Annotated in this window: 57 protein-coding genes and 1 pseudogene (1 of these 58 only partly in view); 32 read left to right on the top strand and 26 right to left on the bottom strand. The window is 55.3% G+C overall.

Annotated features, from left to right (window positions below; translation table 11 throughout):
* The 5 genes from IEY52_RS19670 to IEY52_RS19650 form a co-directional block, all read left to right on the top strand.
* On the top strand, positions 1-532 hold the 3' portion of the coding sequence (locus IEY52_RS19670) for an SMP-30/gluconolactonase/LRE family protein (protein ID WP_189005697.1). It extends 320 nt beyond the left edge of the window; 532 of the gene's 852 nt are visible here — the last part of the coding sequence; its start codon lies off the left edge, out of view; the stop codon is at positions 530-532.
* Positions 533-826: 294 nt separating this feature from the next.
* Positions 827-1,792, top strand: a complete 966-nt coding sequence (locus IEY52_RS19665) for an SLAC1 anion channel family protein (protein ID WP_189005695.1) — start codon at positions 827-829, stop codon at positions 1,790-1,792.
* Positions 1,793-2,183: 391 nt separating this feature from the next.
* Positions 2,184-2,936: a cupin domain-containing protein gene (locus tag IEY52_RS19660; RefSeq protein ID WP_189005693.1), complete on the top strand. Its 753-nt coding sequence runs from the start codon at positions 2,184-2,186 to the stop codon at positions 2,934-2,936.
* A 91-nt stretch (positions 2,937-3,027) separates the two neighbouring features.
* The gene (locus tag IEY52_RS19655) at positions 3,028-3,606 is read left to right on the top strand and encodes a DJ-1/PfpI family protein (protein ID WP_189005691.1); all 579 of its coding nucleotides are present in this window, start codon (positions 3,028-3,030) and stop codon (positions 3,604-3,606) included.
* Between the two features lie 60 nt (positions 3,607-3,666).
* On the top strand, positions 3,667-4,410 hold the full coding sequence (locus IEY52_RS19650) for an HAD family hydrolase (RefSeq protein WP_189005689.1): 744 nt from the start codon (positions 3,667-3,669) through the stop codon (positions 4,408-4,410).
* A 133-nt stretch (positions 4,411-4,543) separates the two neighbouring features.
* On the opposite strand, the gene IEY52_RS19645 is transcribed toward IEY52_RS19650, so the two are convergent.
* Genes IEY52_RS19645 through IEY52_RS19635 form a run of 3 tightly spaced genes read right to left on the bottom strand, consistent with a single transcriptional unit; the run spans position 4,544 to position 8,510 of the window.
* Positions 4,544-5,716, bottom strand: coding sequence for a thiolase family protein (locus tag IEY52_RS19645; RefSeq protein WP_189005687.1), 1,173 nt, complete (start codon positions 5,714-5,716; stop codon positions 4,544-4,546).
* A gap of 15 nt (positions 5,717-5,731) precedes the next feature.
* Positions 5,732-6,130 (bottom strand): four helix bundle protein, encoded by a 399-nt coding sequence (locus tag IEY52_RS19640; protein WP_189005685.1) that lies wholly within the window; start codon positions 6,128-6,130, stop codon positions 5,732-5,734.
* A 52-nt stretch (positions 6,131-6,182) separates the two neighbouring features.
* Positions 6,183-8,510, bottom strand: coding sequence for a 3-hydroxyacyl-CoA dehydrogenase/enoyl-CoA hydratase family protein (locus IEY52_RS19635; RefSeq protein WP_189005683.1), 2,328 nt, complete (start codon positions 8,508-8,510; stop codon positions 6,183-6,185).
* Between the two features lie 258 nt (positions 8,511-8,768).
* On the opposite strand from IEY52_RS19635, the gene IEY52_RS19630 reads away from it, so the two are divergent.
* Both IEY52_RS19630 and IEY52_RS19625 read left to right on the top strand, forming a co-directional pair.
* The gene (locus tag IEY52_RS19630; RefSeq protein WP_189005681.1) at positions 8,769-9,161 is read left to right on the top strand and encodes a YidB family protein; all 393 of its coding nucleotides are present in this window, start codon (positions 8,769-8,771) and stop codon (positions 9,159-9,161) included.
* Between the two features lie 24 nt (positions 9,162-9,185).
* A complete protein-coding gene (locus IEY52_RS19625; RefSeq protein ID WP_189005679.1) occupies positions 9,186-9,464 on the top strand; it encodes a glutaredoxin family protein in 279 nt (92 codons plus the stop codon).
* Here the strand turns inward: IEY52_RS19625 and IEY52_RS19620 are convergent.
* Positions 9,461-10,843, bottom strand: coding sequence for an MFS transporter (locus tag IEY52_RS19620; RefSeq protein WP_189005677.1), 1,383 nt, complete (start codon positions 10,841-10,843; stop codon positions 9,461-9,463). The two genes, IEY52_RS19625 and IEY52_RS19620, sit on opposite strands and share 4 nt — an antisense overlap.
* A 323-nt stretch (positions 10,844-11,166) precedes the next feature.
* Here IEY52_RS19620 and IEY52_RS19615 point away from each other — a divergent pair, with 323 nt between their 5' ends.
* Positions 11,167-11,424: a hypothetical protein gene (locus tag IEY52_RS19615; RefSeq protein ID WP_189005675.1), complete on the top strand. Its 258-nt coding sequence runs from the start codon at positions 11,167-11,169 to the stop codon at positions 11,422-11,424.
* A gap of 159 nt (positions 11,425-11,583) precedes the next feature.
* Here IEY52_RS19615 and IEY52_RS19610 read toward each other — a convergent pair whose 3' ends face one another.
* Positions 11,584-12,342, bottom strand: coding sequence for a fumarylacetoacetate hydrolase family protein (locus tag IEY52_RS19610; RefSeq protein WP_189005673.1), 759 nt, complete (start codon positions 12,340-12,342; stop codon positions 11,584-11,586).
* Positions 12,343-12,426: 84 nt separating this feature from the next.
* A complete protein-coding gene (locus tag IEY52_RS19605; RefSeq protein WP_189005671.1) occupies positions 12,427-12,972 on the bottom strand; it encodes a P-loop nucleotide/nucleoside kinase family protein in 546 nt (181 codons plus the stop codon).
* A 71-nt stretch (positions 12,973-13,043) separates the two neighbouring features.
* On the opposite strand from IEY52_RS19605, the gene IEY52_RS19600 reads away from it, so the two are divergent.
* The 4 genes from IEY52_RS19600 to IEY52_RS19585 all read left to right on the top strand — a co-directional run bounded on the left by IEY52_RS19600 (position 13,044) and on the right by IEY52_RS19585 (position 17,743).
* On the top strand, positions 13,044-13,403 hold the full coding sequence (locus tag IEY52_RS19600; protein WP_189005669.1) for an MliC family protein: 360 nt from the start codon (positions 13,044-13,046) through the stop codon (positions 13,401-13,403).
* A gap of 184 nt (positions 13,404-13,587) precedes the next feature.
* Positions 13,588-15,015 carry an aspartate aminotransferase family protein gene (locus tag IEY52_RS19595; RefSeq protein WP_189005667.1) on the top strand — a complete coding sequence of 476 codons (1,428 nt, stop codon included), beginning with the start codon at positions 13,588-13,590 and terminating at the stop codon, positions 15,013-15,015.
* A 313-nt stretch (positions 15,016-15,328) separates the two neighbouring features.
* A complete protein-coding gene (locus IEY52_RS19590; RefSeq protein WP_189005665.1) occupies positions 15,329-16,465 on the top strand; it encodes a citrate/2-methylcitrate synthase in 1,137 nt (378 codons plus the stop codon).
* Between the two features lie 198 nt (positions 16,466-16,663).
* A complete protein-coding gene (locus IEY52_RS19585) occupies positions 16,664-17,743 on the top strand; it encodes an HD-GYP domain-containing protein (protein ID WP_189005663.1) in 1,080 nt (359 codons plus the stop codon).
* Positions 17,744-17,754: 11 nt separating this feature from the next.
* Here IEY52_RS19585 and IEY52_RS19580 read toward each other — a convergent pair whose 3' ends face one another.
* The 5 genes from IEY52_RS19580 to IEY52_RS19560 form a co-directional block, all read right to left on the bottom strand.
* Positions 17,755-18,174: a hypothetical protein gene (locus tag IEY52_RS19580; protein ID WP_189005661.1), complete on the bottom strand. Its 420-nt coding sequence runs from the start codon at positions 18,172-18,174 to the stop codon at positions 17,755-17,757.
* Positions 18,175-18,243: 69 nt separating this feature from the next.
* A complete protein-coding gene (locus IEY52_RS19575; protein ID WP_189005659.1) occupies positions 18,244-19,341 on the bottom strand; it encodes a glutathionylspermidine synthase family protein in 1,098 nt (365 codons plus the stop codon).
* A 2-nt stretch (positions 19,342-19,343) separates the two neighbouring features.
* Positions 19,344-19,673 (bottom strand): hypothetical protein, encoded by a 330-nt coding sequence (locus IEY52_RS19570; protein ID WP_189005657.1) that lies wholly within the window; start codon positions 19,671-19,673, stop codon positions 19,344-19,346.
* 52 nt (positions 19,674-19,725) lie between these two features.
* Positions 19,726-20,883, bottom strand: a complete 1,158-nt coding sequence (locus IEY52_RS19565; RefSeq protein WP_189005763.1) for an acyl-CoA dehydrogenase family protein — start codon at positions 20,881-20,883, stop codon at positions 19,726-19,728.
* Positions 20,858-22,018: a CaiB/BaiF CoA transferase family protein gene (locus IEY52_RS19560; protein WP_189005655.1), complete on the bottom strand. Its 1,161-nt coding sequence runs from the start codon at positions 22,016-22,018 to the stop codon at positions 20,858-20,860. The genes IEY52_RS19565 and IEY52_RS19560 overlap by 26 nt, the downstream gene beginning before the upstream one ends.
* A 159-nt stretch (positions 22,019-22,177) precedes the next feature.
* Between IEY52_RS19560 and IEY52_RS19555 the strand changes: the two genes are divergently transcribed.
* Positions 22,178-23,233, top strand: a complete 1,056-nt coding sequence (locus IEY52_RS19555; protein ID WP_189005653.1) for a dipeptidase — start codon at positions 22,178-22,180, stop codon at positions 23,231-23,233.
* A 117-nt stretch (positions 23,234-23,350) separates the two neighbouring features.
* Here the strand turns inward: IEY52_RS19555 and IEY52_RS19550 are convergent, their stop codons facing one another.
* Complete coding sequence (locus IEY52_RS19550; protein WP_189005651.1) at positions 23,351-23,827, bottom strand: type III secretion system chaperone family protein; 477 nt, start codon at positions 23,825-23,827, stop codon at positions 23,351-23,353.
* Between the two features lie 314 nt (positions 23,828-24,141).
* Here IEY52_RS19550 and pstS point away from each other — a divergent pair, with 314 nt between their 5' ends.
* On the top strand, positions 24,142-25,170 hold the full coding sequence (gene pstS / locus IEY52_RS19545; protein ID WP_189005649.1) for a phosphate ABC transporter substrate-binding protein PstS: 1,029 nt from the start codon (positions 24,142-24,144) through the stop codon (positions 25,168-25,170).
* 90 nt (positions 25,171-25,260) lie between these two features.
* Here pstS and IEY52_RS19540 read toward each other — a convergent pair whose 3' ends face one another.
* Positions 25,261-26,223 carry an MBL fold metallo-hydrolase gene (locus tag IEY52_RS19540; protein ID WP_229684877.1) on the bottom strand — a complete coding sequence of 321 codons (963 nt, stop codon included), beginning with the start codon at positions 26,221-26,223 and terminating at the stop codon, positions 25,261-25,263.
* A 230-nt stretch (positions 26,224-26,453) separates the two neighbouring features.
* Between IEY52_RS19540 and pstC the strand changes: the two genes are divergently transcribed.
* From pstC to IEY52_RS19500, 8 genes are all read left to right on the top strand, one after another.
* Positions 26,454-27,389 carry a phosphate ABC transporter permease subunit PstC gene (pstC, locus tag IEY52_RS19535; RefSeq protein ID WP_189005647.1) on the top strand — a complete coding sequence of 312 codons (936 nt, stop codon included), beginning with the start codon at positions 26,454-26,456 and terminating at the stop codon, positions 27,387-27,389.
* Positions 27,386-28,261 carry a phosphate ABC transporter permease PstA gene (gene pstA / locus IEY52_RS19530; protein WP_308425022.1) on the top strand — a complete coding sequence of 292 codons (876 nt, stop codon included), beginning with the start codon at positions 27,386-27,388 and terminating at the stop codon, positions 28,259-28,261. Before pstC ends, pstA begins: the two co-directional genes overlap by 4 nt.
* Before the next feature lie 39 nt (positions 28,262-28,300).
* A complete protein-coding gene (gene pstB / locus IEY52_RS19525) occupies positions 28,301-29,059 on the top strand; it encodes a phosphate ABC transporter ATP-binding protein PstB (protein ID WP_189005645.1) in 759 nt (252 codons plus the stop codon).
* Positions 29,060-29,073: 14 nt separating this feature from the next.
* Positions 29,074-29,742: a phosphate signaling complex protein PhoU gene (gene phoU / locus IEY52_RS19520; RefSeq protein WP_189005643.1), complete on the top strand. Its 669-nt coding sequence runs from the start codon at positions 29,074-29,076 to the stop codon at positions 29,740-29,742.
* A 479-nt stretch (positions 29,743-30,221) separates the two neighbouring features.
* Positions 30,222-30,809, top strand: coding sequence for an imidazoleglycerol-phosphate dehydratase HisB (gene hisB, locus IEY52_RS19515; protein ID WP_189005641.1), 588 nt, complete (start codon positions 30,222-30,224; stop codon positions 30,807-30,809).
* Positions 30,806-31,435, top strand: a complete 630-nt coding sequence (hisH, locus tag IEY52_RS19510; protein ID WP_189005639.1) for an imidazole glycerol phosphate synthase subunit HisH — start codon at positions 30,806-30,808, stop codon at positions 31,433-31,435. Before hisB ends, hisH begins: the two co-directional genes overlap by 4 nt.
* 192 nt (positions 31,436-31,627) lie before the next feature.
* A complete protein-coding gene (gene glgB / locus IEY52_RS19505; RefSeq protein ID WP_189005638.1) occupies positions 31,628-33,796 on the top strand; it encodes a 1,4-alpha-glucan branching protein GlgB in 2,169 nt (722 codons plus the stop codon).
* A gap of 78 nt (positions 33,797-33,874) precedes the next feature.
* Positions 33,875-34,114 (top strand): hypothetical protein, encoded by a 240-nt coding sequence (locus tag IEY52_RS19500; RefSeq protein WP_189005636.1) that lies wholly within the window; start codon positions 33,875-33,877, stop codon positions 34,112-34,114.
* A gap of 3 nt (positions 34,115-34,117) precedes the next feature.
* Here the strand turns inward: IEY52_RS19500 and IEY52_RS19495 are convergent, their stop codons facing one another.
* Positions 34,118-35,497, bottom strand: a complete 1,380-nt coding sequence (locus IEY52_RS19495) for an outer membrane protein assembly factor BamB family protein (protein ID WP_189005634.1) — start codon at positions 35,495-35,497, stop codon at positions 34,118-34,120.
* A 175-nt stretch (positions 35,498-35,672) separates the two neighbouring features.
* Here IEY52_RS19495 and IEY52_RS19490 point away from each other — a divergent pair, with 175 nt between their 5' ends.
* The gene (locus tag IEY52_RS19490) at positions 35,673-36,209 is read left to right on the top strand and encodes a hypothetical protein (protein WP_189005632.1); all 537 of its coding nucleotides are present in this window, start codon (positions 35,673-35,675) and stop codon (positions 36,207-36,209) included.
* A gap of 196 nt (positions 36,210-36,405) precedes the next feature.
* On the opposite strand, the gene IEY52_RS19485 is transcribed toward IEY52_RS19490, so the two are convergent.
* Together IEY52_RS19485 and IEY52_RS19480 are read right to left on the bottom strand one after the other, a co-directional pair.
* A complete protein-coding gene (locus IEY52_RS19485) occupies positions 36,406-39,162 on the bottom strand; it encodes an AAA family ATPase (RefSeq protein ID WP_189005630.1) in 2,757 nt (918 codons plus the stop codon).
* Positions 39,159-40,334: a metallophosphoesterase family protein gene (locus tag IEY52_RS19480; RefSeq protein ID WP_189005628.1), complete on the bottom strand. Its 1,176-nt coding sequence runs from the start codon at positions 40,332-40,334 to the stop codon at positions 39,159-39,161. The genes IEY52_RS19485 and IEY52_RS19480 overlap by 4 nt, the downstream gene beginning before the upstream one ends.
* Positions 40,335-40,524: 190 nt before the next feature.
* On the opposite strand from IEY52_RS19480, the gene IEY52_RS19475 reads away from it, so the two are divergent.
* The 3 genes and pseudogenes from IEY52_RS19475 (at position 40,525) to IEY52_RS27115 (ending at position 43,833) form a co-directional block, all read left to right on the top strand.
* Positions 40,525-41,862 carry a S8 family peptidase gene (locus IEY52_RS19475; RefSeq protein WP_189005626.1) on the top strand — a complete coding sequence of 446 codons (1,338 nt, stop codon included), beginning with the start codon at positions 40,525-40,527 and terminating at the stop codon, positions 41,860-41,862.
* A 3-nt stretch (positions 41,863-41,865) separates the two neighbouring features.
* Positions 41,866-42,579, top strand: a pseudogene (locus IEY52_RS27120) (tetratricopeptide repeat protein); the annotation flags it as partial.
* Positions 42,580-42,744: 165 nt separating this feature from the next.
* Complete coding sequence (locus tag IEY52_RS27115; protein WP_373289899.1) at positions 42,745-43,833, top strand: HD domain-containing phosphohydrolase; 1,089 nt, start codon at positions 42,745-42,747, stop codon at positions 43,831-43,833.
* Positions 43,834-43,873: 40 nt separating this feature from the next.
* Here the strand turns inward: IEY52_RS27115 and IEY52_RS19465 are convergent, their stop codons facing one another.
* Entirely contained in the window at positions 43,874-44,671 is a 798-nt protein-coding gene (locus tag IEY52_RS19465) for a segregation and condensation protein A (RefSeq protein WP_189005623.1), read from the bottom strand.
* Complete coding sequence (gene trpS, locus IEY52_RS19460; RefSeq protein ID WP_189005621.1) at positions 44,668-45,651, bottom strand: tryptophan--tRNA ligase; 984 nt, start codon at positions 45,649-45,651, stop codon at positions 44,668-44,670. Before trpS ends, IEY52_RS19465 begins: the two co-directional genes overlap by 4 nt.
* Positions 45,652-45,782: 131 nt before the next feature.
* Between trpS and IEY52_RS19455 the strand changes: the two genes are divergently transcribed.
* Both IEY52_RS19455 and IEY52_RS19450 read left to right on the top strand, forming a co-directional pair.
* Positions 45,783-46,202, top strand: coding sequence for a cobalamin B12-binding domain-containing protein (locus IEY52_RS19455; protein ID WP_189005619.1), 420 nt, complete (start codon positions 45,783-45,785; stop codon positions 46,200-46,202).
* Positions 46,199-46,534, top strand: coding sequence for a carboxymuconolactone decarboxylase family protein (locus IEY52_RS19450; RefSeq protein ID WP_189005618.1), 336 nt, complete (start codon positions 46,199-46,201; stop codon positions 46,532-46,534). The genes IEY52_RS19455 and IEY52_RS19450 overlap by 4 nt, the downstream gene beginning before the upstream one ends.
* A 77-nt stretch (positions 46,535-46,611) precedes the next feature.
* On the opposite strand, the gene IEY52_RS19445 is transcribed toward IEY52_RS19450, so the two are convergent.
* The 7 genes from IEY52_RS19445 to IEY52_RS19415 form a co-directional block, all read right to left on the bottom strand.
* Positions 46,612-47,058, bottom strand: a complete 447-nt coding sequence (locus IEY52_RS19445) for a hypothetical protein (RefSeq protein ID WP_189005616.1) — start codon at positions 47,056-47,058, stop codon at positions 46,612-46,614.
* Between the two features lie 250 nt (positions 47,059-47,308).
* Positions 47,309-47,731, bottom strand: coding sequence for a hypothetical protein (locus tag IEY52_RS19440; RefSeq protein ID WP_189005614.1), 423 nt, complete (start codon positions 47,729-47,731; stop codon positions 47,309-47,311).
* A 74-nt stretch (positions 47,732-47,805) separates the two neighbouring features.
* Positions 47,806-48,267, bottom strand: coding sequence for a GNAT family N-acetyltransferase (locus IEY52_RS19435; protein WP_189005612.1), 462 nt, complete (start codon positions 48,265-48,267; stop codon positions 47,806-47,808).
* Between the two features lie 6 nt (positions 48,268-48,273).
* Entirely contained in the window at positions 48,274-48,987 is a 714-nt protein-coding gene (locus IEY52_RS19430) for a zinc ribbon domain-containing protein (RefSeq protein ID WP_189005610.1), read from the bottom strand.
* A gap of 10 nt (positions 48,988-48,997) precedes the next feature.
* Positions 48,998-49,753, bottom strand: a complete 756-nt coding sequence (nth, locus tag IEY52_RS19425) for an endonuclease III (protein ID WP_189005608.1) — start codon at positions 49,751-49,753, stop codon at positions 48,998-49,000.
* 121 nt (positions 49,754-49,874) lie between these two features.
* On the bottom strand, positions 49,875-50,174 hold the full coding sequence (locus IEY52_RS19420; protein ID WP_189005606.1) for a hypothetical protein: 300 nt from the start codon (positions 50,172-50,174) through the stop codon (positions 49,875-49,877).
* Positions 50,175-50,400: 226 nt separating this feature from the next.
* Positions 50,401-51,024: a CBS domain-containing protein gene (locus IEY52_RS19415; protein WP_189005604.1), complete on the bottom strand. Its 624-nt coding sequence runs from the start codon at positions 51,022-51,024 to the stop codon at positions 50,401-50,403.
* A gap of 118 nt (positions 51,025-51,142) precedes the next feature.
* Between IEY52_RS19415 and IEY52_RS19410 the strand changes: the two genes are divergently transcribed.
* The 4 genes from IEY52_RS19410 (at position 51,143) to IEY52_RS19395 (ending at position 53,662) form a co-directional block, all read left to right on the top strand.
* The gene (locus tag IEY52_RS19410) at positions 51,143-51,640 is read left to right on the top strand and encodes an OmpH/Skp family outer membrane protein (protein ID WP_189005602.1); all 498 of its coding nucleotides are present in this window, start codon (positions 51,143-51,145) and stop codon (positions 51,638-51,640) included.
* On the top strand, positions 51,640-52,113 hold the full coding sequence (locus tag IEY52_RS19405; RefSeq protein WP_189005600.1) for an OmpH/Skp family outer membrane protein: 474 nt from the start codon (positions 51,640-51,642) through the stop codon (positions 52,111-52,113). The genes IEY52_RS19410 and IEY52_RS19405 overlap by 1 nt, the downstream gene beginning before the upstream one ends.
* A 188-nt stretch (positions 52,114-52,301) precedes the next feature.
* Positions 52,302-52,715: a hypothetical protein gene (locus IEY52_RS19400; RefSeq protein WP_189005598.1), complete on the top strand. Its 414-nt coding sequence runs from the start codon at positions 52,302-52,304 to the stop codon at positions 52,713-52,715.
* Positions 52,712-53,662 (top strand): phosphotransferase family protein, encoded by a 951-nt coding sequence (locus IEY52_RS19395; RefSeq protein ID WP_189005596.1) that lies wholly within the window; start codon positions 52,712-52,714, stop codon positions 53,660-53,662. The genes IEY52_RS19400 and IEY52_RS19395 overlap by 4 nt, the downstream gene beginning before the upstream one ends.
* 51 nt (positions 53,663-53,713) lie before the next feature.
* On the opposite strand, the gene IEY52_RS19390 is transcribed toward IEY52_RS19395, so the two are convergent.
* Positions 53,714-56,217 (bottom strand): alpha-amylase family glycosyl hydrolase (locus IEY52_RS19390; RefSeq protein ID WP_189005594.1); only part of this gene is annotated, 2,504 nt, incomplete at its 5' end.

Below are 56,217 nucleotides of genomic sequence, written 5' to 3'. Positions count from 1 at the left end.
CAACCGCAAAACCGGACAGTTTCTGCGCAACATCGTGCTGGGAGGCAGCACCTTCCTGAACGACATCGCCACCGATGCACAGGGCAATGTTTACGTTTCAGACAGCGGTTTCCTGCCTGAATTCAAACCTTCCGGCACCGATGCCATCTTCAAAATTGGCAAAGACCGCAAAGCCACTGTGCTGGCCAAAGGTGAGCAACTCGCCCACCCCAACGGCCTGCTGGTGCAAAAAGACGGCACCGTGGTGGTTGCTCCCTTCGGTTCCGGTGAAGTGTACGCCCTGAATGCAGACAAACACAGCAAACTCGGTCAGCTTCCCGATGGCGGTCTGGACGGACTGCTGTGGGTGGGGAACCGTTTTCTGGTCTCCAGCTGGAACACCCAGACCATTTATGCCCTGGGTGCAGATGGCAAAAACACCGTGCTGCTGAACAACGTGCCCTCCCCCGCAGACATCGGTTATGACAGCAAACGCAACCGCCTGCTGATCCCTGTGTTCACCGAAAACCGCATCATCCTGCAAGACCTGTAATCCACAGGTCTGACAGGCTTTCTTCCCCAGACTTCTTTGCTCTTCTGTTGTTTTCAATTTCTGCCGCAATTCTGTTTCACCCAATGACTCTGTTTTACCCAATGACTCTGTTTTACCCAATGACTCTGTTTTACCCAATACCCATGAATCAAATCATCCCAAACAACACTGCACTTCACATTTTCAGATGTTCTGCGAAAACACATGTTTTCTGCAGGTCTTTAAACACCAGGGTGGCTGCGTATAACGGGCAGTCACCCTTTATATTTTTTGTCCGGAAGGTGATTTTTCAACATGGAACGCATTCGCGAGCCACAATCCATCCTGAAGCATGTCCCCATACCCATATTCGCTTCCGTGATGGGCATCAGTGGCCTGGGCCTGACCTGGCGCTCCCTTTCCCAGACTTATTCGGTTTTCACTGCTCCTGCTGAAGGGGTTTTGATCGCTGGAGGTCTGGTTTTTGCCGGAGTTGGTGCCATTTACGTCTCGAAAATCCTCCTGCACCCTGACGCAGTCAAACAGGATCTGCTTCATCCCGTCAGACACGGCTTTGCAGGGCAAGTGCCCATCAGTTTGCTGTTGCTGGCAGAAGCGGCCCTCCCGTCTTCGCAGATTCTGGCTGGCATTCTGGCTGGAGCAGGAACCGTTCTGACTGCAGCCCTCACCGCGACCACCTGGGTTCGCTGGTCCCGCACAGGATTTTCGCTGGAGCACCTGTCCCCCATCTGGGTGGTGCCTCCCATTGCCTGCCTGATGGTGCCCTTGCTGGGCGTTCGTCTGGGCTGGACCGAAACCTCCTGGTTCTTTTTCAGCGCTGGACTGCTGCAATGGCTGGTTCTGCTGCCCCTGATTGTTCAGCGCACCCTGCTGAATCCTGCAGGTCCGGTGTTTCTGCAGCCCCTGCAGGCCATCTTGATGGCCCCTCCTGCTGTGGCTTTTCTGGCCCACGTGGCCCTGACCGGAAAACTGCAGGAGGTGGACCGCATTCTGGTTTATGCTTCTCTGCTTTTTGCTGTGTGGGTGCTGCCCGGTCTTCCAGCAGTGATCAGAACACCTTTCAACTGGACCTGGTGGGCCTATGCCATGCCAATGGCTGCCGTGCTGCTGGCCTTGCAGGAATACGCACACCTCAGTGGGGTGATGGCGCTCCACTGGGTGGGCCTTGCAGGTGGCGTGTTGCTGGCGTTTCTGGTGGGACTGCTGGCGTTTCACAGCATCTCAGGGCTTCTGAAAGGCACCCTGTTCCAGCCCGAGTGAGGCTTCTTTTCCAGCCCAGGCTTTGCTGAGCTGCAGATTTGCCTCTGCTGGAAGGCTGTGCAAAAACACCCCTTTCACCTTTTTTGTTGTTCTTTAAAGAAACAACAAACACAAAACATATCTTTTTCTCATTCAATGAATTCACATGACCAGTGTGAAGTCATTGAATATTGTCGTTTTTAATTTAAAGACAGCATCTTAATAAATGTAAGGAATGATTGACAATTTTAGCCGGATGTATTACATTTACCGAGACCGAGCGAGGGCAATCCTCCACAGGCAAACTTAATACAAGGTGGTGATTTTATGTAGGGGAGCATGTCCATTGACATTGGCATCCAGCGAATCACTGTGTCTATTCACTGTGTCTATTATTAAAAGGAGGTAGATCTTGAGCCTCAAGAATTTACCCGGCAATAAGTTTGAGCTTACTGCCAACGATATTGATTACATCACACAGAGCATTGCTTACTCCGCACTGAAGAACGAATCATTTCAAGACGATGGCTATCTGGATGGACTCATCGAAAAGCCCTGGGGGTACGAATTTCGCACCTACTGCGACCCTTTCTTTGACATCTGGAAACTGACCATCAAGCCCGCACAGCGCACCTCCGTGCACTGTCACCCCCGCAAGGAAACCATCCTGATCTGCCTGAGCGGTGAAGGCATCCTGGCTTCCCTGGACCGAGAAGAAGTGATCTCTGCTGGCTCGTACATCCACATTGACCGGGGGGTGTTCCACTCCACCCGCAACATTTCTGCCACAGAGAACCTGGAACTGATTGAAGTGGAAAACCCCAGAAACAAATTCGATCTGGTGCGCATCAAAGACGCTTATGGCAGGGAATCCATGGGGTACGAAACCACCCAGCGTTTCGACCTGAACCTCCCCGAGATGCAAACCTTCGAAAGCCGCTTCAACTATTCCTGCAAGCTCAGGGCCGAAGACGAAAACCAGCGCTACCTGTTCAGCATTGAAGACTTTGCAGAACTGCAGCCCGGCGCTCAGGATTTCCTGTTCGTGAAACTCGGCATCGAAGACCACCTGCTGGGCGGACCCGTGGTGATCAACTTGCAGCACACCACCCCCACAGGCATTGACACCCCCATGATGGGCCTGCGCATCCGCAAGACACGATAAATCCCGCTGAGCGCACCCCACTGATTCTCCCATCTCAAAACACTTCAAACCCATTCACCTTGCCTTTTTAAGGCACCGAAAGGAACACATCATGCCCAAAGCTGTCATCATCACCGGACCTGGATTTCAAGACCACGACATCGTTTACACCTACTACCGCGCCAAAGAAGAAGGCTGGGAAGTGGACATCGCCACCAAAGACGGCGAACTGGTGACCGGCAAGTACGGCATCACCGTGCCCATGGACAAGCGCTCCCTGCCCAACATCTCCTTCAACGATCTGGCTGCAGAAGACGCTGTGAACAAATACGACGTGGTGATCCTGACCGGCGGCCACGAAGCCCCCGACCGTGTGCGCCAGGACAAACGCGTGCTGAACTTCGTCAAGAGCATGGACGAGGCCAACAAGGTGGTTGCAGGTTTGTGCCACGGCCCCTGGATCATGGTTTCCGCTGGCGTGCTGCGCAACAAACTGACCTGCGCCTACGTGGGCCTCAAGGACGATGTGGTCAACGCTGGAGCCACCGTGATCGAAGCAGACGTGGTGACCGACAAGAACATCATCACCTGCTCCTACTACAGCGAGAGCGGCAAATTCATGAAAGCCGTCTTCAGCGCCGTGAAGAGCTACCACAACGGTGGCTACCCCGCAGAACCCATCATTGTTTGAGACCCCAACAACCAGAGGCGTGCACTTGTGCGCCTCTGGTTTTTTCTGGAAAGGATGCCCATGATTTTAGCCCTTGATTTTGATGGCGTGATCTGCGACGGACTCAATGAATGCCTGCTGATTGCCTGGAATGCCTGGCACCAGAACAGCCCCTCTGACCTGGACGAAAGCCAGTTGATCGGCATTCCTGATGCCTTCAAGGCCAGCTTTGCAGCCAACCGCAACTTTGTGCGCCACAACGGACATTTCATTGTGCCCTTCCTGCAGGAAAACATTGATTTTCAGACCCAGGAAGACTTCAAGACCCATTACGACAGCATTGATGCTGCCCTTAAAGCCCGCTTTGAAAGCCATTTCGAAACCCTCAGGCAGACCTTCCAGACCCAGCACGAAGAACGCTGGCTGGCCATGCACACCCTGTACCCCAGAATCGGGGAGGTGCTGCAAAACCGCAGCCACAAGCTCTACATCGTGTCTGCAAAGGACACCCCTTCCATCCAGCTCATCCTGAAAAGCCTGGGCGTGTACATCCCTGAGGAGCACATCTTCGGCAGCCAGAAAGACAAGATTCAGGCCCTGAACCAGATTGCCCTCTTTGAAAACGTCCAGAAAGACCAGATTGTTTTCATAGACGACAACCTGCCCAACATTCAGGTGGCACAGCAAAACGGCTTCACCAAAGCCACCTGGGCCACCTGGGGATACCACATTCCTTCAGATGTGGAACTGCAAAAAGAACTGCAGATTCCCAAACTGTATCTGGAGGAGTTCACCCGCAAATTTGGAGCACGGCAACTGGTTTGACAGGTCCATGTGCTTTAAAGGTCCCTCCAGCTGCTGAGGGACCTTTTCTGCTGTCCAACAAGAGAAATCCCCCTTAATAAGGGGGACAGCCTCGAACGCCAGGGGGATCTTGACCCGCAGAAATCTTTATTGCTTACAACGCCTCAAAAACCCCTGCAGCCCCCATGCCTCCACCGATGCACATGGTGACCACGCCATACTTGCCTCCACGGCGTTTCAATTCGTGCAGGATGGTGGCGGTGAGCTTGGCTCCAGAGCAACCCAGGGGATGACCCAGCGCAATGGCTCCGCCGTTCACGTTGAGTTTTTCTTCTGGGATGCCCAGTTCACGGACCACGGCCAGGGCCTGCGCAGCAAAAGCCTCGTTCAGCTCGAAGAGGTCGATGTCATCGATGGTGAGGCCCACCTGTTGCAGCACTTTGGGCACGGCTTTGATGGGACCGATGCCCATGTACTCGGGTTCCACACCACCCACAGCAAAACCCAGGAAGCGCCCGATGGGCTGCAATCCAAGTTCATCGGCTTTCTCGCGGCTCATGATCAGGACGGCAGCAGCACCATCGCTGAAAGGGCTGGCGTTTCCTGCAGTCACACTTCCACCCTGCTTGAAGGCGGGTTTCAGGCCAGCCATGGTTTCCAGGCTGCCATCTTTGCGGATCAGTTCGTCGTTCTCAAAGAGGAGGGTTTCACTGACCACTTTGGTGCCCTTGTATCTGTCCACACGGACAGGCACAGGCACCACTTCGTCTTTGAATTTGCCCTCTTCCTGGGCTTTTGCCGCTTTGCTGTGGCTGGCCAGGGCAAATCTGTCCTGGTCTTCCCGGCTGATCCCGTATTTGGCAGCAATGTTCTCTGCCGTCAGGCCCATGCCAATGTAGGCACCGGGACGGGTGTCCATCAGGGAAGGGTTGGGGCTGGGGTTGTGTCCGCTCATGGGCACCATGCTCATGGACTCAACGCCTCCAGCCAGCATCACATCGGCCTGCCCGGTCTGGATGGCAGCACCTGCCATGGCAATGGTCTGCAGACCCGAGGAGCAGAACCGGTTGATGGTCACGCCCCCTGTGGTGTCAGGAAAACCTGCACGCAAGGCAGCCAGACGGGCAATGTTCAGGCCCTGCTCCGCTTCGGGAATGGCACACCCCAGGTACACGTCTTCCACCAGCGATTTGTCGATTCCAGCACGCTTGACGGCTTCTTCAAGCACAAGGGCAGCCAGATCGTCTGGACGGGTGTTCGCTAAAGTTCCTTTGATGCCGCGGCCCACGGGGGTGCGGACGGCGCTTACGATGACAGCTTCGCGCATAATACTTCTCCTTGTTCAGGCTGAGGGCCGAGAGCCGAGGGCCGAGAGCTTGTGGACAAGTGCAGAGAGTTTCCCTGAAAGCGTATGGGCTTTTTGAAACATCTCCCTGACTTCTCCTTCCTGCAGAAATACCAGCCTGACCGCCAGATGAAAACCGCTCACCACTTCAAAGAGCGAACCTCTGCTGATCAGGAGGAACCTTGCAAACTCCCGGTCTGTTCCTCTGCCTCTCCCCTCCGCAATGTTCAGGGCAATTGAGTTTGCTGCCCTGCGCAATTGGTTGGTCAAACCAAACCGTTCCACTTCTGGAAAACCAGCCGTCAACCTGTACACCTGTGCTGAAAGGTCCAATGCGAGGTGGTAAACTTCGTAGTCTTCGAAAGAAAAATATCCTTCTGCACTCAGTCGCTTCATCTCTAGCATTTTGCCCTCGGCGCTCGGCGCTCAGCCCTCGGCAAATCCCCCATCAATTCCTCAGTGGCTTCCCTGTTTTCAGCATATGAGCGATTCTTTCCTGCGTCTTGCGCTTGCCGCACAGGTACAGGAAGTTCTCGCGTTCCAGATCCAGCAGGAATTGCTCGCTCACACGGGCATTTCTGTTGTTGGTGCGGCCACCGCAGAGCACACGGGCCACGGCCAGGGAGACTTCACGGTCATGTTCGCTGGCAAATCCACCTTCCACCATGCCGTAAAGGGCGCTCTGGATGGCTGCGTAGCCGTTTTCGCCCATCACGGGGATGTCCTGTCTGGGGGTGGGGGCCACGTAGTTGCGGGAGAGTTCCAGCACTTTGGCTTTGGCGTCCTGAATCAGGCGGTCCCGATTCATGCTGATGCCGTCACTGTCGCGCAGGTAACCGAGTTTTTTGGCTTCCAGTGCGCTGGTGCTGGTTTTGGCCAGTGCGATGGTCTCAAAGGCACGTTGCAGGGCAGGCAGCAGAGGAGCATTGGCAGGCAGCTCGTCCACGAAACGCAGGTACATTTCTTTGGTTCCGCCACCACCGGGAAGCAGGCCCACGCCGACCTCCACCAGACCCATGTAAGTTTCTGCGCTGGCCTGGGTGTGGTCGCCGTGCAGGGAGAATTCGCATCCTCCACCAAGGGCCAGATTGAAAGGGGCCACCACCGTGGGATGGGGACTGAACCGCAGGGAGGTGGTGGCACGCTGAAACTGGCGGATCGCCATGTCGATTTCGTCCCAGTCACCGTTCTGGGCGTTCAGCAGGATCAGGGGCAAATTCGCTCCTGCACTGAAGTTGTCACCCTGGTTGCCCATCACGAGGCCCACAAAGCCCTGTTCCTCGATGATTTTGTGTGCTGTGAACACCATATTAATGGCGTCTTCACCCAGGCTGTTCATCTTGCTGTGGAATTCCAGCAGCAGCACCCCATCGCCAATGTCCAGCAGGCTGGCTCCAGGGCGGGATTTGACCACTTTGGTGGCATCTTTCTTGAGGTCCTTGAGGATCATGTAGGGGGCCTGGTATTTTTCGGGCTGTCCCTTGACATCGACCACTTCACCGTCCTGATAGAACGAGGTGCGACCACTGTCTTTCATGGCTTGCAGCAGGGGGGGCAGGGTGCGGCCGTCTTTCTCAAGGTAGGCCACCACGTTTTGCACGCCCAGCACGTCCATGGTTTCAAAAGGACCCAGTTCCCAGCCGAAACCCCACTTCAGTGCGTTGTCAATGTCCACAACAGTGTTGGAGACATTTCCGGCCATCTTGGCAGAGTACCAGAAGGTGTCCATCATGACCTTGCGCATGAATTCGCCGTACCTGCCATTCAGCTGGGTCAAACCCTTGATGCGTTCTGGCAGAGGCAGGCCTTTGAGGGGTTCCAGTTCTGCAAGGCGGGTTTTGCCCTTGTTGACGTACTCCATGGTTTCAGGCTCTAAAGTCAGGATCACGCTCTTGCCGTTTTCCTTGACCTTTTTGTAGAAGCCCTGTCCCGTTTTGTCTCCCAGCCATTTGCTGTGGATCAGGGTCTGGAACATGGGGGTGAGGGTGAAATCCTCATCTTCGGGGGTGGCTTTCTGCAAATCTCCGGCAACGTGGCTCAGCACGTCCAGTCCGGTCAGATCTGCAGTGCGCATGGTGGCACTCTTGGGACGGCCCATGATGGGTCCGGTCAGGGCGTCCACCTCATCAATGGAGAGGCCCGTGTCGTGCATGTGTTTGAGGGTGCGCACCATCCCATACACCCCGATGCGGTTGGCCACAAAACCGGGCACATCGTTGGCATTCACGATGCCTTTTCCGAGCACTTTGTCTCCGAATTCAGAGATGGTCTGGACCACTTCAGGGTCGGTGCTGGGGGTGGGGATCACTTCCAGCAGGTGCAGGTATCTGGGCGGGTTGAAGAAGTGGGTGCCCACAAACTGGCGTTTGAAAGCATCGCTGCGGCCTTCAATTTGCAGGTGCATGGGGATGCCCGAACTGTTGCTGGAAACGATGGTGGAGGGTTTCACCAGACCATCGAGTTTTTCCCAGAGGGCTTTTTTGGCATCCAGTTTTTCAATGATGGCTTCCACAACCCAGTCCACCTTTGCAAGGTCTTTCAGGTTGTCTTCCAGGTTGCCAATTTTGATCAATTTGGCGCGGTCCCTGTCCATGAAGGCAGCAGGGCTGGCTTTGAGGGCACGGTCCAGGCCCTGTTTGGCCAGGAAATTGCGGTCTTTCTGGTCAGGAAGCACAATGTCCAGCAGCAGGGTGGGAATGCCAGCATTGGCGAGGTGGGCCGCGATGGCCGCACCCATGGTTCCTGCCCCGATCACGGCAGCGGTTTTTACTTTCATGAGGTCATCTCCTCTTAAGATAATTGAACTAAGTATAATTTTAGGCCGTATCCAGTTTTTTGTCTAGGGGGAACCCTCAACGGGACAACTCTGGACACCACAGAACCCCTGCACAGAAGGAGAAACTTCGAGATGTAAGACAGATTCAGCATACCTGTTCTGCAAGATCTGCTTGATGAGCAAACCCTCAAGAGAAAGATGCCAGCAAATGTAAAAAACCTCCAAGAGTCGCAGCAGCAGGCTTCCTAGACTGACCCTATGGGACTTCTTGACTCGCTTGGACAGTTGCTCAACAACAATGGGACCATCCTCAAAATCCTTTTCATGCTTCTGCAGCAATCTGGTGGGCTGGAAAACCTGCTCTCCAAACTGCAGCGGGGCAACGACAGCACCAAACACGCCGTGGGAAGCTGGGTCAGCACCGGAAGCAACGCTCAGATCACGGTTCCCGAACTGGAATCCGCTCTGGGGTCAGAAAACATCGATCAGGTGGCAGACCAGACCGGCATGGAACGCAACGAACTGCTCAGTCTGGTGGCCCAGAACCTGCCCCAGTTCATTGACCAGCTCACCCCAGACGGCTCCGTCAACCACAACAGCCACGCCCTGGTGTCCCAGGCCCAGGAAAAACTGGATGTGCCCAGACTGTAAATCCCTTTTCAGGAGAAACCTGACATGAGAAAAAGCACCCCGCCCAGAGTCACCCTTTACGGCACCTCCTGGTGCAGCGACGTTCGGGGGTTGCGCGCTTATCTGGACACCATCGGGGTGCGCTACACCTACATTGACATCGAACAGGACGAGGAAGCTGCAATGCTGCTGGAACAGGTGCAGGCGGGCAAACGCAGAATTCCCACGGTGGCCGTGGGCCAGGACTACCGCTTTGTACCCAGAATCTGGGACCTGAATGTGATGCTCAACCAGCATGGGTTGCTGGACATCCGGGCGGGTTAGCTTGACTCCACCACCCGTCTCCCTGCCACCCAGGTCAGCAAGGACACCCCAACCAGAATCAGAAAAGTCAGTTTGAGGGGCACGTCCAGGGTCAGGTCTGCGGTTTTTCCCCAGGCCACCAGTGCGCCTCCAATGCCTGCAGAAAGTGCGGCCAGCAGCACCTCTGCACTGTTGAGCTGCGAGGACACCTTGCCCGATTCCCCTTCTTTCACCTGTCCCAGGATGATCAGGCTGTTGGTGGCGTAACCCAGTCCCATCCCCAGTCCAGACATGGCCCAGCCCACAACCACCAGCAAGCCAGGGAGCCATCCCACAATGCTTAAACCGGCAATGGCAATCCCAGTGCTCAGCAGGGCCATTCCTGTCCTGACCCGAAACTCCCGTTGCTCTGGTCCAGCACGGGAGTCCATGCGGGCCTGCAAAATGGAACCAATGGACCAGGACACCCCGCCCACCGTCAAGAGCAAACCCGCCTGGGTCACACTGAATTTCTGAATCTCAATCAAACCCAGTGGCATGAAGGCTTCCGCCCCAAAGAAGGCAAAAGCACTGCAGCCCCGTACAATGATTCCAGAGGGAATCCCCCTGGCAAACCTCAACAGGCCTGCAGGAAAAATGCCTCTGGAAGCAAAACCTGTCAAAACCAGGCCCAGCAAGGTGACAGGCAGCATCCAGAAACTTCCCTGCAACCCCAGTCCAGCCAGCATCACCGCAGCGCCCACGGCCAGCAGCACACTGGACCGAAACCGCACCATGTTGAAAGGTGCAGGATTTTCACTGGGATGGGTGTAACGCTGCAGGGTTGGGATGGTCAGCACAGACACCAGCACCAGCAAGGGAATCACACTGTAAAACACCACATGCCAGGAAGATGCTGCAGCAATTGAACTGGCAAGAAGGGGTCCAAAAAGCGAGGGCAACACCCAGGCACTGGAAATGCTGGCCAGCAGTTTGGCCCTCAGGTGGTCCGGGTAAAGCTGGCTCATGATGCTGAAGGGCACAGCATTCAAACCCCCTGCACCAAAGCCCTGCAAGAATCGGCCCAGAATGAACACCCACATGTGAGATGCAGAACCTGCAGCCAGCAGCCCCAGTCCAAACAAAAGCAGAAAAATGGCAAAAGGCTTTGCTGAACCCAGGCGGTCAATCAGCTCGCCTCCCACAATGGTCCCGATGATGTTGCTGAGCAAAAAAGCACTGAAGGCCCAGCCGTAATAACCCAGGCCATCCAGAGATTTCGCCACCTCTGGCAGGATGGTGGCCACTGCCATGGCTTCAAAGGCAGTGGTGAGGATGGTCAGAAGCAGGCCAATGGTGACATTGCGGTAGCTGGGGCTGAACAAACTGCGGTCTTCAGGGGAAACATCAGAAAGGGACATCCTGGGGTCAGCCTTGCACATTCTGGATCCAGGGTGCATGCGTGAAGTGGCTTAATCCATGCAAGCAGCTTCGTTTGACATCAAACCAAAGTTTCACGCTGACACCGGCTTTTCTGTCATTTGGCACGAAAATTTCGTTACATTCTGAGTACATAGTAAGAAGGCTGTCAGCCCAAAATTGCTACACAGAGGTAGAGACAGAGGCAGAAACTCTTCGGACACATTCTCTTCTGGATGCTGCATCATCCACACCTCAACACTTCCACAGGTGCCGGACCTCCGGGTCTGCACCCCAACACCCCCGAGGGACAGGAGCTGGCCACATGAAGATCAACAACTACAGCGTAGAAGTCAAACAGGAGCTGTCCGACGAGGAATTCGTGATCCTGGCAAGCAATCTCACCACCAACATTCTGCACGACAGCATGGTGTACTCCAAACCGGTCACCCTGATGCACAACGATGAAAGCAAAAAGTGCCTGGTGGCTTCCCTGGAACGCCTGCGCAGCGATGTTCCCCTGTCCAACAGCCCGGCCCACGGCAACGAGCTGAAAGTGGACTTCGCAGAAATCTGGGACTGAATCAAACTCAAAACAACAGCAAACACAACAGCAAACACAACAGCCAGCCCTGAAAGGCTGGCTGTTTGTTTTGGCAGAAGGCTGAGGGCAGAAAGCAGAAGGCAACAGCCAGACAAAAACGCCTTCTGCTCTCGGCTCTCAGCACTCGGCTCTATGCTTTTACCCGATGTGCGTCACCAGCACACCAATGCCTTCCACCTCAACCTCCACACGGTCTCCCCTGCTCAGGGGTCCCACACCGTCTGGGGTCCCAGTGATGACCACATCTCCCACCTCCAGGGTCATGAACTGGGAAACGTAGGCCAGCACGGTGGGGATGTCAAAGATCATCTGTTCGGTGTTGCCATCCTGGCGGGTTTCCCCATTGATGCGGGTGGTGACCTGCAAATGAAAGGGGTCCAGTTCGGTTTCAATCCAGGGACCCAGCGGGCAGAAATGGTCTGCACTCTTGCCCCGGAACCACTGCAGGTCAGAGCGCTGTTTGTCTCTGGCCGTCAAATCCAGCGCACAGGTGTATCCATAAACATAATCCAGGGCATTCTCCTGCTGGATGTTTCTGGCTTTCTTGCCGATCACCAGGGCCAGCTCACCTTCAAAGTGCAGGTTTTCCGTCCATGAAGGGTACTCTACCGTCTGCTCTGGATCTGCCAGGGTGTTGGGAGCCTTCAGGAACAGACCGGGTTCTTTGGGCAAATCTCCTGAAGCAGGCAGGTTGCCCAGCTCTTTGATGTGGTCGGCATAATTGCGGCCCACACAGACAATCTTGCTGGGGGTGGCCGGGGCCAGCAGTTTCACATCGGTCAGGTCAAAGTTGACTGCGGTTCTTTGGCCCATGAAGCCGGTCAGGACATGCACCAGTTGAAGGTCCAGTTCTCCCCAGTGGGTGTGGCCGTCTTTTTCAAATCGAACAATGCGCATCTGTAAGCCTCTTTCTGCTGTGGTTTTGGGCTTATTCTAACCTCAGCTGAGAAAGATCGAAGGTGGGAGGAATTTCAAAGAAGGTCAAAGGGTAACCTGCAGCAATTCCAGTTTTTCTGCCACCTGTCGGGCCGTTTCTTCAGGGGTGCTCTGGGTGGTGTCAAATTCCAGGCTGTCCACTCCAGAGATCTTGTGCAGAAAATCCTTTTCTGACATGAGCTGTTTCAGGATGTCCCCATCCGTCAATTTGCCCAGTGCTTTGCGTGAGGGGTTGCCAATGCGGGCATGAAGTTCTGGTTCTGGGCAATGCAGCCGCACGAAATCCATCTGGCCTCCCTGGGATTCCACCAGATGTTTCACCTGATAAATATAAGGTTCATCGTCCCCGGCAGCAAAAACATAGGTCAGGATCAGGCTGATGCCGTTCTGCGCAGCAAACTTCAGGGTGTTCAGTCGGGTCTGGTCCACCAGTTCCCAGAACAGTGGCGCGTCAAAATCCAGTCCCAGCGTTTTTGCAAAATCAATGGTGATGTGGTTGTGGAACACCGGAATGCCTGTCAGTTCTGACAGGGCCTGGGCTGTGGTCAGTTTTCCAGCGGCTGGAGGACCATAAAACAGCACAAATCGCATGGTTTCAAGGTAACACTTTGCTCTGGAAGGTGCTTCTGATCTGTCTCATCTGGTCGGGTTAGAGTTGATCCATGAAAGCTTTTTCCTGCCTGTTTGCTGTTTTGCTTGCTTCTGTGGCCTTTGCTGGTGGAGGGGCCAACCAGACCGAATCTGCCCGTTACCGTTGTGAAGATGGAACCCTGATCGTGGCCCATTACCACCAGAAGCAGGGCGTGGCCTCCAGTGTGGATCTCGTCTGGAAAGGCCAGAAGTTCATGCTTCCTCTGGCCAGGTCTGCAGACGGTGGGCGCTATTTCGATGGGCATCTGGAATGGTGGATTGCAGCAAATTATGGCACGGGCTGGAAAGAAGTGGGCACCCTCAGGAAAGTGAATTCCAGAACGGGGCAACTGGACATCGACATTTACCAGAAATGTGCCTTGCTGAAATGACCCTCAGCAACAAAACCATCCATGCTTTATTCCACCCGAAAGGCAAAAAAGACTTTCCACAGCCACCTGGATGGTTTCTGCTTCTGGCTGAATGCTGAGGGCTGAACGCTGAACGCTGAACGCTCCTTTTAACCGACCCACAGTCATTTAGATTTTCACCGTTTCAGGTTATGATGAATCCCATATGCCTTCAAGCTATGTCCGCACCGACGATGTTCTCTCAGAGCGCTACAGCAGCTCACGCGCCCTGGAGCATGAAATCGCCCATGGCAACACCGATCTGATCAAGGCCCTGACCATTCTGGGCTGTGTGGGTCCTTTCAAAACCGTCAGTCCCTGGGAGTACCAGGATCCCCAGGGCAAACGCCTGATCAACACCGGGGGATACTCTGCAGTGCCCTTCGGGGATGGATACCCTCCTCTGGTGAAGTTTCTGCAGAGCTACCTGGAAAACCTGCACAGCATTGGACTGCCCCAGCAATCTGCTTCCAACTGGCGGGCTGCACTGGAGTTCAACCTCATCAAACTGCTGGCCTCCCAGGACCCCACCCACGCAGATTCCAAGGTGTTCTTCTCCAACTCTGGTGCAGAAGCCAACGAGGCAGCCATCAAATTTGCCAAGGCTGCACGCCCCAGAGCCAAACACATCCTGAATTTCCGCAGGGCTTACCACGGCAAGACCCAGATGACCATGTCCCTGACCCCCAACCCCAGCATCCAGAAGGATTTTGGACCGCTGGCCCCCAACATACACACCCATCCTTATGGGGATCTGGATGCCGTCAAAACCACCATCAAGAAACTGGGCGCAGACAATGTGGTGGCGGTCATTCTGGAACCCTTGCAAGGTGAGGCTGGTGTCATTTTGCCTCCCGAAGGATTCCTCAAAGGCCTGAGTGAGGTGTGTCAGGCCACCGGAATCCTGCTGATCGTGGATGAGATCCAGTCTGGTCTGGGCCGCACAGGAAGCTGGTTTGCCAGCACTGACGGGGGCATGCAGCCCGACATCATCACCCTGGCAAAACCCCTGGGTGGCGGCATGGCGGCTGTCGGGGCCACCATTTACCGCAAGTGGATTTTTGACAAAGTTCTGGGCGGCCTGGATTGCAAACGGCACTCCAACACCTTTGGAGGGAACTCGCTGGCCATGGCGGTGGGCCTGAAATCCCTGGAAATCCTGATCGATGAAAACCTGCCAGAACGCTCTGCACGCATGGGAAAACTTGCCCTGGACCGCTTAAAAGGCATCCAGCAGAAATACCCTGAATTCATCACCGATGTGCGCGGCAAAGGGATGCTGATGGCGATGGTGTTCCGGGACATCACCAGACTGGGCGTGGTGCAGGCCAACAAAGACCTGGCAGAACTGGTTTCAGAAGCTTCCGGGCTGCTGGCCCTGCGGCAGTTTTACCAGAATGGCCTGATTCTGAACCTGAGCCTCAACAGCACCCGCACGTTGCGCCTCACCCCTGCCCTGACCATGCCAGATGATCTCTTCAATGAAATGCTGAACCGGGTGGAGGCCACAGCCCGCAAGAATCCCAGGGCCAGCCGTTTGCTGGTGAACACCCCGCCCAAAACCTTGCTGGATCTGGTGAAATTCGCCACCTAAGTGAGCTTGTGAAATCTGGTGCAACAGTCCGAAAACCGGGCTGTGATTTTATGCAGGGCAAGTCAAGAGCGAAACCCTGCCAGACAGATTTCGTTACCCAGACAGTACCGATTTTGGATGAAAAAAAACAAAAACAGGTAAACCACTTTTTATTCCATTTTTTTGCCGTGTGGATCGTAAATTTAACGGTTTACGTCTGCTCGGGATCTCCGGTAAACAAGTGGTGTAGTGGATGTTAAACTTGACCATAGGAAAATAAGCTGCCCAGGAGATTCTCGAACCGCAGGCAGGTTCAATCAAAGGAGTTTGTGCAATGACTACCACTCCCATCGCCCGAGGACTAGAAGGCGTTGTGTTCACCGAAAGCAAGCTCACCTTCATTGATGGTGAAAAAGGCATTCTCACCCACCTGGGCATTGGCATCCAGGAATGGGCTGAAAAATCCAGCTTTGAAGAGCTGTCCTACGCTCTGCTGCACGGCAAACTGCCCACCCAGAAAGAACTGGATCACTTTGACCACGAGCTGCGCCAGCACCGCTACGTTCCCCAGGAACTGATTGAAAACATCAAGCAGTACCCCCGCCGCATGAACCCCATGCAGGCCCTGCGCACCGCTGTCAGCAACCTAGGATTGCTGGACCCCCACAGCGAAGACGACACCCCCGAAGGGCGTTACCGCATCGGGCTGCACCTGATTGCCCAGTTCAGCACCATCATTGCTGCCATTGCCCGCGTCAAGGAAGGCAAAGAGCCTGTGGCTCCCCGCAAGGACCTCGGTCACGCTGCCAACTTCCTGTACATGCTCAAAGGCCATGTCCCCACCGAAGAAGAGGCCCGTCTTTTTGACATGGCCCTGATTCTGCATGCCGACCACAGCATGAATGCCAGCACCTTCACCGCCATTTCCACCATCTCCACCCTCTCTGACATGTACAGTGCTGTCACCAGCGCTGTGGGCTCCCTCAAAGGCCCCCTGCACGGCGGAGCCAACGAAGCCGTGATGGACATGCTGGACGAAATTGGCACCCTCAGCCACGTGGATGCTTACATTGGCGACAAGCTGGACCGCAAAGAAAAAATCATGGGCGTGGGTCACCGCGTTTACAAATACTTCGATCCCCGCAGCCGTGTGCTCCGTGACTACGCTGCTCTGGTGGCCGAAAAGCAGGGCAAGAGCAACTACTACCAGATGCTCGAGCGCATCGAGGCCATCGTGCTGGAGCGCCTGAGCGCCAAGAAGCTCTACCCCAACGTGGACTTCTACAGCGGTGTGGTGTACTCCGACCTGGGCATCAAGAAAGAGTTCTTCACCCCCATCTTTGCTCTGGCCCGCATCAGTGGCTGGGCTGCCAGTGTGCTGGAATACGTGGCCCACAACCGCCTGCTGCGCCCCAACGCGCTGTACACCGGTCCTGTGGATCAAAGCTACGTGGACATCGACCAGCGTTAAGCGCACGGTTGCTGTTCAAAACAACTTTTAAAAGTTCAGACCCGTGCCTCAAAGCACGGGTTTTTGGTTTGTTTCTGAAAACTTCGTTTGTTCCTGAAACATTGTGCACAGCCAGGGGGTAAGATTGAGAACACAGCCTGGGTTCAGGGACAGGGCATTCTCTGTCTTCTGCCTCAGCATCAAGGGAGAGAAAGCTGCATGATGACCAGCCACCAGATGATCCTGTTCACTGACCTCCTGATGTCCGGCAAACCCCGCACTCGCCTGATCATCATGCTGGTGATTGGTGCGCTGCTGATGCTGACCAGCCTGCTGGTGTTTTTTACCACTGGAACGCGTTTTGTGTACGTGCACCTGATGTACCTTCCGGTGGTTCTGGGGGCCATGACGTTCGGGATTCCGGGAGGTTTGCTCTTCGGATTGCTGGCAGGGCTGTGCATCGGGCCTTTCATGCCACTGGACACCCTGACCGGAGAAATGCAGTCCGTCAGTGGCTGGGTGTTCCGTACGGTGTTTTTCATGCTGACCGGGTCGGTGGTGGGCACCTTCTCTGCCCTGTTCAAACAGCGCATCCGCAGTGCCCAGGGCCTGGCCTTCAAACTGGCCGAGACCTACGAGCAGAACCTCCGAACCTTTGTGGGTCTGGTGGAAAGCCGTGACAACGAAACCGTGGGCCACTGTGAACGGGTGGCTTACAACGCTTTCCAGCTTGGGCAGAAAATGGGCCTGAAAAGTGAAGAGCTGGACGAACTCTACTGGGCAGGCCTGATGCACGATCTGGGCAAAATCAGCGTTCCAGAGGTGATCCTCAAAAAACCGGGCAAACTGAACGACATGGAGTACGCCCTGATGCGCAGGCACACCATTTACGGGCATGACATCCTGCAGGCAGTCTCTCCTTTTTTCGCCAACATTGCTGTGGGCGTAAGAGCCCACCACGAAAAATACGACGGTTCAGGCTACCCGGATGGTCTGAAAGGCGAGGACATCCCGCTTTATGGCCGGATCCTGGCGGTGGTGGATGTCTTTGAAGCCCTGACCAGCCACCGCACCTATCGCACCCCTCTGGCCCAGCAAGAAGCCATCCAGTATCTGCAAGAACACACAGGCAGCCACTTTGACCCGCAACTGGTTCCTGCCTTCATTCAACTGATTGAAAAAGGCGAGGTGATGATGGCCGATCAGGAAGCGCCCGCACGCACCAGACGGGTGCCCAGAGGTCTGGTGCGCCGCATGGAACGCAACCAGTCGGGACCTCAGGCAGGCAGCCTGCCCTGAGGTTCAGAAGTTCAGAAGGGTTCCAGCAGGATGTCTTCCAGATCTTGAAGCACCAGCACCCTGTATATGTTGAAACCTTCAATGGTGCCCACATACTGCAGCACACACTCCATCTTGTTGATCTCCCTTTTGTAGGAGAACTCCAGCTTCAGGCTCTCATCATCGAGAGTGATGTCCTGCAGCACGGGATGCACTTCTTCGGTGAGGGCATAAAACACCCCATTGCCCACGGCCACTGCGCCCCGGTCTTCCAGTTTTTCGTACTGGCTGGAGTCGTAGAAGAAGAAGCGTGCCCGGCCTTCCACCTTGCCTTTTGAGCTGATCAGAACAGCAGGTTCTTCGCAATTGGCCTTGACCAGCCCCAGAAATGCTTCGGGGGTATCGGCCTTCCACTCAATGGGGTCTCCCAATGGAACTTTCAATGTCACCATAGGACACAGGGTACACCATGGCTGTCCGGCAGAAAGGGGCAATTGCCAGCAAACCCGTTGAAGGTTTTCTCACTGCACAGAAAACAGATGCGGCACAAAACGTGAGGTGTTTCGGGTGATCAGGGTGTCGTCTTCCCGGATGCCGATGCCTGCACTTTCCCCACCAATCACCCAGCTTCCCACCACCGGGTAAAACCCTGAAAATTCCGGGAGAGGCTGGTAATGCTGGTGAATCCACTGGCCCAGACCATACTCTCCGCCTGTGGTGGCCCCATCAGGCAGCTGGATGTTGGCCCCCTCTCTGGAATACAGCGGCTTGCGCACACTGCTGGGCAGGGGGTTGAAACTGGCGGGCAGCAGGTTCTCATGGCCCGGAAAAAGTTCCCACAGGATGGGCAGGATGCCCTTGCAGGTGAGGATCAGCTTCCAGGCAGGTTCAATCCACTGGGTTTTTGCAGCAGACAGGTGCTGGGCAAAAGCCTCTTCAGCCATCCATTCCCAGGGATAGAGTTTGAAGATGCGCCCTATGGGCATCTCCTGCAAATCCACAAAGTCTTCCCCATTCCAGCCGATGTCTCGCATGAACAGAAAACTGGTGGGATGTCCGGTCTGGGTGCAGACATCCTGCAGGTAACGGGCGGTCACGAAATCCTCTTCTGACTCCGTAACGCTGGCAAAATGGGTGAAGGCGCGGGGGTACCTGTGCCATGCAGCCAGCAGTTTTTCATGGATGCTGTTGAACTGGTCCTGCTCAGGGAAAAGGCTTTCCAGCCAGTCCCACTGCACCACACTGGCCTCAAAAAGTGCGGTGGGGGTGTCTGCGTTGTACTCCAGCATTTTTGGCGGGTGGATGCCATCATAGGAAAAGTCAAAACGGCCATAGAGGTCCAGATCATTGTTTTCCCAGCTTTCCACACACAGGGTTTCCATGCGGCTGTCGATGTCCAGCTCACGGAAACGCCTGCGGTCCATGACATGCTGCACCGCCTCCAGGCACATGTCACTCAACTGGTTGGTGGCTTTTTCCAGGGTTTCAATCTGGTCTGCAGAGAAGCTGTAATACACGCTTTCATCCCAGTAGATTCCTCCCACAGAGTGAAAGGTGAAGCCCAGAGCTTCACAGCGCTGCTGCCAGTTGCTTCTGGGCTTTAAGGTGTGGCGCTGCATCTTTAAGAACTGCTGCTTCCAGAGCTGCCAAAACCACCGCGCACCGTGGTCTTGCCAATGGAGGTTCTGGAGGTGCTCTGTCTGGAGAGGGCTCCATTGCTGGGGACCTTCACACGCGTCCTGTTGGCCGTGTAATAGTAATAAACCCCGGCACTGGTGTAAAACACAGGTCCCAGATAGGTGCTTCCACTCGGCTGACACAGGGTGGCATCTCCCCAGTCCAATACACAATCCTGATAACTGCGGTATTGCATTCGTGAATCACTGCGGCTGCAGGCGGTCATGGACAGGGTTGCCAGGACCACCAGGCTGATTTGTGTGCTTCTTTTCATCCTCATCCACCTTTCATTGCGCAAATTTTTTCTGCAAGTTTCAGGCAAAAACTCATTCTAAGGCATTGAGTCCGGTGATTTCGCGGCCCACAATCAGGGTGTGGATGTCATGGGTGCCCTCGTAGGTGTCCACGGTTTCCAGGTTGAGCATGTGGCGAATCACCGGGTACTCGGTGGTGATGCCGTTGCCTCCCAGAATTTCACGGGCCAGACGGGCGCTTTGCAGGGCCACCCGCACATTGTTGCGTTTGGCAATGGAGACCTGACCGAACTTCAGGCGGTTCTGGTCTTTCAATTGCCCGAGGCGCAAAGCCAGCAGCAAACCTTTCTGGTGCTCAGAGAGCATGTACACCAGCTTGTCCTGCACCAGTTGCCTGCTTCCGATGGGTTTGCCAAAAGTCAGGCGGGTTTTGGCGTATTCCAGTGCTGTGGTGTACACGGTTTCCAGTGCGCCCAGCGCACCCCAGGCAATGCCGTAACGGGCCTGGGTCAGGCACATCAGGGGGCTTTTCAGGCCACCAGAGAGGGGCAGCAGGTTCTCTTTTGGAATCCGCACCTCTTCCAGCACGATTTCTCCGGTGGTGCTGGCCCTCAGGCTCATCTTGCTGGTGATTTTGGGGGCAGAGAAACCCGGTGCATCGGTGGGCACAATGAACCCCCGGATGATGTCCTGATCGTCTTTGGCCCACACCACAGCAATGTCTGCAACGGGACTGTTGGTGATCCACATTTTGTTGCCGTTCAGAACGTAAAAGTCTCCGTCCAGTCTGGCACGGGTGCGCATGGCTCCAGGGTCGGATCCCCCATCGGGTTCGGTCAGGCCAAAGCAGCCAATCATGCGTCCAGCGGCCAGTTCTGGCAGGTACTTCTGTTTTTGCTCCTCGCTGCCAAAAGCGAAAATTGGGTACATCACCAGAGCACCCTGCACGCTGGCTGCGGAACGCAATCCTGAATCGATGCGCTCGATCTCGTACATCATCACGCCATAAGCGACATTGGAAACCCCTGCACCGCCGTACTGTTCGGGCAGGTTGGACCCCAGCAAACCCATGCTGCCCAGCTTCTGCATGGTCTCTCTGGGAAAGATCCCCTCGTTCCACCAGTGCTCGATGTGGGGGGAAATTTCACGTTCCAGGAAATCCCGCACGCTGGACTGGATCAGGCGTTCATCGTCTTGCAGCAAATCATGGATGTTCAGGTAATCCAGCATTTTCAAGTTCCTCCAAAATCTCTTCTGTGTGCTGCCCGAGGGTGGGTGGGGCCTGGCGGACCGGGGGATGCATTCCATCCAGTTCCCAGGGCGGGGCTGTGGTTTTCACGGTTCCCAGCGTGTGGTGCGGCACCTCCTGCACCACCCCTCTGGCAGTGATGTGGAGGTCTTCCAGCGCTTCCCGCACATCGTACACCGGGCCGCAAGGGACACCTGCCTGCTGCAGTTTTTCCAGCAGTTCTGCACGGGTCAGGCCTGCGAAACGACGGAGCAATTCGGGCATCAGGGCCTCCCTGTGCTGCACCCGACCTGCATTGCTGGCATGCTGCGCAGTCAGCAAATCTTCAAAAGACAGGGCCTGACAGAACTTCAGCCACAAAGCGTCATTGCCCACTGCCAGATTGAAATGCCCATCTTTGCAGGCAAACATCCCGTAAGGCACGATGGAACGGTGCTCATTGCCCAGACGCTCCGCCACCTCTGAGGCATTCAGGTAGCGGGAAATCTGGTAGGTGCCCAGAGAGAGCATGCCCTCCAGCAGATTCACATCAATTCTGCGTCCCATTCCGGTTTTTTCCCGTTCGTAAAGCACAGCGCAGATGGCCTGGGTCAGCAGGGAACCTGCAAAAACATCTGCCACGGCCACACCCAGTTTCATGGGTTCCCCGTCTGGAGCGCCCGTGTAACTCATCAGGCCACCCATGCCCTGTGCGATCACGTCATACCCACTGAGGCTGGCATAAGGTCCCGTCTGCCCAAACCCGCTGATGGCTGCATAAATCAATCTGGGCTTCAGTGCCTTCAGGGTTTCATACCCCAGACCCAGCTTTTCCATGGTTCCAGGGCGGTAATTTTCCACCAGCACATCACTGCTGGCAATCAGCTTCCGGGCAATCTGCAGGTCCTGAGGGTCTTTGAGGTTCAGGACCACTGAGCGCTTGTTGCGGTTCACACTCAGGAAATAGGTGGCCTCTGTTCCCTTGGCAGGTGGGGTCCAGGAACGGGTGTCGTCTCCCTGGGGCGGCTCAATTTTGATGACATCTGCCCCCAGGTCTCCCAGGAGCATGGTGCAGTAAGGTCCGGTGAGCACCCGTGTGAAATCTGCCACACGGATGCCAGTCAAAGGCAGGTGCATGTGGCAGACATTCTAATCCAGCAAGAGGGGGATCTCAAAACAGAAGCATGCCGAGAGCCCAGAGCCGAGGGCAAAAACACTTCTTTGCAAACCCATGTTCAGCTCACTTCGGGCAAATCGGTTCTGCACAGCAGCCTACCTACTGTGGTATCAATAACCATGTCCGATTTGATTCCCATATTTGATGGTCACAACGATGTGGTGCAAAGGCTGGTCCCTTACCAGAAAGAGGGCGATGATTTCTTGCAGCGCTCAGAGAAGGGCCATCTGGATTTGCCCAGAGCACAGGAAGGCGGCATGATCGGTGGATTTTTTGCCCTCATGGCTTTCCATGACCCGCCCCTCAAAGAGGAAATTGTTTTCAATGCAACGGGGTATGAGGTCAAATTGCCTCCTCCACTGGACCTGCAGACCGCCCAGAAACAGACTTTTGCCCAGCTGAACGCGTTTTACCAGCTGGAACGCAGATCTGAGGGAAAAGTCAAAATTGTCCAGAGCTTTGCAGACCTGCAAAACGGTTTGGAGTCTGGACAGTTCACCATGGTGCTGCATTTTGAAGGGGCAGAAATGATTGACCCAGAGCTGACTGCCCTGGAGGTGTTTTATCGGGCCGGGGTGCGCTCCATTGGACCTGTGTGGAGCAGACCCAATGCTTTTGGACATGGAGTGCCTTTTGCCCATCCTGCATCTCCTGACACAGGAGAAGGTCTGACCGATGCTGGCAAGGAACTGGTGCAGGCCTGCAACAGGCTGGGCATCCTGCTGGATGTGTCCCACCTGAATGAAAAAGGCTTCTGGGATCTGGCCAGAATCACCGATGCTCCCATTGTGGCCACCCATGCCAATGCCCACAGCCTCTGTCCAGCCACACGCAACCTGACGGACCGTCAACTGGCCGCCATCCGGGAATCTGGTGGGCTGGTGGGGGTCAATTTTTCGGTCAGTGAGTTGCGGCCTGATGGGCATTTAGAGGCCAAAACCCCTCTGGATGAACTGGTGCGTCAGGTGGACCATCTGGTGCAGCATCTGGGTCTGGATGGGGTGGCCATCGGGTCTGATTTTGATGGTGCAGTGGTGCCAGAAGCCATCAAGGACGCCTCAGGATTGCAGCATCTGGTGGCCTCCCTGAGGACACATGGTTACGATGATCCTGCCCTGCACAAAATCTGCCATGAGAACTGGTTCAGGATCCTGGAAAAAACCTGGAAATCCTGAACCCGTTTGTCTTTTTTGATCCCATCACCTCTTGAAGGTCACAAGACCCTGGCTGGAAGTTTGGAATGCCCTGCAAATCCTGAAGGCTGATCGCTGACAGGTGATGGCTGATAACTCTTATGCCTGCAGGGTTTTGGGCATGTTGCCCATGTCGTTGATGACCGCATCGGAGACCTCTTCCACAAAGACCTCCAGGGCGTGGTGGAGCAGTTCCAGGTGGTGGTCTTCCATGCCTTCCAGAACGGTGCTGCCCCGTGCTCCCAGCAGAAAGAGCAGTTCGGGTTCGTTCACGTCGTCTTCCCCGCCTTCGTCCTCTTCCATTTCGACAAGATCCAGGTACATGCACCCCACCGAGAATTGCTGGTTGATCAGGTTCAAACCCATCATCACCTCTGCGAGGCTCTCCTCCTGCACAAAAATGTCCAGGGTCAAATCAAAACGGGTGATCAGGTAAGGGGTTTGCTGGGCAATGGCCAGAGCGAGCGTGCCAATGACCGACTCGGTCTGGTAATCCATGGTGATCAACTCGTCCTGCGTTTCCACGTCCCACCCTTTGCGTTTCAGGAAGTCAGCGATGATATCTGTGGGTTGCATATAGGGAGTATACCGAGTTTTGACCCCCAAAAAGATTGGCCGGGCAGACAGAATGTCCGCAAAGCAGGGGCACACAGCTTCATGACGAACCCGCTGATTTTCAGCAAACAACACGCTTGAGGGCTGTTCTGTCAGGAGACACCTGCCATGACCCGAGCGAGAATGTCCAGGATTCTCTGGTTGTCAGATGAATGCCAGGGGAAATTGGCCTTCCATGAGGGCTGTCTGCACCTTTGCTGGCCTGCTCTCTCACCTGACAATTCCATGACCTGACACTGAAAAATCCCTGACAGTGCTTCTTTATGGTGGGAGGCATGAAGAAAGTGCTGATGACCGCAGCTTTACTCGCCACCCCCGCTTTCGCAGTGTCCCTGCAGGGCGCAGGCGCATCTTTCCCCTACCCCCTTTACCTGAAATACTTCTCTGAATACCAGAAAGCCACCGGAACCGAAGTCAGCTACCAGAGCATTGGTTCTGGCGGCGGACAGCGCCAGATCCTGGAGCAAACCGTGGACTTTGGAGCCTCTGACGGCCCCATGAGCGACACCGACCTGGCCAAAGCGCCCGGTGGCAACAAAATCCTGCACATCCCCACCGCTCTGGGTGCAGTGGTGCCCATTTACAACATCCCCGGTGTGGACAGCAGCCTGAAGTTTGATGGCAAAGTGCTGGCAGACATCTTCGCCGGAAAAATCACCAAATGGAACGATGCCGCTCTGGTCAAAGAAAACCCCGAGCTGAAGAACATCACCCTGCCCATCACCATCGCCCGCCGTGCCGATGGCAGCGGAACCACCTTCATCTTCACCGACTACCTCTCCAAGGTCAGCAAAACCTTCGCTGGCAGCGTGGGCAAAGGCACCACCGTGAACTGGCCCCAGGTCAGCATCGGCGGCAAAGGCAACGACGGTGTGGCCTCTGTGGTCAAGCAGACCCCTGGCAGCATCGGTTACGTTGAGCTGATCTTCGCCAAGCAGAACAACATCGACTTTGGCACCGTGAAGAACAAGGCAGGCAAGTACGTCAAAGCCAGCCTGAAAGGTGTGACTGCTGCTGCAGCTTCCAAACCCCTGCCTGCAGACACCCGTGTGAGCATCACCGACGCCACTGGCGCCGACTCCTACCCCATCAGCGGCTACACCTGGATCCTGGTCTATCAGAACCAGGACTACGGCAAAAACACCGAAGAGAAAGCCAGAGCCGTCAAAAACCTGCTGAACTGGATCGTCAACGACGGTCAGAAGTTCAACGAGGGTCTGGGCTACGCTGAGCTGCCCTCCCGCGCCCAGAAGCTGGCCGAAACCCTGATTGGCAGCATCAAGTTCGGCAGCAAGAAACTCTAACCCCCTGCTTTTCGTTTCACCCAAAGCTGTCCCCCCTCCGTCTGGAGGGGGGACAGCTTTGGGTGCGCAGCCCTCACAGGACAGGGGGGTTCAACCCCTCCAGTACCTCCACACCCCATCCACCTGGAACACCTGCAATTTCCCCTGAAACCGCAGGTGTTCCAGGTGTGCAACCACCTCTGCCAGTGCAAAGCGCCGCCCGAAGGTGTCCAGTTCTCTCTGGAACAGCTTGAGGGAGAGGTCGTAGGCGTTCATGGGTTCTGCAAGCAGTTCCAGAATTTCATTCAGCCGCTCGTGGTGGTGCGCTGCAATTTCTCTGGCTCGCCCTGCTGCATTTTCAATGACCGGACCATAGTGCCCGATCACGGTCCTCTGTGGGTTCAGGGTTTCCACCGCTTTGAGGGTGTTGAAGTAGTCGCCCAGGGGGTCTTCGCGGGTGTAAGCGTACCTGCCGATGTTGGGGGTGATGCGTTCCAGAATCACATCTCCGGCAATCAGGAGGGACAGATCTGCATTCCACAGCCCGAGGTGCCCATCTGCGTGTCCGGGCAGCCACAGGACTTCAAATTCGGTGTTTGACAGGGAGATTCTGTCTCCGACCTGCACGGGTGTGACCTGGCCCAGAATCATGCGGTTTCTGGATTTCAGCATGGCGCTGTCCAGGCCGGGCTGACTCTCTACAGGAAGCCCGTGGGACAGCAGGTGCTGGTCGTGTTCGTTTTTCCAGTATTCCCATCTGGACCAGTATTTTTCGCCCCGGTTCACTTCTTCTTGCAGCATCAGGATGGGGGCTCCGTTTTGTTGCTGCAACCAGCCTGCCAGTCCGTAGTGGTCCGGGTGGTGGTGGGTCACAATGATGCGCTCGATGTCCTGAAAACCGAGGTTCAGTTCTGCCAGTCCTGCTTCCAGGGCAGCCAGGGCTTCGGGGGTGTGCAGGGCTGTGTCAATCAGGGTGACGGGGGCAGCCGTGTCGATGAGCACCGTGACAAATTGCATGGGGTAGGGAATCGGAACCCTGAGGGCATGCAGGGTTTCGGTGATGGGAATCAACATGCTGTTCATCATAACCTGTTCTTTTTGAACCGGGGACAATTTTCATGACAATCCACACCTGCATGCCTGATCCCATCCAATGGCAATTCCATGACATGGCATTGAACATCGTCCAGCAAGCTGAAAGCACAGGGTACAACCCCCATCAAATGCAGAGGAGTGATGACGTATCCATGACAAAAAGACAGTCTAATGTGGGCATTGCCCGAGAGGCAGAGGTGACCTGACCCATGCAAAACAGCCGAAAAGTGTTGTCTTCACGCTCCGACCAGTATTTCAAGGGACTGATCCTCCTGCTGGGCGTGGCCATCATCGCCATTTTTGGCCTTTCCCTGTACGAGCTGGTGGTGGGAGGCTGGGACGCCCTGAAAACCTACGGCCTGGGCTTCCTGACCGACACCGTATGGGATGTCCCCAACGAGAAATACGGAGCCCTGACATTCATTGTGGGCACCCTGCTCACCAGTGTGCCTGCCTTGCTGATTGCTGTGCTGCTGGCTGTTCCTGCTGCCATCTTCGTGACCGAGTATGCGCCCAGATGGCTCGCAGAACCCGTCAGCTACCTGATCGAGCTGCTGGCCGCAATTCCCAGCGTGATTTACGGCCTGTGGGCCATTGTGTTTCTGGTGCCCCTGGTGCAGAAACTGCAGATGTGGATCATGACAGACCCCCAGCTGCAAAAAATCAGCTGGCTGGTTGCTGCCCCCACTGGACGCAGTCTGTTCACCGCTGTGATCGTGCTCTCCATCATGGTGATTCCCTACACCGCTTCTGTGGCCCGTGACGTGATCCGTCTGGTGCCTGCAGACCAGCGTGAGGCCGCTTACGCCCTGGGGGCCACCAAATGGGAAGTGATTTCCATGGCCATCCTGCCTTATGCCCGTGCAGGGATTTTCGGCGGGGTGATCCTCAGTCTGGGTCGTGCCCTCGGTGAAACCATGGCCGTGACCATGGTGATCGGCAACAACAACGCCATTCCTGCGGGTCCTTTCAGTGCCACCAACACCATGGCCTCGGTGATTGCCACCCAGTTCCAGGAAGCCACCAGTGACCTGCAACTCTCCAGCCTGCTGGGCATTGGCCTCCTGCTGTTCATCATCAGCGTGATCGTCAATTACCTGGCCCGCCTGATCGTGGCCCGCCTGACCCCGAAAGGAATCAAATGATGTCCTCTGGCGTGCGCTCGAATCCCGTGAAGGGTGGGGGCCTCAGTTCTGGCCGCAGGTTCAAGAACAGCCTGATGGCTGGCCTGATGGTGCTGGCCACCCTGATCGTGCTGACCCCCCTGCTGCTGATTTTCTACTTCCTGATCGTGAACGGCATCCAGAGCATCAACTGGGACACCTTCACCCAGCTTCCCAAACCTGAAGGTGAAACCGGTGGCGGTTTTGCCAACGCCATTGTGGGTTCCGTGATCATTGTGGGCATGGCAACCGTCATGGGCGTCATTGTGGGCATTGGTGGGGGTGTGATGATCTCCGAATACCGCGAACATCCCATGGTCCCCGCTGTGCGTCTGATCAGCGATGTGCTCTCTGGCATTCCTGCCATTGTGATGGGTCTGGTGGCCTACACCCTGATCATTGCCGAATTCAAAACCTTCCGGGGTTTTGCAGCTTCCCTTGCTCTGGGCTTCATCATGATCCCCATTGTGGTCCGCACCACCGAAGAGGTGCTGAAACTGGTGCCCCAGACCGTGCGTGAAGCAGGTCTGGCCCTGGGTCTGCCCAAATGGAGGGTGATTTACAGCATCATCCTGCCTGCAGCCCGCTCTGGAATCATCACGGGTGTGATGCTGGCGATTTCCCGCGTGTCCGGCGAAGCTGCGCCCTTGCTGTTCACGGCACTGGGTTCCCAGTTCTGGCAGCTCAATCCTTTCTCCAGCCTGGGCATGGCTGCCCTCCCCCTGGAGATTTACAACCGGGCAAACAGCCCCTTTCCCAGCTCGCTGCCCCTGGCTTATGCCGCCTCGCTGATTCTGGTGCTGATGGTCTTTGTGACCACCCTGGTCGCCCGGATCGCCACCCGCAAGAAATAGCCTGCTGAGCCCGACTGCTCTGAACCTCAAGGAGTGCCCATGCAACCCATCCTGAATGCTGAAACGGTTTCCATCTACTACGGCCCCAAACGCGCCGTGAACGAAGTCTCCCTGTCCATCCAGCCCAACACCGTGAACGCCCTGATCGGCCCTTCTGGTTGCGGCAAAACCACCTTCCTGCGGGCCATCAACCGCATGCACGATGTGACCCCTGGGGCAAAAGTCACGGGCAAGATCACCCTGGATGGTCAGGACATCTACGCCAGCGAAATCGATCCTGTGGCCGTGCGTCGCCGCATCGGGATGGTGTTCCAGAAGCCCAATCCCTTCCCCACCATGAGCGTGTATGACAATGTGGCCAGTGGCCTCAGGCTCTCCGGGGTGACCAACAAGAGTTACCTGGACCAGATTGTGGAACGCTCCCTGCGTCAGGCTGCACTGTGGGATGAGGTCAAAGACCGCCTGAAAGCCCCTGCAACCGGCCTCTCCGGGGGTCAGCAGCAGCGTCTGTGCATTGCACGCGCCCTGGCCGTGGAACCCGAAATCCTTCTGATGGACGAGCCCACCTCTGCGCTGGACCCTGCCTCCACCTCACGCATCGAGGACCTGCTTGCCACACTGAAGAAAGACGTCACCATCCTGATCGTGACCCACAACATGCAGCAGGCTGCACGGGTCAGCGACACCACCAGCTTCTTTTTAAACGGAGATCTGGTGGAAAACGGAGTCACCGCCGACATCTTCACCAACCCCACAGACGAGCGCACCGAAGCCTACGTGACCGGACGCTTCGGTTAAGGAGGCGTTATACAATGCGCGACCAATTGGAACACAGCATTCAGGACATCAAAGCGGGCTTTTTGCGCATGCTGTCCATCAATCTGGAACAACTGACCCTGGTGCACAAGGGTCTGATCACCAAGAATTTTCACCATTTATCTGAACACGCCAAAAAACTCGATCTGGAAGTGGACCAGCTGGAACACGACCTGGAAACCATGTGCCTGACCGCCATTGCCTTGCACCAGCCGGTGGCTGGAGACCTGCGCTTCATTGTGCTGGTGCTCAAAAGCCTGACTGATGCAGAGCGCATTGGAGACTACGCGGTGCACGTCGCCACCGATCTGGAGCAGGTGGCCGGAACCATCACCTCGGGCTTTTACTCGGACATCCAGCCCCTGGTCACCAAATTGAACGAGATGATGGAAACGCTGGCTTACGCTTTTGCAGAGAAAAGCCTGAGGTCTGTCAAAGACCTGCAGGAAATGGATCTGGAAGTGGATGCTTTTTATGAGCAACTGCAGCGCTCCACACTCACCCGCATCATGGAGGACCTGCGCATGACCTCCTCTGCCCTGAAGCTCACCCGTCTGGCCCGCAGTTTTGAACGCCTGGGGGACCACATGGTCAACATCTCCGAGCGGATTTACTACTGGATCACCGGGAAGGCTTTTGACAAGGCCCTTTCACAGAACCACTGAACAAAAGTTGACAGTAAACAGTTGACAGCCAGCAGAATCCTATTCTGCAATTGATCGCTGACATGGACCCGGTTGCTCGTGAAGCACCGGGTTTTTTCTTGTGGGACATCTGGTACAGAGCAAAGCCCACAAATCACAAGCAGCACATGCCCTTCTTATCACAGGGTGTCACTGGAAAAGAAACAGTTTTTTCAGTCAGAACCTGCCAGATGTCCTGAAAACCGTAAGAGGTTTCGCAATCCAATGGGCAGCTTCTCTGGAATTGAGCATTTCGGGCAACGGCGCTCAGCAGCAAGAAGTTCCCGTGCTGCAAGAGCAACCAGACCATCAAGTTCTTTTTCTGGGGGTTCAAAAGCATCTTGTGACCAAAAAGCACAAGCAGTCGAAATTTCAGCTTTGCCTTTCCAGACACCATTTCAGCGTTTTCAACCCTGTACAGGTTTGCAGTTTAACGGTTGCAAATGGAGTACAGTGTCACTGTGACACGCAGCAGCGAAATTGTACGCAACACCCATGAAACCCAGATCCACATCCGTCTGAACCTCGATGAAGTCCTCGAAGGCCCCCTGAAAACCGGGCATGGCTTTCAGGAACACATGCTTGATCAGGTGCGCAAGCATGGCCGTTTCGGTCTGGTGATTGAGGCCACCGGAGACCTGCATGTGGATGTGCACCATCTGGCAGAAGACGTGGGCATCGCACTCGGACAGGCGTTCAAACAGGCCCTGGGAGACATGAAGGGCATCGAGCGTTATGCAGATGCTTTTGTTCCCATGGACGAAACCCTGGCCCATGTGGTGCTGGATTTCTCGGGCCGTGCCCATCTGGGCTTCGAACCCGAGCGTCTGGATGTGCTCGGGGATTCCAACGGCTACAACATCTTCCACCTCAGGGAGTTTCTGCGGGGGTTCTGCAACCATGCCGGGGTGACTTTGCATGTGCGCCTGCTGTCGGGTCGGGAATCGCACCATGTGATTGAAGCCATCACCAAAGCCTTTTCACGGGCGCTTTATCTGGCCACCCGCATCACCAGCCAGAGCCTGCCCAGCACGAAAGGAGTCCTGTGACCTCAACCCTGCTGGTGGATTATGGAAGCGGCAACCTGCGTTCAGCAGCCAAGGCGCTGGAGCGGGCAGGTTTCGAGGTGAAAGTCTCCTCCACCCCGAAAGATGTGGAAACCGCCCAGTCGATTGTGATTCCGGGCCAGGGCCACTTCGGGCAGGTGATGACGGAATTCAAGGAATCCGGCTTCGAGGGTCCCATCCGGGAAGCCCTGCAAAGCGGCCTCCCCATTCTGGGCATCTGTGTGGGCATGCAACTGCTGTTTGAAGGCTCCGAGGAGTCTCCTGTGGCTGGTCTGGGTTTGTTGCCCGGATTTCTGAAGAAGTTTCCCAGAGGGCACGCGGTTCCCCAGATGCAGTGGAACACCCTGAACCGGGTGGGAGATTGCCCCATTCTGGAAGGCCTGAGTGCAGATGCCATGGCTTACTTTGTGCACAGCTACTACGTGCCCGAAGAAAGCGGCGTACAGAACGGTGCCCTCACCGATTATGGGGTGCCTTTCTGGAGCGTGGTGTCGCAGGGTAACCTGCACGGAACCCAGTTCCACCCGGAGAAGTCCCAGGCTGTGGGCCTGCACATGCTGAAGAACTTCCGGGCTTTTGTGGAAGCCCAGAGCGCTGTTCTGCCCTGAACTCCTGACCTGAACTCCTGACCTGAAGGGTCTGGGAAACTACAGTTTCACCCTTTCTGGCATGGGATATTGCCAGAACACCCACTGTCAGTCTCTGCAAAAAGTGTCCCCTGGTTTTTCCCACGTTCCCTTGCAGGTCCAGCACCTTTTGCACGAAACGATAAATTCAGCACCAAACACAAAGGACACACCATGACTGATCTGGAATTGCTCCAACAGGGACGGCATTACGATCCTTTTCGCTTCCTGGGCCTGCACTTTGACGGGGACCGGGGAAACCTGCGCACCTGGTCTCCTCCAGCCAAAAGCATTGAGGCGGTTTTCCCCAGCGGAAAAACCTACGCCCTGACCCAGCTTGACCCCAGTGGGCTCTTTGAAGCCACAGGCATCGAGCAGGAAGAGAACGCTTCTGCTTACCTGCTGCGCATCACCTACCAGGATGGCAACGTGCAGGACATCCGCGATCCCTACTCTTTCTGGCCAGTGCTCAGCGATTTTGACCTGAGCCTGATCAAGATTGGCGAACAGCACCAGTTGCACAAGAAACTGGGGGCCAATGTCATTGAGCACCAGGGAGTCAAAGGGGTGTCTTTTGCGGTGTGGGCACCCAATGCAGAGCGGGTCAGCGTGGTGGGCAATTTCAACGGCTGGAACGGCCTGCAAAACCCCATGCGCACGCTGGGTGAGTCTGGCATCTGGGAGATCTTCCTGCCTTTCATCGGGCACGGGGAGTACTACAAATTTGAAATCCGTTCCCGTGAAGGCCATGTGTTTTTAAAGAGCGATCCCCTGGCCAAATTTTCTGAAATGCGTCCCGGAACCGCTTCCATTGTGTATGATCTGACACAATTTTCCTGGACCGACAGCGGGTGGGTGCAGAACCGCCAGGAAGACACCCGCAAAGACCCCATCAGCATCTACGAAGTGCACCTGGGTTCCTGGATGGTCGGCGAAAACGGCGAATTCATCAACTACCGCCAGCTGGCCGACAAGCTGGCCGATTACGTGCTGGACCTTGGGTACACCCATGTGGAACTGCTGCCCATCAATGAGCACCCTTTTGATGGGTCCTGGGGCTATCAGGTCACGGGTTATTTTGCCCCCACCAGCCGTTTCGGCACCCCTGACGACTTCAAGCACTTCATGAACCACATGCACGAAAAAGGCATCGGGGTGATCATCGACTGGGTGCCCGGACACTTCCCCAAAGATGCCCACAGCCTGGGTCGCTTTGACGGCACCCCCATCTATGAATACGCAGACCCCCGCAAAGGCGAGCACCTCGACTGGGGCACCTACATCTTTGATTATGGCCGCACCGAGGTGGTCAACTTCCTGCTGTCCAGTGCCCTGTTCTGGATCGAGGAATACCACGTGGATGGCCTGCGCGTGGACGCTGTCGCCAGCATCCTGTACCTGGATTTCTCCCGCCCACACGATGCCTGGATTCCCAACATCTATGGGGGCAACGAGAACCTGGAAGCCATCCACTTCTTAAAGCGCCTGAACGAACTGACCCACCAGTACCACCCTGGCATCCTCACCATGGCCGAAGAGTCCTCTGCTTTTGCAGGGGTGAGCCGTCCGGTGTACGCAGGTGGTCTGGGCTTCGATTACAAATGGGGCATGGGCTGGATGAACGACTCGCTGGCCTACTTCGAGAAAGAATCGGTCTACCGCAAGTTCGAGCACCACAAGATCAGCTTCTTCATGGTCTACGCCTACCACGAAAACTACGTGCTTCCCATCTCCCACGATGAAGTGGTGCACGGCAAGAAGAGCCTGCTGGACAAGATGCCCGGCGACAAATGGCAGAAACACGCCAACCACCGCGCTTTCCTGGCTTACATGTGGACCATGCCCGGCAAGAAACTGCTGTTCCAGGGTCAGGAATTCGGCCAGTGGCAGGAGTGGAGCGAGGCACGCAGTCTGGACTGGAACCTCACCGAATACCCCGAGCACAAAGGCACCCAGCTCTTGATCCGGGACCTCAACCACCTGTACCGCCACCAGAAAGCCCTGCACACCAGCGACTGCATTCCTGGCGGCTTCCAGTGGATCAATGTCTCTGACTCGGACAACAGCGTGTTCAGCTACATCCGCAAAGACCTGGATTCAGACGATCAGGTGATTGTGGTGGCCAACTTCACCCCGGTGGAGCGTTCTGGTTACCGCATTGGGGTGCCTGCTGCCGGTGCTTACCGCGAACTCCTCAACTCTGACGCCGAGGTGTATGGTGGCAGCAACCGGGGCAACCTGGGGCTGGTGTACAGCCAGGACCAGCCTTACAACGGCTTTCATGACAGCCTGGAAATCATGATCCCAGCGCTGGGTGTGATCATCCTCAAAAAAGAAGATTGATCAGGCCAAACAGATTGATCAGGCCAGAAGGAAGGACATGGACTGTCCTTCCTTCTCTTTTTCCAGTAGGCTACTTGCGTGAAATACGTTTCCCTTGGAATTCTGGCTGTCCTGGCCCTGCTGCTGCTGATGCCCCTGCTGGAAGGCCCTCTGGTGCCTTTCTGGGTGGTGCTGGGGCTCCTGTGCCTGCACATGGCAGTGTTGTGGTTCAGGGCCCCCACACCACAGGCCAAACGCGCTCTGATCATCCCCACTCTGCTGGCACTGGGAGTCACAGTGTATCTGGCCTTCAATCCACCACCGCCCGTGGAGCGGTAAAACTCACTTCTTCAGGGCGTTCTGCTGGTCCAGTGGGTTCAGTTTGAACTGCGGCTGGTTGTTCCAGCCCAGTTTCAGGTCTGGTGCAAGGGCTTGCTGCAACTGCAAAAGGTCTTCCAGACGGCCCAGGGGATGGGTGTCCAGAGCAGCAGCCAGCAACCACAAAGCCGCTTTCTTGACTGGCGGACTGAGGGTGGGTTTGGAAGCTTCAGGAACAGTTGGAGTGGCAGGTGCAGATGCCACGGGGGTTGAAGGCACGGGTTTGGGAGGTGTGGTCCCGGTCTGGGTCGGCTTGGAAGGGGCAGACGTTCCAGCCTGGGTGGGTTTGGAAGGTGTGACGGTGCTGGCCACCTGCTGGGGGTTGTTGGTGGTCATGCGGGTGAGAATGTCCCATTCGGCGGTGTTCAGTGTCCTGCCCCAGCCTCCACCCCGATAGCTGGACCAGTGTCCCAGGCTCTGGTTGCCCAGTCCAACCAGCTGGTACAGCATGCCTTTGTTGGTGATCACATAACCGTATCCATTGGCCGTGATGGACACAGGGGTGTCAATTTTGCTGTCCAGTTCCAGTTGCCACTGGATCTCCCCTTTTTCATTGAGGCCATACAGCATCCCTGCATAGTTGCCCACAACGATTTCACCGTTTGAGGTCTGGATGGCCGGGGCTGCAATGGCTTTCTTCAGGTCGGTCTGCCAGGCCAGGGTGCCGTCTTTGTTGAGGGCATACAAATCGCTGTCAAACGAACCCACCACAATCAGGCCCCCTCTGGTGATGATGGGTGAGGCATTCACAAAGAGCTTGGTGGCGTACTTCCACTTGAGGCTGCCGTCTTTGTTGAGTGCATAGATGTTGCGGTCACTGCTGCCAATGTAGATGGTGCCATCCTCATCCAGGGCTGGACTGGAAAACAGGGTGGAATTGGCCTGGAACGTCCATTTGAGCTTGCCTTCTGCCGAGAGGGCGTACAGCTTGCCATCCTGGCTGCCAAAGTAGATGGTTCCGTCCAGCGCCTGGGCAGGACTGGAGTAAATGCCATCTCCAGCACGGTATTCCCAGACTTTCTGTCCGTCTTTGATGGCCACAACCTGGCCTTTGACGCTGGCCGCCACCACCGAATTGTCTGCCCGCAGCAGGGGGGTGGCAAAGAGGTCTCCATCCAGGTTGTAACGCCATTTCAGACGCCCGTCTGGTAAAATGGCCTGGACGTAATCGTTGTATGCTCCAAAGTAAAGCGTGCCATCCATGCCTCTCACACCCGGTGCACGGGCAATGTCGGTGATGGGCACCTCCCAGTTTTTCTGACCCCTGGGGTCCAGATTTTGAATCAGGTTGCCCTTGATGAGCAGCAGAGCAGAACCATCGGGAAGCGCTGTTGGAGCGCTCAAAGCACCAATGTTTTTGCTCCATGAAATGGCTGGTTTGGCAAGGGCAGTTGCTGTGAGGCAGGAAGTGCAGACGAGCATTGCGCTTCCCAGGGAGGTTAATGGTTTCTTTACGCTGAGACGTGGAAGCATATTTCTCACAGTACTAACGAGCATACAGAATATATAATGCAGGTGTATGAAAAAGATTCTCACCATCAGTTTAATGATCGCCTTTGGCAGCGCTTTTGCTCAGACCACCGACACCCCCACTGACACCACCGCGCCTGCCGTCACCGAGACCGCCCCCACCATGGCTCCTGCCCCTGATGTGGCTGTTGCTCCTGCAAGTGCTGAAGAGCATTTCGCCAAGGCACAGGAGCTGGCTGCACAGGCAGAAGTGGCTTACCCCATCCCCTTCTATGACCGCGACCTGTGGAAAGCCGCTGTCACCGAAGCCGATGCTGCAGCCACTGCCGAGCCCGAGCGCGAGTACCTCTCTTACCTGGCCCAGCTTTACACCACCACCCAGTGGTGGATCAGCGGCTACCGCATCTGGGTGGAGCTTGGCGACCTGACCGACGAAGAAAAAGCCTGGGCTGCCGACACCGCTGCTCACCTGGCTTACATGCGTCTGCAACAAAACGACAAAGCCAAGGCACGTGAATACGTGCAACAGGGTCTGGCCTGGATGGAAACCGACAGCCTGAAAGCCCTTGCCAAACGGGTGATGTAAGACTTCACTTCAAACAAAAAAACAGAGGCAACTGCCTCTGTTTTTTTGCTGTCTCTTTTGATTTCAGATGATTTCAACGGTTTTATTTTCTCATGAGTCTTGATCTAAACTTCTTATTTTGATCTTCATCTGTCAGGGCTTAAGCCTTCTTTCAGAAAGCACATCTGCAAACCAATTTTCCAGAATTCAGAAGGATTTAAACTTCGACTTCTTCACTGTCAATCCACACATGACTGCCACTCATGCGCTTTTCCACCACCAGACGGGCAGGCAAACGGGAAGCCAGCGCAGCAACGTGGGTGATCACCCCCACCATGCGACCTGACAGCTGCAGCTTCTCCAGGGCACGGGCCACTGCATCCAGGGCTTGCGGATCCAGGGTGCCAAAACCTTCGTCCAGAAACAGGGCTCCCAGCAGTTTGTTGCCCGCCAGGTAATCGCTGAGGGCAATGGCCAGAGACAGGCTGGCCAGGAACGTCTCTCCTCCTGAAAGGGTGCGAATGGGTCGGGTTTCTCCAGCATTCCAGTGGTCAGAGACCACATATTCCCCTTCCTGCAACAGCAGGGCGTAACGTCCATCGCTGATGTCATGGAGCAGGGTGCCTGCTCCCAGCAAGAGTTGCTCTTCCACCTCCTCCAGCAGGAATTTGGGAAAGCGGTCCAGTTGCAGGTTGCGGGCCAGGGTGTCCCAGGTGTTGAAGGTTTTTTGATGCAGGGCCGCATCCTTGTTGAGGGTGCGCTTGAGGTCCAATCGGCCCTTCAGGGACACGATGTGCGTCTGCAGTTGTCCCAGCCGCACATTGAGGGTTTTCAGGGCCTGGGTGATCTCCAGGTGCTGTGCTTTCTGGCGCTGGTGTTCTTCTGGCTGGTAGCTGCGGCCCGAGAGTTGCTGTTCAAGTTCAGCTTTCTGGGCTTCCAGACGGGCCAGCTGGGTGCGCCAGTGCTCAAGGCTTTGCTGGGCCTGTTGCAGTTGTTCGGGGGTCATGGCGTGACCCAGAACCTCCTGCTGGGTCATGCCCAGCAAAGCCAGGGCTTCTTGCAGGGTGCCCTGAATTTCTGCCCATTCCTGCTCACGCTCTGACAGTTGCTGTTGCTGGCTGTCCAGTTGTGCTGTGAGGGTGGCGTGCTGGGTCTGGGCTGTGCCCAGGGCACGTTGCCGGACCTGAACTTCCTGCTGGATGCGTGCTTTTTCTTGCTGCAGTTGCTTGCTGCGCCGCTCGGGGTCCTGACCAGCACTTTTGTGCAACACCTCCTGGGCCAGCCCTGCCAGCAAATCCTGCATGTGCTGCTGGGGATGTTCCAGGGTCAATCCAGCCTGACGGTTCTGGAACTGGGCTTGCTGTTCCAGCAACCGGGTTTCCCTTTCAGCCAGATATTCCTGGCTTTGCTGGATTCTGGCAGCCAGGGTTTGCAGGTTGGTTTTTTCGGTCTGGTATTCTTCTTTGATGGCTTCCAGGGTTTTTTCAGCCTGCTGGACCTGTTGTTCCAGCATCTGAATGTTTCCCACCGACATCTGGGGCAAGCGGGACACCCTTTGTTCACACACCGGGCAGGGCTCACCCACTTTCAGGTGGGCTTTCAGGTGCATGGCCTGGTGCTGCACCCTGGAGGTTTCCAGTTCGGTTTTCAGGCGGTCATGTTCAGCGCGGGCTTCTTTGCCTTTTGGCACCAGCAATTCCAGTTTCTGCCTGCGAACCTGCAGGTCCTGGTGTTCCTGCTGGATCTGCTGTTTCTGCTGGATGACCTTCTGTTCTTCCTGTCTGAGCTGCCTGGATTCATTTTCCAGCTGGTTTTTGAGTTCCAGCATGCTGCGGGCTGCAAAAAAGTCCTCTTCTGACCAGCTAACCGTGTGGGCTGTTTTCAGGCCCAGGTCTCCCCCGAGTTGTTTCAGGCGGGCAAACAGGCGCTGAGAATCCTGCAATTGCAGCAGTTGCTGGTCCAGTTCAGGCAGTTGCTGGGCCTGTTGCTGGGCTTGCAGGTGGGCTGCTTCAGCCGCTTGCAGGGCCAGGGTGGCCTTTTGCTGGTTCTGAAGCGTTTGCTGGTGGGCCATCTGGCTCTGCTGCAGTCTCAATTCAACAGCCCTGGCCTGCTTGAGCAGGGCCAGCACACCAGACACCGCCTGCGCTGCCTGCACCTTCTGAACCAGTGCAGTCATGTGCTCCTGCTGACCCTGCAACTTCTGGTGCTCTTTCAGGTGAAGCTGCTGTTGTTGATGCAATCTGGACAGTTCTTCTTGCTGGGAAAGCACCTCTGAAAGCGCCTGCTGCAAGGCTTCCTGCTGCTGCAACTGCAGCAGGATGTTTTCCAGTTCTGCTTCCTGGGCTTGCAGCCGCTCTTCGGTGACTTCTGCAAATTCCATGTCCAGACGGTGCTGGATCAGATCATGCTGGGTTCTGGCGGTTCTGGCTCTGTCAGAAGCCATTTTCTGCATGCGGGTGAAGCGATCCAGACCGATCAGTTTGCCCAGCAGTTCCTGTTTTTCACGGCTGTTGCCTTTCAGAAAACGGTCAAACTGACCCTGGGGCAGCAAAATCGCCCGTGTGAACGAATCAAAAGACAGTCCCACCACTTTTTCAATTTCAGACTGGATGTCTTTTTTCTTGTTGCCTTCCACAGCCGTGATGGGCTTGTCGTTCTGGTATTTCGCCAGACGGGTTTCGCTTTCGCTGGCCTTGCGTCCCTTGGACCGCACCACTTCGAAACGCTCTCCTCCCACCTCAAACTCAAAGCGCACCGACATGCTCTGGGCTCCCTGCGAGATCAGGGCATCAAGGCCCTTGGCTCCCAGTCTGGGGGTCTCCCCATAAAGCGCAAAGCAGATGGCATCCAGCAAACTGCTTTTCCCACTTCCAGTGGGTCCCTGAATGGCATACAGGGACAGTTCCGTGAAATCGACTTCGGTGAATTCCCGGAAGCAGGTGAAGTTTTGCAGGGCGAGTTTCAGGGGCTTCAAGGCTCTTCTCCTTCAAGGGTCCATCTGGAGGCTTCCAGAAATGCTTCTTTGACCTCGGCAGGCAAAGCCCCATGGCGCTCCAGATAATACTGCTCAAACAGCTCCACATCGCTGAGGTTGGACCTTCCTGCCGTGCGGGATTTCAGGTCCTGCTGAGAAGCCTCAATTTCGATGGCCAGCGCACTGGGCAGCACTTTCGCCACCCGTTCTTTGAGGCCTGCCGTTCCCATCCCTGCAGGCAATTCCACAATCACCCTGAGGAGACCATCGAAGGCGTTCAGGCTGTCCATCTGCTCGATCTGGTCCAGTTTCACCCGCACGGTTTTCAGGCGTTTGCCACTTTGCAGTGGGATCTGCTGGAACTTGATGGGCCGACCCGGTTCTGCCTCAATCAGGTTCACGTATTTCTGTTCTCCCGCCTCACCAAAATCCAGCTGGATGATGCTGCCTGCATAATAGGCCGGAGGAAGCTCTGAAACCTGCTGTGGTTTGTGGATGTGCCCCAGGGCCACATATTGCAGGGCTTCTGGGAGCATGCGGGCACTGACGGTGTAGCTGTTGGTGATGTCAAAAGTGAAGCTGCGTTCACTGCCAGAAGGCAAACTGCCATCGAAGGTCAGGTGCATCATCAGCATGTTTACGGCATCAGGCCTGAGGTAAGAGGCCATGCGGCGAAGGAAGAAATTCATGCCCTCCTGGTACTTCTGCCTCCACTGGCTGACGTTGCCCTCTGCGATGTCTGCAAGTTTGACCAGCTTGCGCTCTGAAAGAAACGGAAAAGCCAGCACCTGCAACAGGGTTCCATCTCTGGCCTGCACAGGATACACCAGGTCCTGCAAATTGGGGGTCACGTGGGTCACCATGTGGGCACCCACCTGTTTCAGCAAACCCCGGATGCTGCGCAGGCGTTCTGAACTGTCATGGTTCCCTGCAATGGTGACGCTGGGAATGCCTGCCTCACGCAGACCCAGATAGAATTCATAGACCACATCCTCTGCATAAGCGCTGGGATTGACGGTATCAAAAACATCTCCCGACACCAGCACGGCATCTGCTTTGCTGTCTCTGGCGATGGAGAGGATTTCAGAGAGGGCTGCACGGATTTCGGGGGTGCGGTCCATGCCCCGCAACTGGCGTCCAGCATGAAAATCCCCGGTGTGAAGAATGCGCATGATGACCATTGTAGGGTTTTACAGCAGGCAGAATGTGCCCCACATCTGGTGGTCTGTCCCACCAACCTCAACCAACATTTAAGAATCCTAAAGATTTTTTATTACACTTTTTTTACACTCCGGGTCTATAAATGATAAATTCCTGTTAAACTTCTATTAAGAACTTCTTCCATGCGACATGCTCCTGCAGGTGCGCAACAACCGAGGTCCCCTGATGCCCAGACTCTTCCATGTTCCTGCAATAGCGACCTGCTTGCTGACCCTCGCCCTGAGCGCCTGCTCTGTTCACACCCTTCCAGCTTCTGCTGTTCAGCAGGAGCGTTTTGAATACATCACCCAGAAAACCGTCCCAGCTGGTCAAACCCCTGAACAGGTTGCCCAGCAGCTTGGCGGAAAAGTGTCTTTCTGGCATGAAAAAACCCGCACTTTGCTGGTGGGATTCTCTGCACAATCTGCAAAAGTGGGAATCAGCAAACTGTCTGGTTCTGATCTGGAAGAAAATCAGGATGCCTTTGAGATCCCTGAAGATCCTGTGACCATGAATGGTCATGTCTGGGGTCTGGGTCATGTCTGGGGTCTGGGTCATGTCTGGGGTCTGGGTCATGTCTGGGGTCTGGGCAGTTCATGGAGTGACCAGACTTACACCCCATTCCCAGAAAACTCTGCAGTCTGGTCCACCCTTCAGCTTCAGCGTGGTCAGAGCATTGCAACAAACCTGGGTGAAGGCATCACTGTCGCAGTCCTTGACACTGGAGTGGACTTCCAACATCCCGCCTGGGACAGCAACGCTTTCACGCCATCCAATACCTTTAAGGATTTTGTTGGTCATGACCTGAATCCTCAAGAAGAGGGCACCTTTGATCAGCCCGGTTATGGGCATGGAACAGGTGTGGCAGGAATTATGCTGCAGATGGCTCCCAAAACCAAAATTTTGCCCCTCAGGGTGCTGAATGCAGAAGGTCAGGGAGACATCAACACTGTCGCTGCGGCCATTTACCATGCAGTAGATCAGGGTGCCAGAATCATCAATCTGAGCCTGGGCACCAATAAAAAATCCAGTATTTTAGAATCAGCCATCCAATATGCAGAAATCCACAAAGCTTTGATTGTCGCCAGTGCAGGAAATAACAACGTCCAAAAACTGCTTTATCCTTCAGCTTACAGTGAAAATCACAAAAATGTGGTCAGTGTAGGCAGTGTGAGCAACACCCTTCTCAAATCCTCTTTTTCAAACTATCACCAAAAACTGACCCTCACCAGCATCGGTGAAGACATCAGCACCATTGTGCCTGAAGGTTACACCGCTCAGGCATCAGGGACTTCCTTTGCTGCTCCTCAGGTGTCGGGGGCGCTTGCCCTGGCTCTGGCCCTCAATCCAGGATTGGATGGAGAAAAAGCCATCAAATTTTTGGAAGACAGCACCACCAACAACCAATTCCTGAATCCTGTTTTCAACAAGATGCTGGGATCTGGGGTATTGAATGTGGGTCAACTCCTCCAGTTCACCCAGACCCAAAACAACAATTGAACTATGGCAGATCCTTCCAGAGCAAACACCTCGACCGAAGAACTGATTCAAGCAGCCAAGAAACTGCTGAATGTCGATTTTGCTCAGGTTCTGCAGTTCTCAATGCAGGCTGCACAAAAAGCAACCCTGGAACGGACACCCCGGCTTTATGCCAGTGCCATGCTGTACGCCGGAATCAGTTCTTTTCATCTGGGCAATCTGGTTGATGCAGAAAAATATCTGATTCAGGCTTTAAACAATTTCAGTCTTGATCATCAGCCAGATGAACAAATTGAAGCCCTGATCACCATTGGTCATATCTACCGAGATCAGGGCAAATACGATTACGCCAATGGCATGTTCACACATGCACTGCACCTCTCAAGAGAACACCAAAACATAGAATTTGAAGCAGATGCACTAAATGGTCTGGCAGGCGTTTATCATCACCAGGGTGATTATCAAAAATCCATCGAAGCTCTTGAAGCCGCCCTGCCTTTAAGAGAGCAGCTGGGAATTCCTTCAAAAACCGCCAATCTTTTAAACAACCTGGGACAATCGTACACTGAACTGGGAGAATACTTTGAAGCATTGATGTATCTCTCCAAAGCACATCAGATTATATCCGAATCACGCCATGATCCCAGAACCGAGGGAGTTAGTCTTATTTCTATAGGCAATCTATACAAGGATCTAGGCGACTATGACGAAGCCTTAAAGTTTTTTAAAGATGCCATCAGTACGGGCGAAAAGGGCAATATTCCCATTATTATTGCAGTTGCTACGGAAAATCTAGGAGAGATTTTAAGACTGAAGGGGCATCATCGTGAAGCGGTAGATTATCTTCAGCAATCCATTCATTTTGGACGCAAACTGGGCTATCAGCCTGTCATCATCAATTCTTTGATTTCCATTGGAGAAGTTTTTTCCTGGCAGGGCAACTCCAAACAAGCTCTGACCACCTTCAGGGATGCTTTGACCCTGGCCAGACAGACCGATCACCGTGAAGGGGAAATCGATGCTTTGCTGGGGGTTGGAAAACAGTTGCTGATGCTCAAAAAAGGCCATGAAGCCATGGAATACCTGAACCAGGGTTTGCAACTGGCAGAAGAAAGCAAACGCAAGAAATCCATGGCTGCTGCACATGGCTGCCTTGCAGATTGTTATGAGCTGCTGGGAAACCCCAGGGTTGCACTGGAGCACTTCAAGAATTTCCACAAAATCGACCAGGAACTGAAAAACGAAGAAGGCGAACGGCGTTCCCGTTACCTGAAAATGCGTTTCGATCTGGAACGCAGTGAACAGAAAGCAGAAATGTACCGCATGCAGAACGAGGCCAATGACCTGGCCCGCAGGGCAGCAGAGGCCCTGGTGCACGAGAGAACCCAGGAACTGGAGCAGGCCCAGGTGGAAATCGTCACCCGACTGGCCATTGCTGCAGAATCCAGAGACGATGTAACCGGAGCGCACACCTGGCGTGTGGGACGCAACGCTGCCATGCTGGCCCAGGAACTTGGGCTTCCCAGAGAAGAAGTGGAAATCATCCGTCTGGCCGCCCGCCTTCACGATGTGGGCAAAATTGGCATCCCAGACAGCATCCTCATGAAACATGGCGTGCTCACCCCTGAGGAATACGAGCACATGAAAACCCACACCATCATTGGGGGGCGCATTCTCTCTGGCGGAAAATCCCGACTGCTGCAGCTCGCCCAGGAAATTGCTGTTTCCCACCACGAGCGCTGGGATGGCCGGGGCTATCCCTTTGGTCTGCTGGGTGAGACCATACCGCTCTCAGGACGCATTGTGGCCGTGGCCGATGTCTTTGATGCCCTGACCCACCGCAGGCCCTACAAGCAGGCCTGGAGCCTCAAGAACGCGCTGGAAGAACTGGCCCGCCACAGTGGCAGCCACTTTGATCCCAGGATTGTGCAGGCCGCCCTGAAGGTCTTCAACACCCTGAAAATCGTCACAGAAGACGCCCCAGAGCTTTGAACAGACACCAGCGATCGGTCAGTCTGCAGGAAAGCGCTGGTCAGGTGTTGCGCTGTCTTGATGTGTTTTCAAGTGTTGTGTTTTCAAGTGTTGTGTTTTCAAGTGTTGTGTTTTCAGGCGCTGGATCTGCAGGTTGCAGGCTTTCCACTTCAATCTGACCATAAGCCGTGTCCTGACGCAGTTCCACCTCTCCCAGACGCACCGATTCCAGCAAAGCAGCAAAATACACGGTTTTTTCGCCCCAGTCTCTGGTGATGATGGCCTCGAAGAAGAAGTTCCGCAGGTTTTTGACAAAAGCCAGGATGGCCTTGCGGGCATCTTCCAGGGTCAGGCGGTCTTTCACGATATGGGCAGCCTGCACCTCTCTGACCGCGCTTTTTGCTGCAGCCAGCAACTGGGTCAGCACCAGTTTTTCACGGGGCTTTTTGCGTTCATAAGGCAAGTCCAGCCCTTTGGCTGCAATGATGTGGTTTCTGCCTTTGCGTTTTTCAGCCAGGAAGCGCACCAGGGCGTCCAGTTCCTGCAAAGCCTGCACACTGCTCATCATGTCCTGGGGGTAGTCCTCGAAGTCCTCTCCAGCGTCTTCTGGTTCCTCTTTGGAGATGCGGGGAAGCAGCAAAGAGGTTTTTAACGCAACCACTGCTGCAAGCTGGGGCAGGGCTTCACTGGCCACCTCGGCATCCAGGGCACGCAAAGTGTAGAAACGGTTCAAAACCGCTTGTGTGATGGTGGAAAGGGGAACCTCTGAGGGAAGCAGGCGCTCCTGTTTGAGCGCCTGCAGGAGGTCCAGCAAACCACCCGAAAACCCGGGGAAGGAAAGCTGCAGGGGTTCCATCAAGGGTTGAGCAAGCCGAGCCTGTCGCGCACTTCCTGCATGGTCTGCTGGGCAATTTCCCGTGCTTCCCGTGCACCCCGATGCAGTGCATCTTTCACGGTGTCTGGGCTGTTGTACAACTCCTGTGCACGCTGCTGAATGGGCACCAGGGTCTGCTCAACGCCTTTCATCAGCAGTTTTTTGCAGTCAATGCAGCCAATGCCTGCAGAGCGGCAGCCTGCATCCACAATCTGGATGGTTTCCAGATCGCTGAACAGCTTGTGGTAATCGAAAATCAGGCACACTTCTGGATTCCCAGGATCGGTGCGGCGCACGCGGGCAGGGTCAGTTGGGGCCACACGCAGTTTCTGCCAGATGGAATCAATCTCCTCCAGCACCCCCAGGGTGTTCCCTTTGGATTTGGACATTTTGCCCTGTCCATCTACACCGGGAACGCGCAGGGCGTCTTTGTTGTGTACGGCCAGAGGCTCAGGGAACATTTCCCCAAAACGGTGGTTGAACCGCCGGGCAATTTCGCGGGTCAGTTCGATGTGCTGCACCTGGTCCTCGCCCACTGGCACGGTGTTGGCCTTGTAGAGCAGGATGTCTGCAGCCATCAGGGTGGGGTACATCAGAAGGCCTGCCAGAACGCTGTGCTGGCTGGATTTGTCTTTGAACTGGGTCATGCGCTCCAGGTCCCCCAGTGGTGTCTGGGTGGCAAACACCCAGCCCAGCTCGGTATGCTCTCGCACATCGCTCTGTGCGAACAGAATCACCTTGTTGGGGTCCAGGCCCGCAGCCATGTTGACGAGGGCAGCGTCAAAGGTGCGTTTCCTCAGGAGTTCAGGTTCATGGGGAATGGTGATGGCGTGGTGGTCCACAATGCAGTAAATGGAATTCTTGCCCAGTTCCTCGCCCAGCTTGACGTAGTTGAGGATGGCGCCGAAGTAATTCCCGATGTGGATCTCACCGGTGGGTTGAATGCCAGAGAAAACTCGCTTCACGCACAACAGTATACCCGCGGAATGGGGGTTGCGGTAACCCGATCTGTCTGGGCTTGAGGGACCTGTGTTGCTCTGTGTTTCACTGACAAAGACCTCGCAAAAAAGTTAAGATACCCCAAAAAGGAGGACCAATGAACCGTAAAATACGGGTCTTGATTGCCAAACCCGGCATGGATGGCCATGACCGGGGGGCCAAAATTGTTGCCAGAGCGCTCAGGGATGCAGGCATGGAAGTGGTGTACACAGGACTGAGGCAAACCCCGGAGATGATTGTGGCCACCGCCTTGCAAGAAGATGTGGATGCCATCGGGCTGTCGGTGCTTTCTGGAGCCCACATGCATTTCTTCAGGGAGGTCCGCAAGCTGCTGGAAGAGAAACAGGCCACAGACATCCTGCTGTTTGGAGGGGGCATCATCCCCGACCAGGACCTGGCCAGCCTCGCTGAACTGGGGGTCTCCAAAGTGTTCACCCCTGGAAGCAGCCTGGAAGATCCCATCTCCTGGCTGAATCAGGCGGTCCCAGAACGCTGGGCAGCCCAGGAGCACCTGTGAGTGCCAGAGAAACCATCTGGGGGGAACACACCGAAACCATCGAAAACCGCCTGAAAGCCTTTCATCCTGATTTGCAGCAGTACATCCAGGGCTTTGCTTACGCAGAGGTGTACGAGCGCCCTGGCCTGCCTTTGCATGTCAAAGAGTTGCTGGCCGTGGTGATGCTGGTGTCTCTGGGCAACCCACAGGAACTCAAAACCCATTTCAGAGGTGTGGTGAACGCCGGAGGCACCCTGCAGGACATCGAGGAAGCCTTGCTGTTTGCGGTGCCTTATCTGGGGTTTCCCAGGGTGATTGGGGCTTTTGAAGTGCTCAGAAGCATGCAAAAATGACCTGAGCAAACGACCAAAATGCAACAAAAATGCAGCTCCAGACAGATGCTGGAGCTGCATTTTTCTGCAAAGGGTTTTTAGAGTTTGTAGGTGAGGCCCAGACGTGCGCCACCAAAGCTGCCGCCACCGATCACGTAGTTGTAGAAACCTTCCACAAACAGGCCAAACTGGCTGTCGAAAGCATAGTTGGCACCCAGCACAGCGCCCACTTTGAAGGCACCTGCGCCTGCTCCACCCACAAAGCCCAGGCTGGGACCCACATAAACATTGAGGGCATCAGAAGGAACGTTGTAAAGGGCATCGGCATTGAAGGAGAATCCAGTCACGCCAGCAGTGCGGGTCACATCGGCACCAATGCGGGCAGTCACAGCATTGCCGCCCAGTTCGGTCACGTTGAAAGCCACGCCCAGGTTCACACCAAAACCACCAGGGGCAAAGTATGTGCCGCCCACGTTGAGGGTCTGTGCCTGTGCAGCACCACCGAGAACCAATCCGAGACCAAGAACAACAAGTGCTTTTTTCATGTCAAACAACCTCCTCTATGACGGACAGTTCTGTGTATTTACAGCACTGTCACTTTACTGTTTACTGTCACTTTATGACTCTGTAACGACTGTTACTATAGCACCCTGATCTTCATCTTTTAAAGTCAAGGGAGACAGGAAACAAACCCTGGATCTCATGAGATCCAGTTTCCTCAAATCGTATATACATCTACAACATCATGCTCTGGCTCAAAGTGTTTACAGGGCATCATGTTGTCAAGCCAGGTGCTTAGAAGTAATAACTCAGACCCAGACGGAATCCCACACCATTCAGGTTGTTCCATTTGCCTTCAGCAAACACATCAAAGGCATCTGTCACAGGGTAAGCAAAGCCTCCAACGCCACCAAAGAGGAAACCGGTGCTTCCTCCCGCAATGCCCACACCCAGCGAGGGACCAAAGTAGAGGTTCACATCATCCGTCACATAAAGGTTGGCCAGCACATCGGCCTGAACAGCAAAACCTCTGGTGGTGATGTCTCCGATCAAACGTGCATCCAGGCTCAGATCATCAAAAGCCACCAGTCCCTTGGCCGTGAGACCCACACTGCCGCCCACGGGAAGCCCCTGAAAGGCCAGATTCGCGGAGTAATCCTGAGCGCATGCCATGCCGAGAAGAAGCCCTGCCCCGAGAATGAGAGTGGTTTTTTTCATGTGTTGTGCCTCCACGATCATTCTACATAGCTTCTCAGATCTGTCCAGATGGTCCATCAGCAGAGACTCAGGTGTCAAAGCTCTCCAGTCCAGATCAACACATCCCGTCCGCGTTTGCGGAAACCCAGATCCTGATAGACCTGGTGGGAACTGAGGCCGGGCTCCAGGTCTGGCTGGGTGATCAGGTACAGGGCAATCACATCTCCACGGCGTCGGCACTCTGCCACCACAGCTTCCAGCAAAGCCGGGTAAACCTCTGGAGCTCCTGACTGGGTGTGCAGTTCTTCAATGGTGGCCCGCCAGCCCAGACGGGCAGGCCGGGCCTGGTAGGTCACATGCACAAAACCCAGCAGTGGGCTGTCTGAAGCAGCACCGTCTTGCTGGGCAATGTACACGCTGCTGTCATCGTCGGTGAGGGTCTGAAACCACAATTCTTCCAGCAATTCAGGGTTGTGAACGGCTGGAGCACCTTCCCAGGCCAGGCACAACTCGGTGAGTTTCAGGCTGTCTTTGCGGTTGGCAAGTCGGATTTGCATGGGGTGTCAGAGGTGCACCAGAATGCGCCCACAGGACGTGCATTTGACCGCCGGTATTTTTCTGGCTTTGGCCTGCTGCTGGATGGTGACAGGCAATTGCATGTTGCATCCGCTGCAACGGCTGTTCTGAATGGCCACCACAGCCAGCCCCTTGCGGGCCTTGCGAATCATTTCGTATTCCTTGACCTGGCGGGCATCGATGGTCTTGATCAGCTCATTGCGTTTGGCCAGCTTCTCAGAATGCTCGTCCCGGAGGGCCTGAATGCGGTTTTCATCCATGGCTTCCAGTTCCACCAGCCGGGGGGAAAGTCTGTCTTCCTGTTCTTCCAGGTCGTTCCACTGCGCCCTGAGTTTTTCTGCCCGCTCGTACAGGGGGGCCAGGGCTTCTTCCAGATCGGTCACCCGATCCGAAAGCTGCTGGATCTGGTTTTCATATTGCACCTGGGTGCGGGCATCAAAAGCATTTTTCTGCTGTTCTTCCCGAGATTTTCCCAGTTTCTGGCGGTAGTCTTCCAGTTCCAGTTCATTCAACTGGATTTCCCGGCGGGTTTCCTGCTGGCGGGTCCGGCAGTGCTCCTGCTGCTCGTTCAGTTCCTCCCGCTCGCTGCGTGCGCTGGCGAGATCGCCTGGAATGCGCGTTTCGTCGCTCTTTAAACGATCCAGCTCCAGGTCCATCTGTTGAATGACGTAGAGCGTTTCTAGCATCGAAGAAGCATTCATCTGTTCCAGTTTACACCGTGGGTGGAGGGTCTGTATCAGAGGGGTTGTGGGCTCTGGGCTGAGGGGCCACCTCCTCCACCCCAATCCTGGGGCAAAAAGTGTTCATCAGGCAACCCGGACAGTTGGGTTTGCGTGCAAAACACACCCTTCTTCCGTGCAAAATGATGGAATGGTGCAGGAAGATCCACTCTTTTTTGGGAAAGACCTGCATGAGGTCCTGTTCCACCTTGTCGGGGTTCATGTGCTCTGAAAGCCCAAGCCTTCTGGACAGCCTGCCCACATGGGTGTCCACGGCAATGGCAGGCATGCCATACACGTTGGAGAGCACCACATTGGCGGTTTTTCGGCCTGCACCCGGCAAAGCAATGATGGCCTCAAAATCATTGGGCACCTGACCCTCATGGCGTTCCAGCAACAACTGGGACAGGCGCACCACATTGCGGGCCTTGTTGTAGTGGAAGTTGACATTTTTCATGTAAGATTCCACTTCTTCTGGAGAGGCCTGAGACATGCTCAGGGCATCCGGGTACACCTGAAACAGTTTTTCTGTGGCGATGTTGACGCTTTTGTCGGTGGCCTGCGCAGACATCACCACCGCCACCAGCAATTGAAAGGGGCTGCCATATTCCAGTTCGGTTGTGGCAGCTGGATAGAGGGTTTTCATGGATTGCAGGACTTTTCTGGCCCGACTTTTCCTGGCTTTCAGAAGACCTGATCCAGCATCAGAATCTGTTTTCAGAGGGTGTGTTTTCAGAGGGGAAGGCATGTCCGAAATCATACCCAAAGTGTTGCTTCAGGACTCCAGCAAAACCTGCAAAAAACACCCCACCTGCCGGGTGGGGTGCTGAACATTCAGGAAATGCAGGAGAAGAAATTGAGGGGTGGGGCTAGGCCCGACTGACCAGTCGCCGGAAAAGGCTGCCCAGACCCATTCTGGGTTTGGCTTCCACCATTTCTGGAACAACAGCAGGCTCAGGTTCGGGTTCTGGAGGCAGATCTGGAGAAAGCCACAAGCCACCATAGCGACTGATGGCATATCTGGCATTTTTGATGTCTGCTTCCTGAGAGTGGGCTTCCAGGGGATCAACCAGACTCTGCAGCATGGCTTGCAGAGAAACATCTGCGCATTCCCACTTACCAGACTGGTAAGTTGCTTCCTGACCGAATAGTCGAATCTTGGCGGGCATTCTTTCCCCCTTTGACGGTGCATTCCTGATTGGGTTGTACAGAGTGTACTATAGATCAGGTAAACCACTCAAGGGCTTTTCGTCCCGATCAAAAAGGTTAAACCAGATGTGAAGAAGCAAAAACCGCCCTTTTTGGGCGGCTTGTGGGGGATTTCACCTGCGGATCTCAGGTCAAAAGCGCACATGGACCCCCAAAATGTGAGTTGTTTCAACAGGGGTGACTGGTTTATTCGTAAACCAGAATCCCTGCAGCGGTCAGACGGTCCCGCACCGCTTCGCTGGCCTCCCCCACCACACGGATCACAAAACGGCGGCGTTGAAACTGGTTGCCAGAAGTGGCCACCGAAATGATGTTGGAGGGTTTGATGGCTTCAATGGCCCGGTTCAGGCTTCCCGGAACATCTGGAACATCGATGGTGATGCGCTCTCCCCCTTCTTGCAAGCCCATGATCTGCGTGAAGGCCCTCAGCACATCGGTGATGGTGATCATGCCCACCAGGTTGCCTTCTTTGTCCAGCACGGGCATGCCACCAATTTTATGCTCCTGCAACCTCAGTGCAGCATCTTCCATGAATTCATGGTCAAAAGCCGTCACCACAGGTGAGGCCATCACTTCATCCACAGTCAATTTGGAGAGCAGGTAATTGAGCTCCCAAACCGACAATGTGGTGGCCTTGGAAGGCATGGCATCCTTGAGGTCCTTGTCGGTGACCATGCCAATCAGGGCGTGGTCTTTCACAATGGGCAACCGGCGGAAATGGTGGGCACCCAGCAACTTCAGGGCCTCCAGCACCGGGGTGTCTGGCGAGATCACAATGGGATTTGGAGTCATCCAATCACGTACGAGCATCAGGCATCGCCTCCTTTGATCTGTCCTGTATAACACAATCATGAAAGATGAAGGAGGGGGGGTTCAAGTACATTTGCACTTCATGTTCCTCAAACACCCGTCAAGTATTCTCACAAGCATGAAAGGTTCTAAACTGTTCGCCGTTGCGGCGATTGCTTCTGCGGCCCTGCTCGGCTCTCAATTCAAAGCCCAAAATGCCCCAACCAAGATTGGTCTGGTGGATGTTGATGCTGTTTTTGCTGCTCACCCTGGCTACAAAGACCTCTCTGAACTTGGCACAAAAGCAAATGCTGACATGGAGCAACTCAAAAACACCCTGAAGTTGCCCGAACTGACCACCAAAGCCCAGGCAGCTGGTGCCACCGCCAAGGACAAGCAGGACTACGCCACCGCCAAGACCACCTATGACAACAAAGGCAAGCAGTGGCAAACCCAGATCTCTGCCCTGCAGGAACCCCTGGACAATGATGTCAACTCAGCCATTGCCAGTGTGGCCAAAGCCCAGGGCTTCAGCGTGGTGCTGAGCCGCAATGCCGCTGCCAAGACCGGGCTGGTGATTTACGCCGACGAGCAGGCCACCAACCTGACCGCTGCTGTGCTGAAAGCACTGAAATAATGCGCAAGTCCCTTCTCGCCCTGACCATGCTGCTGGCAGGTCCGGCTCTGGCTGCAACTGCATCCACCAAAATTGGTTTCGTTGATGTGGACAAGGTCAAAGCCCAGCATCCTTCCTACAAGGTGATCAGCCAGCTGGAGAAGGAAACCAGCAAGGCCCTGGACCCCATCCGCCAGAAAATGGTGGATTTGCAAAACAAGGTGGGCAAAAGCAAACCCACTGCTGCCCAGGAAAAACAGTACAAGGACCTGCAAACCCAGTACAACAACACTTTTGAGAAATACCAGAAACAGGTGAAACCCAAACTGGATGCCATGGCCAAAAGCATTGACGATGCCGTCAAAAAAGTGGCCAAAGCCCAGGGGTTCCAGATTGTGATGAGCAAAAATGTTGCTGCTTCTTCGGGTCTGGTGGTTTACGCCGATGAAAAATCCACCGATCTGACAGCTGCCGTCATCAAAGCCCTCAAATAAACCGCAGTCACCTGATGAAGGCGTCCAGACTTCTGGACGCCTTCTTTTGGTTTCCCCTGAGAACCTTTGACAGAAGAACAGGAGGTTGCTGCCTGGGTGGGCGTTTTTTGCAACAGAAGGACTTTTCTGAATTCTCCAGGTTCCAATGGTCAACGCAGCAGGGTTCAGGTGCCATAATGGTCAGCAGCATGAATGCCAAAGATGCCCTTGATGCCCTGGATTACCTGAACATGAATTTGTCGCTGGTGAATGCCGGACTGTTTCTGCTTCAGTTGCTCTGGAGCCTGTTTTTTCTGCGTGCCCCCAGGGTGCCCAGAAGCTTTATGTTCTTCACTTACGCCATGTACCTGCTCACAGGAGCTGCAGTGTTGCTGCACTTCTACACGCTGTCTTCAGGGCATGGGATTCCTTCTGGCCGCTCTGGTGCCCACCTGCGCTATGTGGTCTGCCAGTTGCTGACCGTGGTGGCTGCCCACCTGCTGGGCAGTGGCAAACTGGCCGATCCCAAACTGGGTGTTCGCCTGATGTGGCTGATGGCCCTGTTTGGTCTGGGGGTTTCTTTTGAGGCTTTCAGGGTGTATCTGGTTGGTATGGTTCAATGACCCCCAAAGGGTCAGGCCTGCCAGCAATGCTGCTGCAACACCTCAGGCAGGTGTATGGACCCGAAGTTGAGGTGTTGCAGACCAGCACTTTCACCAGTGGCATGGCCTTTCCCATTCACCGCCTGCTGGTCCAGCACTCTGGAAAAACACTCCCAGTGGTGCTCAAATTCTATCCTGCTGGTTTTGAGGGGCATTTCAGTCGGGAAAGCTGGGCACTGACCCACCTTCCAGAACTGCAGATTGCAGCCCCTATGCTGCTGGGCACATCTCAGCTTCCAGAGGGGAGTGCCGTGGTGATGGAATGGATCGAGGGCCGTCCATTGATGGACCTCTTGCTGCCCGAAGATCACACCCTGGCTTCAAAACGTTTTGTGGACCAGTTGGTGAAAATTCACAGTGTCTCAATCGAAAACCTGGAAATCTCACAGGAAAATTCTGAAAGCGCTTTCGAGGGCCTATGCACAATTTTTGAAAATGATTTTCAAAAATTGCACCAGCCCATCCTGACCTGGACTGCGCAGCGACTGCACAAGCAGACAACTTTTCAGAAAACCCTGCTGCACCGGGATTACCACCCCTGGAATGTGCTGGCAGAGCCTTCAGGGAGGCTGGTGGTGCTGGACTGGGACTGGGGCATCGGCGATCCCCGGGAGGACCTGGGCTGGACCCGCCTGATCCTGCAAAAATCCAACCTGCCTTTGCTGGCAGAGGAATTCACTGATTTGTATTGCCAGCAGGTTCCCGATGCCCGCTGGAACCTGGAGGTTTTTGATGTGCTGGCCCACCTGAGGTGGCTGCAGCTGCTGGAGAAACCCTCTGCCAGAAGCAACATGACCCCAGAAATCCAGCAGTGGATTGAAAAACTGCAACTGGAAACCCAGCAGATGATAGAGCAGATTTCAGGAATCACCATTGCGCTGCACAGGAAAAACCCCTCAGACATCTGAGGGGTTTCAGGGACAACAGGTTTGATTTGAGAAGGTTTGATTTGAGAAGGTTTACTTGAGGTAGGTCAGTCCGCTGCGGTCCACCACTTTGCCCGGAGCGGGAGTGAGGCTGGTCGAGAGCACGTAAACCCTCAGGTTGCCTTTGCCTGCTGCATTGATGGAGAGGGTGCCACCCGTCACGGTTCTGACATCTCCAGTGACTGCATCGGTGTAGGTCCCGTTGGGAATTCCAGTGAAAGTGGCATCTCCAGACACCGACACCAGAGCGAAACTGTCCACAGTGCTGCTGGTGAAGCGGCGCTTGAAGGCCATGCCTCCGCCAGAGACCCCTTCCAGGCTGTACTGGCCTTTTTGCAGCGCAGGGATGGCCCGTCTGATCAGGTTCAGCTGACGGATGTGCTGGGCCAAGGGGTGCTCCAGGGTGGTGGCCAGGTTGCCAGTGGCCCCACTGTACTTGCCGAATCCACTCACGCTCACCGAACCGGTGATGTTGTTTCCGAAGTAAGCCCGTCCAGTCTGCTCGAGGGGTTTGTTGGGGCCCACATCAATGACCATGCCTTTTTTGAATTCAATTTCAGAACCATAGTACAGGGTGGGGATGCCCCGGAAGGTGAACATCAGGCTGAGGTTCTCGGCCCAGACATCCTGACCCAGAGAAAAGCGCTGGTTCTCAGGGGCACCGTCTGGAGCGTAATCGTGGCTGTCCACGTAAGTCACGTTCCAGGTGGCATCGGCGTAATACTGGTCTCCCCCGGTGGCCACACCAAAGGCGTCTCTGGCATTGGCAAAGTTCCAGTGCATCGGGAAGTCGATCACATCCAGACCACCACGCAGTGCAGAATTGACTGCACGGTAGCTGTTGCCATTCAGCAGGTGGTTGCTGCTGGTGGGCTGGGTGGAAACGTTGAGGTTGTCGTCCCATTGCTGCTTGACGGCAGCTTCATTGACGGTACGGTCGGTGCTGCTCCAGGGGTAACTCTTGTTTTCAGCCCAGGTGTAGAAGGGGGTGGACACTGCAGGAATGCCACTGTTCCAGACCTGACGGTAGCGGGTGGCCACTTCTCCAAACATGTAGAAGTTCTGGCCGCCTCTGGCTTTGAAGGCCGGGTTGAACACCTTGTTGAAGGTCAGTCGGGAGATGTGCTTGACGGTGTCCACCCGGAAGGCATCCACACCCATGTCGATGTATTTGTTGTAGGCATCGATCAGGTAGTTGTAGGTGGTGGGGTTCTCGGTGTTGAGGTCCACAGCGTCTCCGGCAATCTGGCCGGTCTGCACGGTGTAGCTTTCCCAGGACAGGGATTTCTCGTGGTGGTAGAGGAAATTGGTGTCCTTGTTGTCTTCTTTCATGGCCGTCAGACGGGCCTGGTACTGTGCAGAGGGGGTCAGGGTGCTGTAATTGGAGGGCAGCAGACCCACAGGCGCAATGTTCAGCAGGTTGGCAGCAGTGTCGGCTTTGGTGGGGTCTTTCTTGAACAGCGGATAGAGGTTCTCCTCCCCGAAGTTCCCGGTGTGGTTGAAGACCACGTCTTGCACAATTTTCATGCCCTTGGCATGCACAGCGTCAATCAGGGTCTGGTAGCTGATCCCCTGAGACAGGTAGCGGGGGTCCACTTCCTTGAAGTTGCTGGCATGGTAGCCGTGGTAGTCATAACCGGAAATGTTCTTGACCACCGGGGTGATCCAGATGGCAGAGAAGCCCAGCGCCTTGATGTAATCCAGCTTGTCGATCAGGCCCTTGAAATCCCCCCTCCAGCAGGGATCTCCCACGTTCCCAGCGGTGCCATCGTCCCAACAGGCAACGTTGTTGGAGGTGTCTCCATCGTTGAAGCGGGTGGTCATCACAAAGTAGATGGACTCTTCACGGAAATCGGTGCGGGCAGCCTGTTGCAGCGGCACACCAGAAGCGGTGATTCCGCTGGATTCGGTTCCTGCACTGTTGACGGCCACCACTTTGAAGTTGTAGGTGCTGCCTGCAGTCAGACCACTGACGGTGAATCCAGTTGCCGTTTTGTCCAGGGGGGTCTGGGTCACCAGGGTGTAATTGGTTTCGCTGCTGAGCTTGCGGTACACCTTGTAGCCCGTGACCTGACAGTCGGCACTTGCCGTCCAGCTGAGGCTGATGCTGCCAGGACCAGCCGTTCCAGTGAGGGCAGAGGGGTTGCCCACAGGACCTGTGGTGCAGGCAGGTGGGGTTGAAGTGACCACCACGCCCGTGGATTCCGTGGTGCCATCGGTGCTGCTGATTTTGAAGTTGTAGGTGGTGCCCCCGGTCAGACCGGTGGAGGTGTAAGTGTTGGCAGTGGCTCCCAGGGTGGTTTGCAGGGTGTAATTGGTTTCGGCGCTGGTCTTGCGGTACACCTTGATGCCAGACACCCGGCAATCTGCAGGAGCGGTCCAGCTCAGGGCCACCTGTCCGGTGGTGGCGGTTCCGGTCGCTCCAGTGGGGTTGACCAGTGCTCCAGTGGGCAAAGCAGGGGCGGAAACCCAGGTGCCAGTGTTGCCGTCATACCAGCCGTCTGCCGTGCGACCCGTCAGATCCGGCGTCTTCACTG

Origin of the sequence: Deinococcus roseus (assembly GCF_014646895.1) — a bacterium.
Lineage (GTDB): Bacteria > Deinococcota > Deinococci > Deinococcales > Deinococcaceae > Deinococcus_C > Deinococcus_C roseus.
Note: the sequence above shows the minus strand (reverse complement) of the source record. Positions and strands in the feature narration are given on the sequence as shown.

Excerpts from the sequence above, each read along its gene's own strand:
- nth (WP_189005608.1), bottom strand. The coding sequence starts at position 49,753 with ATGCCTTCCCCTCTGAAAACACACCCTCTGAAAACAGATTCTGATGCT.
- IEY52_RS19480 (WP_189005628.1), bottom strand. The coding sequence starts at position 40,334 with ATGCGCATTCTTCACACCGGGGATTTTCATGCTGGACGCCAGTTGCGG.
- IEY52_RS19405 (WP_189005600.1), top strand. The coding sequence starts at position 51,640 with ATGCGCAAGTCCCTTCTCGCCCTGACCATGCTGCTGGCAGGTCCGGCT.
- IEY52_RS19440 (WP_189005614.1), bottom strand. The coding sequence starts at position 47,731 with ATGAAAAAAACCACTCTCATTCTCGGGGCAGGGCTTCTTCTCGGCATG.
- IEY52_RS19415 (WP_189005604.1), bottom strand. The coding sequence starts at position 51,024 with ATGCTCGTACGTGATTGGATGACTCCAAATCCCATTGTGATCTCGCCA.
- IEY52_RS19570 (WP_189005657.1), bottom strand. The coding sequence starts at position 19,673 with ATGAAAAGAAGCACACAAATCAGCCTGGTGGTCCTGGCAACCCTGTCC.
- IEY52_RS19420 (WP_189005606.1), bottom strand. The coding sequence starts at position 50,174 with ATGCCCGCCAAGATTCGACTATTCGGTCAGGAAGCAACTTACCAGTCT.
- IEY52_RS19645 (WP_189005687.1), bottom strand. The coding sequence starts at position 5,716 with ATGCGCGAAGCTGTCATCGTAAGCGCCGTCCGCACCCCCGTGGGCCGC.
- IEY52_RS19565 (WP_189005763.1), bottom strand. The coding sequence starts at position 20,883 with ATGCTGGATTACCTGAACATCCATGATTTGCTGCAAGACGATGAACGC.
- IEY52_RS19455 (WP_189005619.1), top strand. The coding sequence starts at position 45,783 with ATGAACCGTAAAATACGGGTCTTGATTGCCAAACCCGGCATGGATGGC.
- IEY52_RS19625 (WP_189005679.1), top strand. The coding sequence starts at position 9,186 with ATGAGAAAAAGCACCCCGCCCAGAGTCACCCTTTACGGCACCTCCTGG.
- pstC (WP_189005647.1), top strand. The coding sequence starts at position 26,454 with ATGCAAAACAGCCGAAAAGTGTTGTCTTCACGCTCCGACCAGTATTTC.
- IEY52_RS19650 (WP_189005689.1), top strand. The coding sequence starts at position 3,667 with ATGATTTTAGCCCTTGATTTTGATGGCGTGATCTGCGACGGACTCAAT.
- pstS (WP_189005649.1), top strand. The coding sequence starts at position 24,142 with ATGAAGAAAGTGCTGATGACCGCAGCTTTACTCGCCACCCCCGCTTTC.
- IEY52_RS19400 (WP_189005598.1), top strand. The coding sequence starts at position 52,302 with ATGAATGCCAAAGATGCCCTTGATGCCCTGGATTACCTGAACATGAAT.
- IEY52_RS19655 (WP_189005691.1), top strand. The coding sequence starts at position 3,028 with ATGCCCAAAGCTGTCATCATCACCGGACCTGGATTTCAAGACCACGAC.
- IEY52_RS19490 (WP_189005632.1), top strand. The coding sequence starts at position 35,673 with ATGAAAAAGATTCTCACCATCAGTTTAATGATCGCCTTTGGCAGCGCT.
- phoU (WP_189005643.1), top strand. The coding sequence starts at position 29,074 with ATGCGCGACCAATTGGAACACAGCATTCAGGACATCAAAGCGGGCTTT.
- IEY52_RS19540 (WP_229684877.1), bottom strand. The coding sequence starts at position 26,223 with ATGTTGATTCCCATCACCGAAACCCTGCATGCCCTCAGGGTTCCGATT.
- IEY52_RS19630 (WP_189005681.1), top strand. The coding sequence starts at position 8,769 with ATGGGACTTCTTGACTCGCTTGGACAGTTGCTCAACAACAATGGGACC.
- IEY52_RS19430 (WP_189005610.1), bottom strand. The coding sequence starts at position 48,987 with ATGAATGCTTCTTCGATGCTAGAAACGCTCTACGTCATTCAACAGATG.
- glgB (WP_189005638.1), top strand. The coding sequence starts at position 31,628 with ATGACTGATCTGGAATTGCTCCAACAGGGACGGCATTACGATCCTTTT.
- IEY52_RS19610 (WP_189005673.1), bottom strand. The coding sequence starts at position 12,342 with ATGCGCATTGTTCGATTTGAAAAAGACGGCCACACCCACTGGGGAGAA.
- IEY52_RS19585 (WP_189005663.1), top strand. The coding sequence starts at position 16,664 with ATGATGACCAGCCACCAGATGATCCTGTTCACTGACCTCCTGATGTCC.
- IEY52_RS19590 (WP_189005665.1), top strand. The coding sequence starts at position 15,329 with ATGACTACCACTCCCATCGCCCGAGGACTAGAAGGCGTTGTGTTCACC.
- IEY52_RS19550 (WP_189005651.1), bottom strand. The coding sequence starts at position 23,827 with ATGCAACCCACAGATATCATCGCTGACTTCCTGAAACGCAAAGGGTGG.
- IEY52_RS19575 (WP_189005659.1), bottom strand. The coding sequence starts at position 19,341 with ATGCAGCGCCACACCTTAAAGCCCAGAAGCAACTGGCAGCAGCGCTGT.
- IEY52_RS19605 (WP_189005671.1), bottom strand. The coding sequence starts at position 12,972 with ATGCGATTTGTGCTGTTTTATGGTCCTCCAGCCGCTGGAAAACTGACC.
- IEY52_RS19595 (WP_189005667.1), top strand. The coding sequence starts at position 13,588 with ATGCCTTCAAGCTATGTCCGCACCGACGATGTTCTCTCAGAGCGCTAC.
- IEY52_RS19635 (WP_189005683.1), bottom strand. The coding sequence starts at position 8,510 with ATGAAAGTAAAAACCGCTGCCGTGATCGGGGCAGGAACCATGGGTGCG.
- pstA (WP_308425022.1), top strand. The coding sequence starts at position 27,386 with ATGATGTCCTCTGGCGTGCGCTCGAATCCCGTGAAGGGTGGGGGCCTC.
- IEY52_RS19410 (WP_189005602.1), top strand. The coding sequence starts at position 51,143 with ATGAAAGGTTCTAAACTGTTCGCCGTTGCGGCGATTGCTTCTGCGGCC.
- IEY52_RS19580 (WP_189005661.1), bottom strand. The coding sequence starts at position 18,174 with ATGGTGACATTGAAAGTTCCATTGGGAGACCCCATTGAGTGGAAGGCC.
- pstB (WP_189005645.1), top strand. The coding sequence starts at position 28,301 with ATGCAACCCATCCTGAATGCTGAAACGGTTTCCATCTACTACGGCCCC.
- IEY52_RS19555 (WP_189005653.1), top strand. The coding sequence starts at position 22,178 with ATGTCCGATTTGATTCCCATATTTGATGGTCACAACGATGTGGTGCAA.
- IEY52_RS19395 (WP_189005596.1), top strand. The coding sequence starts at position 52,712 with ATGACCCCCAAAGGGTCAGGCCTGCCAGCAATGCTGCTGCAACACCTC.
- IEY52_RS19560 (WP_189005655.1), bottom strand. The coding sequence starts at position 22,018 with ATGCACCTGCCTTTGACTGGCATCCGTGTGGCAGATTTCACACGGGTG.
- IEY52_RS19445 (WP_189005616.1), bottom strand. The coding sequence starts at position 47,058 with ATGAAAAAAGCACTTGTTGTTCTTGGTCTCGGATTGGTTCTCGGTGGT.
- IEY52_RS19640 (WP_189005685.1), bottom strand. The coding sequence starts at position 6,130 with ATGAAGCGACTGAGTGCAGAAGGATATTTTTCTTTCGAAGACTACGAA.
- IEY52_RS19620 (WP_189005677.1), bottom strand. The coding sequence starts at position 10,843 with ATGTCCCTTTCTGATGTTTCCCCTGAAGACCGCAGTTTGTTCAGCCCC.
- IEY52_RS19665 (WP_189005695.1), top strand. The coding sequence starts at position 827 with ATGGAACGCATTCGCGAGCCACAATCCATCCTGAAGCATGTCCCCATA.
- IEY52_RS19615 (WP_189005675.1), top strand. The coding sequence starts at position 11,167 with ATGAAGATCAACAACTACAGCGTAGAAGTCAAACAGGAGCTGTCCGAC.
- IEY52_RS19600 (WP_189005669.1), top strand. The coding sequence starts at position 13,044 with ATGAAAGCTTTTTCCTGCCTGTTTGCTGTTTTGCTTGCTTCTGTGGCC.
- IEY52_RS19435 (WP_189005612.1), bottom strand. The coding sequence starts at position 48,267 with ATGCAAATCCGACTTGCCAACCGCAAAGACAGCCTGAAACTCACCGAG.